Source organism: Pseudoflavonifractor sp. AF19-9AC (genome assembly GCF_003478995.1).
Classification (GTDB): Bacteria; Bacillota; Clostridia; order Oscillospirales; family Oscillospiraceae; genus Lawsonibacter.
On the sequence record NZ_QUGI01000004.1, the window covers coordinates 280,038 to 332,292 of the forward strand.

The window sequence follows — 52,255 nt, forward strand, 5'->3', positions numbered from 1 at the left end:
ACTTCCCCGTCTTCCCCGATCAGTCCCTCCAGCTGCCGGAGCAGCTGATCTTCCAGCAAACTTTGAGCCGCCTGGAGATCAATGGAGATCGACTTTACTTCGTACTCCCGAAACATCTCCTGCCGCAAACTGATGGGGAGGGCTTCGCCGGTGGGCAGCCGCCCTTGGCGCACTGTGATTATTTTATCATAGAAGGGCCAGGAAATGCTACTGTTTCCGAAAATTTCAACTTGATTTCCCAGAAGGTTTACAGACCACACCGATTTTTCTTCCCCCGTGTAAGTCTTGACCTGGGCAGTGAGCGGAATGGCAGCGGTAAGGTTGCGCCAGGTCCGGGCCCAAACCCTGCCCCGGGCGTGAGTCTCATAGTAGCGGGTAGGAAGGTCACTGTACTGGGGAGGCTCCAAAGTGACCAAACCGGCAATGAGGGTTTCCCCTGCCGCCACGGTATCCCCTTCCTTGACCACCGCGTCCCCCTGCTCCGCTTCCACGTGGGTGACAATGCCATCTGCCTCTGCCACAATATCATAGTAGCCTGTCTCATCCACCCGCTCCGGCTCCGGCACCGCCTCCCGCACAAGGACCTCCAACCGGGTCCCATGGAGATTGATGCCCATCCAGGACAGGCCGTCCAACCCCAGCAGAGCCTCCTGGGCAATTTGCTGCCGGTCCAAAGCGGGACCGTACACCCCGGGGCGTACGCCCAGCTGCCGCAGTTGGCTGAGGATGACCGCCGTTGGCACCTGCTCATTTCCGGAGACCTCAATGACCAGGATGAACCGCGAGAAAAAGGCCACCGCACACAGAGTCAAAGCCAGTCCCACCAGAAAGGCGTACCGGGTGCGAAAGCGGGCCAGGAAATCGGGCAGGCCGTGGCTTTTCTCCACTTCCACGGTACAGCTCACCTTTTCCGCCAGCTCTTTCAGTTCCTTCAGCGCTCCCCGCCGGGTGGTCAGGCGGACGCTGTGCTCGTCCAGCCACTCCACCGCCCAGAAATCCAGCCGGTGCTGGGCGCACAGGTTAATGAGCCGCTCTGGAAAGGGCCCGGTCACCGTCAGGCACACCATTCCCAGGAGATAATTCATCAGCCGCTTCATGTTGCCCCTCCTATGTCAGCTGGATGTGCTCAATCTTTCCGGTAATTAACAGCTCCAGCCCCGTCATGGCCCGCAGTTCAAGCCCCTGGCCGCTGATTTTCACCAGAAAGGACCCGGCACTGATGTGGATTTCCTCCGAGCCGTAGGCCAGGATTCCTTTGTGGTTTTCCATGCGCAGCTCCCCGTCCCCCGTCAGCTCCAGGCGGGGCACACCCGCCAGGGCATCGGCAGGCAGGTCAAACAGCTCCGCCGTCTTTTCCAGGAATCCGGCCCGGCGCGGCTTTTTGTCCATGAAAAATCACCTCTCCCTCATTTGTATGTAAGGAAGAGGTGAAACTTGAATGTTGTTTTATGGATTCTCATCCAGCCGGTGTTCCTGACTGCTGTAGAGAAGCTCAGCACCGCGAAAGACGGGTCCATGGTAGGTGTAATAGTCGTACATGGGATCCAGAAAGGAGTTGTCCACTTCCAGCAGAGTCTGGCCTTTGTAGGTGATCATACGCTCTTGGCCGGCATAGGTGAAGCAGGCTGCCCAAGGGGCGAGAACCAGAAAATAATAGAGGAATATCGCCGCTCCGGCCAGTACGGTGATTCGGACGGCAGCCCGGGCACCCAGAGAGCGCCTCTCCATGGGGCAGGTCACTACCCTCGCCGCTGCTCCAATCACCACGGCCACAAGGCATAGAATACCGGCGGCGGCCATCAGCCCGCCCGGCAGGTTGCGCCAGGCCAGGTCAAAGGGCTTCAGCAGCAAATTTCCTCCTGCCAGCAGTCCAACGGGCACAGCCGACACCAGTCCCAAGCAAAGCAATCGTTTGTCCCGGGGCGCAATGAGGGCTGCATCCATCCAGGCCAGCAGAATCACGCTACCAGCCGCACAGAGGGCGCATGTGACATCGACGCTCACGTGTTCTCCTCCGACACAGTTACCGTTCCGTCCTCCCACAAGGTAAGGTACAGCCGCGTTCCATCAAAATGGATCCGGGCCTGTCCCAGCTCCTGCTCATCCAGGTCCAGAAGGACTATGGTACAGTCCTCCTCCCCCTCGTCCAGCTTCAGGCCGTAGCTCTCTCCCCGCTCCAGCAGGGCCAAACCTCCGGCATCTGCCACCACCCGGCTGGCATTTTCCTCCTCCAGCGCGATAGAGGCAATGGGCGTTGGATTTTGGCTGACCACTACCAGATCCGCATCTCCATTCCAATCTCTGATCACCAGATAACGCACCACCGCACAGCCCGACAAGCATACCGCTATGCAGGACACTGTGAACAGCAGACACAGCGCTCTTCCCCAGCTTTTCACTTCAGCCTTCATCTCAGTTTTCCTCCGTCAGCCTTGGTTTCTCGCCCTTTCCCAAGGTCATCGCCAGCACCATCAGGTTGAGCAGTACCGTGGACAAGAGCAGAAACCCGGATACCTTGGACACCGCTCCGGCAGTGTCCATCAAAGCCGACCAGTCCTCAATATCCACCAGATGCTGCTGATACCTCAGCTGCATCCAAAGTGCCAAACCACAGAGACTGAGACTAATCACAGCGGTCATTCCCTGTTTTCCCCGGTTTGGAACCCGACTCTTCCGCAGGCCCAGACAGGGTACAATCCACCCCGCCAGGCCGCACACCAGACTACCCAGATTCAGCCATCCGTATCCCATCGCTCAGTCCTCCCATTCGTAGATTTTTTCACCCTTTATCAGGAAATTTACATATCGATAGCCTGTCTCGCGAAAGATTCCCGTAACCTCCACCACGGCTTTCTGGTCTGTCCACTCGTTTCCCTCCACCACACGGTCCGACCATGTGCCAAAAAACACACTGGCTCCCACCGTGAGAACCGTTGCCAGCACGACACATAAGGAGCAGGCTGAAACGGCACCTCTCATCCAGGGGACAGCATCCTGCCGCGACTCCACCTCCCTGTTGACCCAATAAACCATCATCAGGAAGGTAGCTCCAACTGCCAACAACAAAACTCCCTGTACCCAGCGCCGCCAGCTCAGTCCCAGCTGTGTCAGGACCAGTCCCCCGCCAAAGCTCACCGCCAGCAAGAATGCCAGCAAGAGTAAGGAAATCATCAGCTTCCCTCTTCCCCGCCCCGGTCTCATCACCAGAAATACGCTTAACATGATGAGGGCTATGCCGGACGCACTCCCCAGCAGAATGATGCCGATCAAAACGAGAACAACCGGCACAGAAACCACCTCCTTTAGTCCGCAATCAGCTTTGCTTCGGTCACATATCCATCCTCCAAATAGACAAACGGATATTCGGGGAACATGGCCCATGGACGCCCACCGGCCTGGTAGACCAGCAGAGGCCGGACAGTACTCCCCTCTGTCGTCAGCCGCTCCTCCATCTGCTCCCCATCAGTGTCGCTGCCCAGAAGGGCTTCCACCTCCGCCCGGGACATACCCACCAAGCCGTTATACTGCTCCAGCAGGCTGTTCACCAGCTTGCCCCTCTGGTCTCCGTCCGTCTTTGCCCAGCGCTCTGGGGTAAAATGCCCGTCCCAGGTTTTCCAGAGAAAGAACCCCAGAACCAGGGCCAGAACCACAACTATCTTTTTATGTCGTTTGAGAACAGACATGGTTGCTCCTCCATCAGCAGTCATTTTCCAGCACATAGAGCCGTCCCGAGTCTCGGTCCAGCAGGGCAAAGGTACAGTTTTGCAGCACGGAGTTAAACTCGCACTTCTCTCCGTACTGCTCCTCATAGCGGTCCCGGTAAAACCATCGGCCGTTCTCCGTATCCGGCAGAAGCGGAAGTACTCCGCATCGTTCCTCCCAGAGCTGACGGATGGGCTCCATGATAGTCTCATCCACCGGGAGAGCATTCCAGTTATCCTTCACCTGGTCCCACAGGGCATCCTGCCCCGCCTTGTCTGGAACCGTCACCACGGCAAGCAGCGTTCCATCCCCATGAAAGCCGCCGTGACTGTCCAGACTGGCAATCTCCACCCCGTCGGGGAGAGAAATTCTCAGTTCTTTCTCCAGATATCGTTCCATATCGTTCCCGGCAGTAAAGTACCAGGCGGCCAGACATAAGGCTCCCGCCGCCAGGATCAACGCGCCCCATAGGCATATCTTTTTCATGACTCCTCCTCGTCCGGCACAAACTCCAAAATGTCTCCGGGCTGGCAATCCAGCGCCGCGCAGATGGCCTCCAGAGTGGAGAAGCGGATGGCCCTGGCCTTGTTGTTCTTCAAAATGGACAGATTTGCCATGGTGATATCCACCTTCTGCGCCAGCTCGCTGAGGGACATTTTCCGCTTGGCCATCATCACATCCAGGTTTACCACAATCTTCATATCCGCGCCCCCTTAAATGGTCAGGTCCTGGTCCTCCTGCAGCTCCGCCGCCTGGCGGAACAGGGCGGACATGACCAGAAACAGCAGGCCTGCCATAAAGAAGCCCGGGACAAAGAGCGCGGTGTAGGTAAACAGCGGGGCTAACGTTCCATCATGCCAGAACCACCACAGAAGCCGCACCAGCGCCGCGCCGGAAATGATCCAGCAGCAGATGGCCGCCCGCTTCAGCGCCCGGGCGTTGGCCATTTGGAAGGGGCTGCCCTGGAGAATCGTGTCCAGCACCTTTTTGGCCTGCCACAGGATGAGCGCGCTGCAAGTGCCGCACAGCCAGTAGGCCAGTGTCACCACGCACACCAGACTATCCCGCCAGAAGCACGTCAGGACCTCGAGCAGATAGGCCCAGATGCTCTTCTGCACCCACAATCCCTCCAGACCTGCCATGGAACGAACAGCAGCCAACAGCCGCTCCGAGCCTCCAATCACCAGTTGAGTAACCAGTCCGGGCACCAGAGGCATCACCAACAGATTGCATACGAACGTGATAATCACCAGCCAACGTAAGATGCGGGCCAGATGCTGAACAGCAGTTTTTTCCATGGAAGGTTCCCCCTTTCTGTGGCGCCATTCTAGCATCGCTATTTTTGTTTGTCAATATATTTTTATCGTTTTTCGATAAACTTAAGAATTGAGAAAACCGCCCGGATTTCCAGGCGGCTGTCAAGTGATTTCCCTGTTCGTTTCAGGAATCAGAGCGGCTCCATACCGGCGCAAAGCCTTCCGCCGCTCCCTCCAATCGGGCATGAGGGCGTCCATGCTGGCATAGAAGCCGGGACCGTGGTCGTGGTGGAGGAAGTGGACCAGCTCATGGAGGGCCACATAGTCCCGCAGTTCCTCTGGGCACCGGGCCAGAGCGGTGTTCAGGGTAACATATCCCTGCCTCCAATGGCAGTTGCCCCACTGGCTGCGCATGGCCCGCAGCTTCAGTTCCGGCATAGCCACCCCCAGTCCCTCCACCAGAGGATAGACCCGTTCCAGGGCCTGCTGAAGCAGCATCCGGCAGGTTCCCCGGTCGGGCAGAGGCGGCAGAGGAACTGCTTGGTCCCGCATGCGGGCCTGTCCTTCCAGAATCCAAGCACTTTTCTCCTGCACCAGGCGATCGGCCTCGGCCAAAGGGCAGCGCATGGGGATGGACAGCACCACTGTGCCGTCCCGACGGATACGGAGGTTTAAGTTTTTTACCCGCTTGCGCTCCAGCACATAGGAGACAGGCCCATGTGAAGTGTTGACCAGGCGCAGCTGCTCCATGTACGCTCCTCCTTATCCTCGCTTTAACGTGACTGCCACGACCTCTGGGCGGTTCCAAACCCGCTGGGGAAACAGGCTGCCCCCGATGCCCCGGCTGACCACCATTTGGGTCTCCCCCAGTTGATAAATGCCCGCTGTGTACTTGGGCAGAAAGCCCTGTCCCGGGGCAAACAGCCCACCCACCAGAGGCAGGCGAATCTGTCCCCCGTGGGCATGGCCGCAGAAGGCCAGATCCACACCGGACGCGGCATAGTTCTCAATATATTGGGGCTCATGGGCCAGCAGGACGGTAACGGCGTCCTCCGGCCAGGAGGCGCTCAGCCGTTCCAAGGTGCCGTCCCCCAAATTGTCGTCGCACAGGCCGGTCAGTACCATGGTGCCGCCGCCGGGCAAGGACAGCTCCTCCGTGCGGTTATCCAGCAGGACAACTCCCGCCGCCTCCAGCCCATTTTCGATCTGTTCACGGGTCTCCCAGGGCAGAGATGTCTCATGGTTTCCCGTCACATAATAGGTGGGCGCCAGAGCGGCCGCTCCCCGGGCCAGCTCCAGGGCGGGCACCAGCTCCGGGCGTCTCCCATCCACCAGGTCCCCGGTCAGGAGAATCACATATGGCTTTGCCTGGGAAATGGTGTTCAGCAGGAGCTCCTGCCCCTCCCCCATGGGCTTGCTGTGCAGGTCGGACACCTGCACCAGGGTCATCCCATCCAGCTCCTCCGGCAGCCCGGACAGCTCTACGGTATAGCGGGTGAGCATCAGCCCGTCATTCTGCCAACGGCAGACGGGGACAGCCAGCAGGCACAACGCGGCCGCCCCGCCCAAAAGATATTTGCTTCTCCGTCTCATAGGCCGTCCTCCGGATTCGTTTTGTTCCCCCGCATTGTACCAAAGTCCCGAAAAAAAGGCAAGGCGCGGTTCCCCGCGCCCTGCCCTCCGTGCTATCGAAAGTTCTCCCGATGTTGCCATTCCTCAACGATCCTGCCAGATCTCGGTGCGCCAGAGCTCCTCCACCTGCTCCTTGCCCGTCCGGTACCACTCCGGCTCTTCCAGCTTTTCTGCCTGAGTAAGGTCGGTCCGACTGTGCGGGACGCCGCCCCCGCCGCCGGAGCCGTCAGGCAGCGTCACCCCCTCAAACCAGCCGTAGTCCTCTGGGGTTCCGCCCACAATCCAGTAGTGTAGGTTGCCCTCTTCGTCCAGGGCAGTGTGGACATAGGGAGTCTCGTCATCCACCCGGTCGGTTACGTCCAGGCGCTGTCCATCGGCCACAAACCAAAGCCGCCCCTCCTCCAGAGCAATCACAGTGGGGTTTCCCTCCTCGTCATAGCCGTCCGACATAGTGACTGTACCGTATCCCCCTCCCACGCCCGTCTGTCCGATGATCACCTGCCCGCCGGACATAAGCTGGATAATCTGCTCTCCCCAGGTAAAACCCACCAGTGCCAGGCACGCGGCCAGGGCCGCGGCCAGCACAATCACTTTTCTTGCTGTATGGCGTTTCTTCTTTACAGTCCCTAAGACTGTTTTTTTTATTTCGTCCCGGTTCACAAATGCTTCCTCCTTCGGTGCAAACATTTCGTCCTGATAGGCGTCCATGAGCCTGGAAATCTCAAGCTTCTTCAAACTCATATCCAACCTCCTGCAAAAACTCCTTCAGCCGCTCCCGCCCCCGGCGAAGCCGGGTCTTAGCGGTGGACAGGTTCAGTCCCATCTCCTCCGCCGCCCGGGCCACGGTCTGTCCATAGTAGTAGTGGCGCACAAACAGTTCCTGGTCGCTCTCCTCCAGACTGTCCAGCGCCTTGCGGAGCACCTGCTCCAGTTCCCGCTGCTCCAAAGTAATCTGGGGGCTGTCCGGAGACAGGAGCAGGACGTCCTCCTCCAATGGGAGGGTCTCCCGCCTGGCCCGCAGGCGATTAAAGGCCCGGTTTCGGACCACCGCCCCCAGCCAGCCCTTCAGGTTGCCAGGCTGGAGCGTCTTGCGGCGGTTCCATGCCTCCAGGAAGGTCTCCGTCACCAGCTCCTCCCACTCCTCCGGGCACCCCGGCAGAACGCGGGCCGCCACGGCGCAGACGTAGGAGGTGTACTGATCCATCAGTTCCTCCAGCCCTGCCGGGTCACCCCGGCGCAGACGTTTTAACAGTTCTTCCTCCCGGATGGGAATCCCCTCCTCTCTCAAAGCGCGCTTCACCCATCTTAACACGCAAACGCCCCATTTGGTTTCACATCTCCGGAATTTTTTGCGGACAGGCAAATTTTCATTTTTAGGCTCATAAGGTTCCTTACGGAGGTGAGGACATTGAGCCGGTTATTGAGCAGACAGCAGTATCGGGACCTTTTGTTGGGTCTGGGCCTGCTGCTGGCCGCCGGAGCCCTGGTACTGTGGCCTAGCGAGGCCATGGAGGCCGCCCGGACCGGCCTTGCCCTGTGCGGAAATGTAATCATTCCCTCCCTGTTTCCCTTTTTTGTCCTCTCCACCCTGGTGGTGGAACTGGGCATGTCCCGGTACCTGGGGCGGCTCCTCCAGCCGGTGATGGCTCCCCTGTTCCGGGTGAACGGCGCCTGTGCCACCGCCCTGGCCCTTGGGGTGGTGGGGGGCTATCCTGTGGGAGCCCGCACCGCCATCAGTCTCTATCAAAGCGGCCAGTGCTCCAAAACAGAGGCGGAGCGGCTGCTGGCCTTCTGCAACAACTGCGGCCCCGCCTTCATTCTGGGGGTTGTGGGAACGGGAATCTTCGGCAGCGGCCAGGCGGGACTGCTCCTCTATCTGGGACACATTGCCGCCTCGCTGCTGGTGGGTCTGCTGTTCCGGTTCTACAAGCCCAGTCAAAGGCCGGGACGGGGCCGGGAAGCATCCGTTCAATTCCAGACCGCCCGCTTTCCCGTAGCTTTTACCCGTGCAGTCACCGGAGCCCTTCAATCCACTCTGAATATCTGCGCCTTTATCCTGCTTTTCACGGTGGTTATCCGTATTTTGACGGTGTCCGGCTGGCTGACCGGGGCGGCCGCCTGCCTTTCCACTTTGTTTCACCCGCTGGGCCTGTCCCAAACGTGGGCCGAGCACCTGCTGGCCGGTTTTCTGGAGATGTCCACCGGGGTGTCCACCCTCACCAGCGGTGCCCTCACCGGACGCATCTCCATGGCCGCCTTTATGCTGGGCTGGGCAGGCATCTCGGTCCATTGCCAGGTGCTGGCCTTTCTGGGAGACAGCGGTCTGTCCCTGCGCACTTATCTGGTGGGCAAGGCTCTCCATGGTGGGTTGTCCGCCGTCCTCATCTCTCTGCTGCTGCGCCTGTTCCCCATGGACTGCCCCGCCTCCGTCTATCTGGCTCAGCAGACCGAGGCCATCGCCCACCTGGATTTTCACACCGCCCTCACCATCTCCGCCGTAGCCGCCTGGGCCGTTTGGCTGGCCTTCCTTGCTCTGGCCGTTTACGTGGTGAAAAAAAGCAGTGGAAAAAAAAGCAGCCATCCGGTATAATAGGTTTACTATGCAAGGATGGGAGTGCCCGCTTATGAATCTGTTCCAGAAAAAAATTGATCCCCGCTGCGCCTACTGTGCCAGGGGCCACCACCTCAGCGAGGAGCAGATCCTCTGTCCCAAAAAGGGCGTGATGGAAGCGGGCTCTCACTGCCGCGCTTTCAAGTATGATCCCCTCAAGCGGGTCCCTCCCCGCCCCGCAGCTCTGGCTGGCAGCAACCTGAAGGACGAGGATTTTCAGCTGTAACTATATCTACATAAAAAACAGAGGCCAATGGCCTCCGTTTTTTAATCGTCAAATTCCTTCCAATGGGTCTGAAACAGGCGGTAGTAGGCCTGTACGTGCTCCAACTCGGTCCAGGGACACACCGCCACCGGCCTGGCATCCAGATCATAGATCTGCGCTCCCTTCAGGGACAACAGGAAGGGCGAATGGGTGGAGATGACAAACTGGCAGCCATAGAAGCGGACGGAATCCTCCAGGAACCCCATCAGATCCTCCTGGAGCTTGGGCGACAGGCTGTTCTCCGGCTCATCCAGCAGGTAGAGCCCGCCCTCTTTGATTTCCCGGGTAAAGTACAAAAAGGCGCTCTCTCCGTTGGATTGGCTTGGAATATCTTTCATTAGCTGCCTGTTTACATACCGGGAACCCGTTCCCCGCTTGGCCTCCACCACCTGCCGCAGCCGGTCCACGTCCTCCAGGGAATGGAGCTGAAAGTCGGCGTATCGGGCGTCCGTGTATTCCTTCAGCAGTTCCCGCCGCCTGGTGTCAATGCCCTCGTTCATGCACCGCAGGTCCAGCAGGTAGTCAAATACGTCGTCGCTGGTGATGACCCGGCTCCGGGCGCGCACCTGGGCCGTCATGGAAGGCAGCACCTCCGCCCTGCAAAGCTCCACATAGTCAGAAAAGAAGGAGCTGCGGTTAAAGACCGCCCCCCGCTGCAGCTCCAGCTTCTCCCCCAGCAGGTTCAGCAGGGTAGTCTTGCCGCTGCCGTTTCCTCCGCACAGGATGGTGATGGGTTCCAGTTCCAGCTCCAACCTCGGTTTCTTTCCCCGCCCTAGGAAAAGCCCAAAGGGATAGCGGCTTGCGTAGCAGGTGCGCTTTGTCTCCCCGTTATTCGCCAGAAAGCTCAATTCCTGCCCCTCGCTGGGCAACGAGAAGCTGTGGACGTAAACCATAAGCCCGCCTCCTTTGGGCTCAGTATAGCATAGTCTCAGCCCAAAAAACAGGACTATTGTGCCCATAGCAACGAAAACAGCGGCCTCGGGAGTTCCCGAAGCCGCCGTTTTTTGTTTCACAAAAGCGTCTTAGCCCTTGCTCTTGATGTACTCGTCAATGGACTTGGCCGCGTGCTTACCGGCGCCCATGGCCAGAATGACCGTAGCAGCTCCGGTAGCGGCGTCGCCGCCGGCAAAGATGGCCGGGCAGGAGGTGCAGCCCTTCTCGTCGGCCGCTACGCAGCCCTTCCGGTTCTTCTCCAGACCGGGAGTGCCCTCGTAGCTCATGGGATTGGGCTGGGTGCCCAGAGCCATGATCACCGCATCCACATCCATCTTGAACTCGCTGCCCTGGATGACCACAGGACGGCGGCGGCCGGAGGCATCCGGCTCACCCAGTTCCATCTTCACGCAGGTGATGGACTGAACGTGGTTGGTCTCATCTCCCTCGATGGAGACGGGGTTGGTCAGAAGGTCAAAGATAATGCCCTCTTCCTTGGCGTGGTGGACCTCCTCCGCACGGGCGGGGAGCTCCGCCTCGGAACGGCGGTAGACAATGTGGACCTCAGCACCCAGGCGCTTGGCGCAGCGGGCCGCATCCATGGCCACGTTGCCGCCGCCCACCACGGCCACCTTCTTGTTGTGGAGGATGGGGGTCGCGGCGTCCTCCTTGTAGGCCTTCATAAGGTTAATGCGGGTGAGGTACTCGTTGGCGGAGTAGACACCCACCAGAGACTCGCCGGGAATCTTCATAAACATGGGCAGGCCGGCACCGGAACCAATGAATACAGCCTCATAGCCCATGTCGAAGAGCTCCGTGATGGTAAGAACCTTACCGATGACCATGTTCAGCTCGATGTCCACGCCCATCTTCTCCAGATTGGCCACTTCACGCTTCACAATGGCCTTGGGCAGACGGAACTCGGGAATGCCGTAGCTCAGCACGCCGCCGGGGGTGTGAAAGGCCTCAAAGACGGAGACAGAATAACCCATGCGGGCCAGCTCACCGGCGCAGGTCAGACCGGCAGGGCCGGAACCGATCACTGCCACCTTGTGGCCGTTCTTGGGAGCGGTGGCCACATTGGCCACACCGCGCTCAGCGGCCCAGTCGGCCACGAAGCGCTCAATGCGGCCGATGGACACGGGCTCACCCTTGATGCCGCGGACACACTTGCCCTCGCACTGGGTCTCCTGGGGACAGACACGGCCGGAAATGGCAGGCAGAGCGTTGGCATTGGACAGCAGCTCATAGGCAGCGGCGATATCGCCCTCGGCCACCTTACCCACAAAGTCAGGGATGGGGATACCCACGGGGCAGCCGCTGACACAGGGCTTGTTCTTGCAGCCCAGGCAGCGCTTGGCCTCGTTCATGGCCTCCTCCAGAGTGTAGCCCAGGGCCACCTCCTTGAAGTTGGTGCTGCGGACCTGAGGATCCTGCTCCGCCATGGGAGTCTTGTTCATCTGCATGTTAGCCATTCATGGCACCTCCTCCCAGGCGGCAGAGATGCTTCTCCTTCGCCTTTGCTTCAAAGTCCTTATAAGTGGCGTTACGGGCAATCACTTCGTCAAAGTCCACCTTGTGGCCGTCAAAGTCAGGGCCATCCACGCAGGCGAACTTTACCTCGCCGTCCACAGTCAGGCGGCAGCAGCCGCACATACCGGTACCGTCGATCATAATGGGGTTCATGCTGACGGTGGTGGGGATGTTGTACTTCTCCGTCAGCTTGCAGGCAAACTTCATCATCAGCAGAGGGCCGATGGCGAAGACATGGTCAAACTTCACACCGCTGTTAATGAGCTCCTCCAGCTTACCGGTGACAAAGCCATGATAGCCGTAGGTGCCGTCATCGGTGCAGATGTGCAAATCGGTACAGGCGTGGGACATTTCCTCCTCCAGGATCACGATGTCCTTGGTCTTAAAGCCGCCGATGAGGTCTACCTGGTTGCCAGCCTCATGCAGGGCACGGGCCACCGGCAGCGCGATGGCACAGCCCAGGCCGCCGCCCAGAACGGCTACCCGGCCATAGCCCTCCACCTCTGTGGGAACGCCCAGGGGGCCCACAAAGTCATGGAGACAATCGCCCTCTCCCAGCTGGTCCAGAGCCAGCGTGGTGCCGCCAATCTTCTGATAAATCACGGTAACCAGCCCGTTGTCCGCGCTGGAAATGGTCAGAGGAATCCGCTCTCCCTCTTCGTCCACACGCAGAATGATGAACTGTCCCGCCTTGGCCTTGGCAGCCACCAGCGGCGCATACACCGAGATCTGCCCAATCTCAGGCGTCAGCGTCTTTTTCTTCGCGATTTCATACTTCTTCACGAAATGCTCCTCCTCACGAATTGTTCTGCCGGATTGCTCCGGCTGCCCTTCCCAATCCATTCCAAAAAACACGGCAAGCCGCGTTGATCACAACATAAACATTTTTCTTACCGGCCAAACCAGTGCCGACGGCCGTAACCACCATAGCGCCGATTTTTGCGCCATCGGATCACAGTGCGCACCAGCAGCACCACACCGGCAATCACCAGTGCCAGCACCAGCCAGGCCACCAGGGAAATCCAGTTGGGATGCTTCACCAGCTCTATGGGATTCCAGCTGTGGCTGACCTCCTTGCGCCCATCGGGGAAGGCATACTGCTGGGGAATTCCCTCTTCTCCAAAAGACTTCAAATAGGCCGCCAGAGCGTACCACCCTTTGATTTCTCCACCGGAAGCGTTCCGTAGGATTCGCTGGCTGAAATCGGTGATTTCCTGCCCATTTTCGTCCTTGGGGACGATGGACAAAAGTCCGAAAGACTGCTCCTTCACCGTGGAAAGCATCTGGGCACAGTACATGCCGGAGACAACACGGTAAAGCTTGTCGTTCTCCAGCTGAGCCAGCCCCTGAACACCAAATTCATTGGCAAAGAGCGGTTCCTGCAGCTCTGCCTCGGTCACCCGGTTAAACAGCATCCGGTGGGTATTGAAGGAATACTTCGCCCCAGACAGATACAGCTGGGCCTCCGGCATAAGAGGTGTTACAGAGGCATCCACCTCCATAACCGCCCGCAGTTCCTTGCCGGTAAGATAGCAGGACACCAGAGGGTACCCGGAGGTACCGGTCTCTCCCTCGCCCATGGATAGCACGTCAAAGGCCTGGGAGACGGTGATGTCACCGGCGTAGAGGGGGGCGCGCAGAATCCCCGATGCGGTCACTGCCACGGTCTCCACATTCGGGCTGTCCGCCTCCAGATTCTCCACCGCCCAGAGATAGGCATCTGCCACCAGATTACCCAGATTGTTTTCCGCCTGGGTTCCCTGCTCCGGCTGTTTCAAATCAAAGCTGCTGGTCGTCAGCACCTGATCATAGGTCAGGCTGTAAGCGGACAGGTAGGATCCGCTGACAAGGCTTTTCCACTCCTCCGTCAGCGCGGCAATCGCCGGATCCTCCGGAATGCTCTCATCAATGGGAGTCAGGTGGTAATCCACCAAGGTCTTCTCCCCTGTCTCGTCCCAAGAGAGGGTAATGGAACCCAGATTCTCACAGTAGGGACCTGCAGAGACAATATAGGTATCGCCCACTACAATGGGCTCCTCCAACGTTGTATGGGTATGGCCGGAGACAATCAGGTCAATTCCCTCCACCGCCTCGGCCAACTGTTCATCCTCAGAAGCCTTCTTCTTTTCATCGGTTCCGCTGTGGGAAAGGCAGATAATAAACTCCGCCCCCTGCTCCCGCAGAGCATCCACACACCGCTGAGCCGCCGTCTGCGGATCCTCCAGCGTAAACCCGGAGGTTGGGGCCATGGAGTCTGACTCCTCCCCCATCAGTCCGAAAATGCCAAAGGTAATGCCGCCCCGTTCCAGCAGCAGGTATTCCTGCACTCCATAGGCAGCCATGGACCGCTGGATATCCAACTGATCGGGATTTGCCCCGGAAGGTCTGAAATTAGCCATAAGAAGCGCCGGAACCGGATCCCCGCTTGTGGACGCGGCGCTGAGCATTTTTGCAAACCCCACGCCCGTCTGATCAAACTCATGGTTTCCGGCTGTGGTGGCGTCATAGCCCATGGCACCCATGGTCCGCAATTCAGCCGCCTGAGTGGTATATAACGTCTGCACCAGGGAGCCCACGGAGAAATCCCCGCCGTCCACTGTTACAGCATTCGGATACGCCTGACGCTCCTGCTCCAGTACGGTCATCAGACGGGCATAGCCACCGGATTCTCCTCCGTCCTCAGTCTTCTGAGGAAAAAAATGGGAGTGAAGATCATGCGTAAACAAAACAGTCGCCTGTTTTCCGGTCCCCTCTGCTGCCACAGTCAGACTAAATACCAGCAAAAGCACCAGAATCAGCGACAAGGTAATTCCAGTGAAGCGGCGCAGATACTTCAACGAGATACCTCCCTAAATTTCTGTGTCCTATTCTGCCATAAATGGTCCAAATATGAATACTCATATCTTAACCTGTTTTTGGCGTATCTTTGCATTTTTATGTTTTCGCCTGTTTTTTCTTTCGTTTCGCATCTTATTTGATATATTTTTAACAATTCTTTAGGCGTGAATTCCATTTTCGCAGGCAAAAGGGGGCTGTCTTACAGCCCCCTTCGCCTGAATCAGTACACTGTTACAGGCACTGCAGATATTTTCCATAGAGCGTCATGCCCAACTCCGTTCCAATGGCATGCACCTGATCATCGGAGATCCATCCCTCATACAGCCCCAGTTCCTCCAGGCAGCCTACGTAGCGGCCTGTGGTATCCTGAATGTGCTTGATGGTCTGCCCGGCCTCCAAAAGACTGTCAGCCGTTCCGGCATCCAGCCAGGTGAAATTCTTCTCCAGAGGAATGACCCGAAGCTCACCCCGGCGAAGATATTCCAGATTCACATCGGTAATCTCCAGCTCACCGCGAGCCGAGGGCTTCAAATTCCGGGCAATCTCCATCACCTGATGGTCGTAAAAATAGAGGCCGGGAATAATATAATTGGACTTGGGATAGCGGGGCTTCTCCTCAATGGAGATGGCCCGGCCCGCCTTGTCAAATTCCACGACACCGAAGGGTCGGGGATCCTCCACCCAATAGCCGAACACGGTGGCACCCCACTCGTTGGCAGCAGCCCGCTTCAGGGTCGCGCCCAAAGTGGGCGCATAGAAAATGTTGTCGCCCAGCACCAGACACACCCGGTCATTGCCCACAAACTCCTGTCCAATGAGCAGAGCGTCCGCAATGCCCCGGGCAACGGGCTGTTCGGCGTAATCAATACGCACTCCGTACTGGCTGCCATCTCCCAGCAGAGAACGGAATGTCTCTGTCTCCTTTGGGGGAACAATGACCAGAATCTCGGAAATACCGGCCTGCATCAAAATGGCAATAGGATAATAAATGAGCGGCTTGTCATACACCGGGAGCAGAGGCTTGCACACCGGCTTCGTCATGGGGTACAGGCGGGGTCCCTTACCCGCCGCTAGAACGATACCCTTCATGTTTTCCTCCTGTAAAGTCAATGGGCCTGTTAGGAGCGGCGTGTCGTCTGGCTGACCCGTCGTGGGATACGTTCCATACGAGACGCAGTTGGAATGGTTCCAACGCCCCCTATTGTACCATGACCCCAGGCAGTTTACAAGCCTTTCCCTCCGGTTTTAAGGGAACTTTAAAACCCCCGGCGGATCACAATCGTCATCCGCCGGGGGCTTTTTCTGTTAAAAACTAGGTTTTTCTCAGCCCAGAACCACCAGCAGATCGTCGGTGTTCACCGTGCTGCCGACCACAGCAGAGATGGACTTGACGGTGCCGTCCACAGGGGCGGAAACCTCAATTTCCATCTTCATGGCCTCCAGAACCACCAGCACATCGCCGGCCTTCACGCTCTGGCCCACCTGGCACTCCACCTTAAAGATGTTGCCGGGCATGGGGCTCTTCACTGCAGTCTCGCCAGCGGCGGGTGCAGCAGCAGGAGCAGGAGCGGGGGCAGCGGCCGGTGCCGCAGCAGGGGCGGGTGCGGGGGCAGCAGCCACAGGAGCGGCAGCGGGCGCGGGAGCAGCCACAGGAGCGGCTGCCACGGGGGCAGCGGCCACAGGAGCAGCAGGACCGTCAGCCCGCTCCACGGAAACCTGGAAGGGCTTGCCGTCAATGGTAACGGTAAACACGCCGGAGCAGTCCTCGCGATTTCCCATCACCAGGTGAGGCGGCTGATAGGAAGCGGCGAAGGGCTCGATGGGACGGGCGGTATAGCCATTGGACATGGGGGCAGGCACGCGGGCGTAGTACACGTGACCCTGCCAGGCGGGCAGAGGCGCGGTCTCAGCCTTGGCAGGAGCGGGAGCAGGAGCAGCAGCCTTCTTGGGCTCCTCCTTCTTGGGGAAGCCGGCCTCGCGGTCCTTGAAGAACGCCATAGCAACCTGGGGGAAAGCGATGTAGCTCAGGACATCCTCATCGCTCTTGGCGGTGGCGCCCAGCTCCTTCTTGGTCTTCTCAAACTCGGGCTCCAGAGAGTCGGCAAAGCGGCCCTCCACCAGAGGGGTATCGCCCAGGATCTTCTTCTGGATGGCGGGATCGATGGGGGCGGGGGTACGGCCGTACTCGCCGCGGCAATAAGCCTTGATCTCCTTGCCTACCACCTTGTAGCGCTCGCCGGCCAGAACGTTCTGCACGGCCTGGGAGCCCACCATCTGGCTGGTGGGGGTGACCAGAGGAGGATAACCCAGATCCTTGCGGACCTTGGGGGTCTCGGCCAGAGCCTCGTCCAGCTTATCCATGGCGTTCATCATCTTCAGCTGAGAGATCAGATTGGAGAGCATGCCGCCGGGAATCTGGTAGTTGAGGCACTGAGTATCCGTGGCCATGGAGATGGGATCCAGAGTACCGCTCTTGAGGAAGTCAGCCCGGACCCCCTTGAAGAAGTCGGCCATCTCGATGAGGGCCTTGTCGTTCAGGTCCACCTGATAGCCCAGCTGACGCAGCGCATAGGCCAGGGTCTCGGTGGCAGGCTGGGAGGTACCGCCGGAGAAGGGAGAGATGGCGGTATCGATGACGTCGGCACCGGCCTCCACCGCCTTCAGGTCGGTCATGAAGGCCAGACCGGTGGTGCAGTGGGTGTGGACCACCAGGGGCAGCTCAGGCACGGCGTCCTTGATGGCGGCACACAGATCATAGGACTCCTTGGGGCCCATGATGCCGGCCATATCCTTAATGCAGATGGAGGAAACGCCCATGCTCTTCAGGTCCTTGACCATCTTCACATAATTCTCCAGCGTGTGGACGGGGCTGGTGGTGTAGGAGATGGTACCGGAGGCGTGAGCTCCCTGCTTGACGGTCTCGTCAATGGCGACCTCCAGATTACGCACATCGTTGAGGGCGTCAAAAATACGGATGATGTCAATGCCGTTTTTCACGGAGTACTCCACGAATTTACGCACCACATCATCGGGATAGTGCTTGTAGCCCAGAATGTTCTGGCCGCGCAGCAGCATCTGCAGCTTGGTGTTGGGCATCTTGGCGCGGATCTTCCGCAGCCGCTCCCAGGGATCCTCCTGGAGGTAGCGCAGACACACGTCGAAGGTGGCGCCGCCCCAAACCTCAGCGGAATAGAAGCCGGCCTTGTCCATGGTCTCCAGAATGGGCTCAAACTTGCTGTACGGCAGCCGGGTAGCAATGAGCGACTGGTTTGCGTCGCGCAGCACCGTCTCCGTGAAGTTCACTTTTCTCATGGTAATCAACCTCCGTAGCGCTCAATGGAGCAATTTTTATCAAAAACAAACTGCATTCCCTTTCAGAATGCGCTGGCGGCAACAGAATATTTGCCTACCGCCCCAAAGTCACTTATGGATATTTTAGTATATCTTTTCCTCCAGTGCAAGCCCTTTCTCTAAAATCCACTTGCTTTTTCCATCTCCGCCCAGATATAAGAAAAGCGCCGCGGCAGAACCTTTCTTCCTGCCGCGGCGCTTAATTCTCTTCGTCCTTTTTCAACGTACTAATCCCTTCCCCATTATCTCTGGCTGCAAGTCTCGTCCTCGCGAGCCTTGGTCTCTTCGTAGTTGAAAATCAGATCATCAATATCCACATCCGCGCGGACACGGGCCCAGATATTGTTGACTTCCTTCTTCAGCATCGTCATAGCAAAACGCTCCTTTCAAATTCAAAATTGGGTATAAAAATACCATCGTTCGACCTGCAAACGATGGAGGAAATGATTGTGTTCAGAATCCGCGGTTCTTATGCAAAAGCCACTCGTTCACGCACAGTCTGCTCCATTCGCCTGCAGCCCATCCAGCCGCCCTGAGTAACATAACGTTTCATCAACATCCTGTGCCACCTCTTTCCTCTCGTGCAGTCTGCAAAGGATCTTAGCGACCCGTTTGCTTTGTTTATTGTAAACCAGAACGTGTGTTTTGTCAAGCATTATTTTAAAAATTTGCAGGACGCTCTTCTTTCACATGCAGATTTACAGCCTCCCAGCTTTTTGATCCGCACCGTCCGAGCCATCACTTACCTCCGGCTGTCCATCGCGGTGAAAGGACCACACCAGATATGGTTTCCCCTCCACCCTGCACACCCGGGCCAGGCAAAAAAGCGCGTTTAACTCCACCGGCCGATTTTGAGCAAAGGGAGCTGCCAACTGAAACCCCTCCCCTGTTTTCCGGCACAACATGGGATGTCGCAGCAGCTGCCGCAGCAGGGTATCTTTCACCATCTGCCCGGGCTTGGCCTCACAGTACCACGCCCCACGCTTCGGAAAGGAGAAGGTCAGCACCGCCTCCGCCCCCTCCACCGGCCAGCATCCCTCCCGCTCCAACTGCCCTATGGACAGCCTCCGCCGGAGACGCAGTTCTCCATTCTCAGGGGCCAGGGTGCCCGCCAGCATTCGCTGGCCCTGTTTTCCAAACAGCCAGACCTTGTAAAGGCCCTGTCCGTCCTCCGCCCTGCGGGCCTCCAGGCGGACATAACTCCCCTCCCGCTCCAGGCGCAATGTGCCGCCCCCTGTCATTGCCAGCCTGCGTTCCATACGTTCCCCCACCTCCCACTGTCTTAATCTATGCGTCGGCCCGGAAATTTCACACTTGACAAATGTAACGAGTTTCGCTACAATCAATTCAATTAAACGCAATGAAGGGAATAAAGACAGTGATTGCCCCCTCAGAGAGCCGGTGGTTGGTGCGAACCGGTGTGCGGCGCCGCTGTGTATGACTGGTCCCCGAGCGGTCCTTCCGAAGCTGGATCAGTAGGATGGAACGACTGGCCCCGTTACCGGCCGCGGCCTTGTTGGAGGCTTAGAGGGCCGTTCGGGCGACCGGCGGCTGAACCAGGGTGGTACCGCGTGAATGGTTTTTATCACGCCCCTGACTTTAAAAAAGTCAGGGGCGTTTTCTTATCCCCTGGCGGAAAAACGCCCCGCGCCAACCCAGCGGGAGCCCCATTTTCAGGAGGACATGTTTATGAAGCCCGGATTTGAAAAGTACATTCCCTTCCAGCCCCAGCCCATCGAAAACCGCACCTGGCCCGACAAGGTGATCACCAAGGCCCCTGTCTGGTGCTCTGTGGATCTTCGGGACGGCAATCAGGCCCTGGTGGACCCCATGAACCTCCAGGAAAAGCTGGAGTACTTCCATACCCTCATCGACATCGGCGTAAAGGAAATTGAGATCGGTTTCCCCTCCGCCAGCGAAACGGAGTATGAGATCTGCCGCGAGCTCATTGAGGGCGGCCACATTCCTGACGACGTGACCATCCAGGTGCTGGTCCAGGCCCGGGAGCACCTCATCAAAAAGACTTTCGAGGCCATTCAGGGCGCCAAGAACGTCATTCTCCACTTCTATAACTCCACCTCCACCCTCCAGCGCAAGGTGGTCTTCCACATGGATATGGACGGCATCACCAAAATTGCCACCGACGCCGCCGACCTCATTTACGAGATGAGCCAGCCCATGATCCAGCAGGGCATGAACCTGCGTTTTGAGTACTCCCCCGAGTCCTTCATGGGCACCGAGATGGATTACGCCGTGGATATCTGCCAGGCGGTGCTGGAGCACCTCCACGCCACTCCGGAGAATAAGGTCATCCTTAATCTGCCCACCACCGTGGAGAACTGCATGCCCAACCAGTTTGCCGACATGCTGGAGTACTTCATCCGCAAGCTGCCCTCCCGGGACAGCGCCATCATCTCCCTCCACCCCCACAACGACCGCGGCTGCGGCGTAGCTACCGCCGAGATGGGCCTGCTGGCGGGTGCTGAGCGCGTGGAGGCCACCCTCTTCGGCAACGGTGAGCGCACCGGCAACGTGGATATCGTCACGCTGGCCATGAATATGTGGACCCAGGGCGTGGACCCGGAGCTGGACTTCTCCAACATCAATAAAATCAAGGAGATGTACGAGCGGTGCACCAAGATGCCTGTGGGGGACCGGCAGCCCTACGTGGGCAAGCTGGTCTTCACCGCCTTCTCCGGCAGCCACCAGGACGCCATCAACAAGGGTTCTCAGTACATGAAGGAATCCCAGTCCCAGTACTGGGAGATTCCCTACCTGCCCATCGACCCCGCCGACGTGGGCCGGGAGTACGAGCCCATCATCCGCATCAACTCCCAGTCGGGCAAGGGCGGCGCCGCCTACATTATGGAGCACAACTTCGGCTTCGACCTGCCCAAGGCCATGCACCCCGAGTTCGGCCACATCGTTCAGGTGGAGACCGACCGGGTGGGCAAGGAGGTCTCCCCCGAGCGCATCAACGAGCTGTTCCATCAGGAGTATATCGAGGCCAAGGAGCCTTACAAGCTGCTTAAACACGCCTTCCAGGAGACCATCGACGCCGAGGGTCACTCCCATGTGGCCTTCCAGGGCACCATTCAGCACACCGACACCATTTTCGATGTCGCCGGTGAGGGCAACGGCCCCATCGACGCCTTCTTCAACGCCATCAAGGGCGAAAAGATGGCCCGCTTCTCCTTCCTGGACTACGCCTCCCACGCCATCACCGATGGCTCCGACTCCCAGGGCGTGGCCTACATTCTGCTGCAGGATCAGCGGGACGGCAAGAAGTACTGGGGCGTGGGCCTGTCCCACAACATCAACCTGGCTCCTCTCCGCGCTATCCTCTCCGCCATCAACCGTGCCAAGCGGCCCCACTGAGTTTTTCCTATTTCCCGTCGGATCTGCGCCCGCCTTTCCTTTGAGAATGGCGGGCGCATTTTTCTTCTCTTCGGATTGTTTTTTATAAATTGTGGCTAGTTTCCCGTTGCCTTATATATTTTATCGATTATTCTTTCTTTAATCTTTCCGCGTTCCCTTTTATATTCCTTTTATCTTTTCAGAATTGACTTTTCCCCGCTTTAGATTATACTTACATATATATTGTTTTATTTTCCACTTCCACGAAGGAGGTTATTTTATGTCAAAAGCCGCCAACGGTACATCCAAGGCCGCTGTAAAGGCCCCGGCTCGCATGTCCAAAAAGGACCCTTTGACCCGGGAGCAGCTCAATGACATCGACGCCTGGTGGCGCGCGGCCAATTACCTGTCCGCCTGCCAGCTTTATTTGCTGGATAATCCACTGCTTCGGGAGCCTCTGCGCCCCGAACATCTGAAACAGAATATTGTGGGTCACTGGGGCACCTGTCCCGGCCAGAACTTCATTTACACCCATCTAAACCGGGCCATTATCAAATATGACCTGGACATGATCTACATCTGCGGTCCCGGCCACGGAGGAAACGCCGTGGTGGCCCATACTTATTTGGAGGGCTCTTACAGCGAGATTTACCCCAACATCAGCCAGGATGCTGAGGGAATGAAAAAGCTCTTCCGTCAGTACTCCTTCCCCGGCGGCATCCCCTGCCACACCGCCCCTCAGACCCCCGGCTCCATCAATGAGGGTGGTGAGCTGGGCTACTCCCTGGCCCACGCCTTCGGCGCGGTCATGGACAACCCCGGCCTGATCGCCGCCTGTGTCGTGGGCGACGGCGAGGCGGAAACCGGTCCCTCCGCTGCGGCCTGGCACTCCAACAAGTTCTTAAACCCCATTACGGACGGCGCAGTGCTTCCTATTCTCCATCTCAATGGCTTTAAGGTGTCCAATCCCACCATCTTCTCCCGCATCAGCCACGAGGAACTGGAGATGTTCTTTAAGGGCTGCGGCTGGGAGCCCCGCTTCGTGGAGGGCGAGGTACCCAAGGTCATGCACCAGAAAATGGCTGCCGCTCTGGATTGGGCGGTACGGGAAATTCAGCGTGTTCAGGAGTACGCCCGCACCAGCGGCGACGCTGCGCGGCCCCGCTGGCCCATGATCATCCTCCGCTCCCCCAAGGGCTGGACCGGCCCCAAAGAAGTAGACGGCAAGCAGGTGGAGGGCAGCTGGCGCTCCCACACCGCCCCCATCCCCGTCCACGACGGCAAGCCGGGCCGGATTCAGGAACTGGAGGCCTGGCTGCGCAGCTATAAGCCCGAGGAACTTTTTGACGAAAACGGTACGCTGATCCCCCGTCTGCACGATTTGGCTCCGGTGGGCGAGCGGCGCATGGGAGCCAACCCCCACGCCAATGGCGGCTTGCTGCTGCGGGATCTGCGCGTCCCTGATTTTCGCAACTATATGCTGGACGTTCCCCAGCCCGGTGCCGTGGAGGCGGCAGACATGGAGGTGCTGGGCGGCTATGTACGGGACCTGATGAAGCGGAATCTGGACGCCCGGAACTTCCGCATCTTCGGCCCGGATGAGACAGCCTCCAATCGCCTCTCTCCGGTATTTGAGGCCACCGGCCGGCGCTGGACCGATCCCATTGACCCCGACTCTGACGAGGCTCTGTCCGCCGACGGCCGGGTGATGGACGCCGCCCTCTCCGAGCACCTGTGTCAAGGCTGGCTGGAGGGCTATCTGCTCACGGGACGCCACGGCTTCTTCAACAGCTATGAGGCCTTCATCCGCATTGTGGACTCCATGGTGGCCCAGCACGCCAAGTGGCTGAAGGTATGCGGGCAGCTCCCCTGGCGGCAGTCCATCGCTTCCCTCAACTATGTCCTGGCCTCCAACGTGTGGCAGCAGGACCACAACGGCTTCACCCACCAGGACCCAGGCTTTTTGGACCACGTGGCCAACAAGAAGGCGGACGTAGTGCGTCTCTACCTCCCCCCCGATGCCAACTGCCTGCTGTGCTGCTTCGACCACTGCATCCAGAGCCGGGACCAGATCAACGTCATGATCGCCTCCAAACTTCCCCGCCCCCAGTGGCTCAGCATGGATGAGGCCATCAAGCACTGCACCCACGGCATCGGCATCTGGCAGTGGGCCTCCAACGATCAGGGCTATGAGCCGGACGCGGTGCTGGCCTGCTGCGGTGACACCCCCACTCTGGAGACCCTGGCCGCCGTCACCATTCTGCGCCACTACCTGCCCGACCTGAAAATCCGGGTAGTCAACGTGGTGGACCTGATGAAGCTGCAGCCTCACACCGAGCATCCCCACGGCCTTACCGATGAGGACTACGACGCGATCTTCACCACCGACGCCCCCATCATCTTTGCCTTCCACGGCTATCCCACCCTGGTTCACGAGCTTACCTACCGCCGGCACAACAAGAAGCTCCACGTCCGGGGCTACAAGGAGGAGGGCACCATCACCACCCCCTTCGACATGCGGGTACGCAACGACATCGACCGCTTCCACCTGGTGATGGACACGGTCAAGCGCCTGCCCCAGCTGGGCAACAGCGCCGCCTACCTCATTCAGGAGATGAAGGACAAGCTGGTGGAACACCGTCAGTACATCAACACCTACGGTCAGGACATGCCCGAGGTGCGCCAGTGGCAGTGGAACGGCGGAAAAGGCAATTATTGAGGTCACCCTTGACCCGGGAATGCATCCCATGGTATAATCTGGTCAATCGTCCGGCATGAAGCCGGCACCCTGACTCCAGCGCCCGTTCCCTTTTGGAACCTATATTTTGTAACGGTCATACCGCGCAGGTATGCTCTGCCCAGAAGGGCGGAACAGCCTGCGCGGTATTTTTCCGTCCAAGGAGAGATGCTTTCCATGCGCAATCAAAATCAGTCCATCCGGAACATGGTCCTGGCCGCTCTGATGCTGGCCCTGGCTTACATCCTGCCCAATTTCACCGGCAACATCCCTCAGATTGGAGCTATGCTGCTGCCCATGCACCTGCCCACCATTCTGTGCGGCTTTTTGTGCGGCGGGCCCTGGGGTGCCGCAGTGGGCTTCATTGCCCCGCTCATGCGCTCCCTCATTCTCACCAAGCCTTCTCTGTTCCCCACGGCCATCGCCATGGCTTTTGAGCTGGCCACCTATGGTCTGGTCTCCGGCGTGCTCTACCGCCGCCTGCCCAAGTCTCTGGTTGGCATCTACACCGCCCTCATCGGCGCCATGCTGTGCGGCCGGGTGGTTTGGGGCATTGTGACCGCCCTTCTGCTGATGGGTGGGGAGGGCTTCACCTTTGCCGCCTTCATCGCCGGCGCTTTCACCAACGCCATTCCCGGTATCATCCTCCAGCTGGCGGCCATCCCCGTGGTGGTCCTGGCCCTGCAGAAGGCCAAGCTGATCGCCCAGCTCGCCTGAGTCATGGAGGATATGGTGAAGCTCCTGAAGGAGCACTTTGACAACCACCCGGATATGGAAATCCGGGACGCCGTAAAATTCCTGTACCAGAGCCACATGGGGGTGGGCCACCTCATCAGCGATGAGGCCACCGCCCTCACCCGCCTGGAAACGGAGTGGGCCCAGGTGAAGGCGGATTCCTCCGCCTCTCTGACCGAGTCTCTGGGCGGCGGGATGTGCCGTCTCCAGCTCAGCGCCTGTAAAGGAAAAGGACTAGCCATCCACACCGTCTTTTGTTTGTTCCTTCTCACCGCACAGCAGGCCGCTCCGGACCGTTCAGGCCTTGAGCGCGACCTGGAGTTGGTGTATGATCTTCCCTTTCCCAGGGCCGCCGTGGACGCAGAGCTGGCACAATTCAAAGCGCAGGGCTGCCCCGCTGTGAGCCACAGTGCCCGATACTGGGCCGCCTATGCCCCGGCCTACCGGGTGATCTCCCAGAAGCTGGCGTGCCTCCTCCAGCTGCTGTGTGCCATTGACCAGGAAATGTCCTGTAATCCATTTGTCCGCGTGGCCATCGACGGTCCCTGCGCCTCGGGCAAATCCACCCTTGGAGAGGAACTGTCCCAAATCTATTCCTGTCCCCTCATTCACATGGATGACTTCTTCCTCCGTCCGGAGCAGCGGACAGAGGAGCGTCTAGCTCAGCCCGGGGGCAACGTGGACTATGAGCGCTTCCTTCAGGAGGTCCTCCTCCCCCTCACCCGGCAGGAGACGGCCTGCTACCGCCCCTGGCGCTGCCGCATGGGGGGCTTTGATGCTCCTGTCACTGTTCCCCCCTGCCCTCTAGTGGTGGTGGAGGGAAGCTATTCCCTCCGTCCCGATCTTCGGGACCACTACCAGCTTCGGGTGTGGGTAGAGGCGCCCTTGGAAGTACGATTGGAGCGGCTGGCCCAGCGGGGCGGGTCTGGCTGCCTGGAGCGGTTCCGCTCCATGTGGATTCCCCTGGAAAATCGGTATTTCGATGCCTGTCGGGTGAAGGAGTGCTGTCAGCTGTTCATTTCCGGCTCCAAATCACAGTAAAAAATCCCGTTGGGACAAATGTCCCAACGGGATTTTTCTTAGTTTTGTTCCAGGAAGTGCTCCACCTGGCGGGTGATCTGAGCCAGGTGCTCCCGGATGGGGATTTGCTGGGGACACAGCGTCTCGCAGCGTCCGCAGCCCACACAGCGGTCCGGCCGCTCCTCCGGGTCCAGGTTCTTCCAGGCCCGTTTGGTCAGCCGCTGATTCTGATAGACCGCCATGTTGTTCCACACCTGGAAACTCCCGGGAATGTCCACACCCGAGGGGCAGGGCAGGCAGTAGCGGCAGCCGGTGCAGCCGTTGTTCAGCCGGGCCCGCAGCCGCCGGGCGGTCTCCTCCACCAGCTTCTCCTCTTCCCCGCTCAGCGGATGCACAGGCGAAAAGGTATCCAGATTGTCCTCCAGCTGCTCCATGGTGGTCATGCCGCTTAGGATGACCGCCACACCAGGCTGGCTGGCCACCCAGCGCATGGCCCAGCGAGAGGGCGTAGCCTCGGGATCGGCCTCCTGCAGAGGCTTGGCCACCTCCTCAGGCAGCTGGGCCAGGGAACCACCCTTCACCGGCTCCATCACCACCACAGGGATGGACAGGCTCCGGGCCAGCTCCAGGCCCCGCAGGCCCGCTTGGTGCTCTGTATCCATATAGTTGAGCTGAATCTGGCAGAAGTCCCAGGATCGGTAACGGAGGATCTCCTCAAACACCGGATAACTGTCATGAAAGGAAAATCCCAGCCGGTGCAGCTTCCCCGCCGCCTGATATTCCTCCAGCAGGGAGAGGATGTCCAGTTTCACCATCTTCTCCCACATGTTCCGGTTCAGGTTGTGGAGCAGGTAAAAGTCCACATAGGGGGTCTGGAGCCGCTCCAGCTGCTGGTCCAGAATTTCTCGGGCCTGTTCCCGGCTTTCCACCAACCAACAGGGCAGTTTGGTAGCCAGGAAGTAGCTTCCCCGGGGATAGGCGGACAGAGCCCGCCCTAAAAAGAGCTCACTTTGTCCCTCATGGTAGGGCCATGCGGTGTCAAAATAGGTGATTCCGCCCCGAATTGCCCGATCAATCAGGCACTTGGCCTTCTCCTCGTCAATATTGCCCGTCCCCGGAACGACCGGAAACCGCATCCCTCCATAGCCCAGCCGGGAGGGCGAAGCCCCCTGAAACACCGAACAGCAATCCACCTTTTACACCTCCCCCAGTTCCTGCATCATCTGCTCCACCGCCTGCGCCACATAATTAGGCAAAGGCTGTTCCTTTACGCCGCTTACCACCACGCCGCAGCTGTTCATGGGGATCAAAAATTTCCGTGCCCGGCAGCCGCCCACCGCCTCTGCCATGGCTGGGGTCACCTCTCCCAGGATGGAGTGGGCCACCACAATGCCCACCGGGCCCAGCACCGCGTCCGCGTCCATAACACCCCGGACCACCGGGTTTTCCCCTGTGGCACCGAAGTCCGCCCCAGCCTTGAGCATGGTCGCGGTGGCGATGCTGTTGGTACCCAGCGCATAAATCTGTGCCTGAGGCAGACGGCGCTTGACCTCCTCCACCAGCAGCTTTCCAAGACGGCCTCCCTGGCCGTCCACAATGACGATTTTCATGGTTCTCTCCCTTTCCTAACCTATATCCGCAGGCACTCAGTTTACCACAATTTCATCCAGTCTGGAAGAAAAGTCCCATACAGGGCCAGAGAAGAAAACCACCCTACGGACCCCTGCATAGAATGGCCCGGGGGTGGTTTTATGTCCTTTTGTAAAAAATCCGGCGCAGACAGCTATCAGCTGCTCATGCTGGCAGTGGCCACAGCGATTTGGATTGCTCAGGACACGGACAGCGACACACTGAGTCAACTAGCCGCATTCTTTACGGTTTTGGGGGATATTCTGGCTCTCTTCGCCCTCCAGCCGGAACTGGCGGAGCGTGCCGTCGATCTGCTGGAAACGCCCCCGTCAGGCGGAGCCTCGGTCAGCCGTTGAAATAATCCCGAATCTCCTCCATACGGTCCACCGCTTCCTGATAGCCCTCCGCCCACAGAAGGCGCAGCTTTTCTGTGTTCCGCTCCGTTCGGGCCACGCCCAGGGTGGATTTTGGGGCGATCACAAGGAGCTTCCCCTGCTTTTCCAGCTCAAACAGCTGCCGGCGGTTCTCATTATAGCGCTCTGCCCGGCTCTCCATGGCCCGCACAAATTCCGGATACTCCTTGTACCGGCGGCGAACCAGAGCCATCACCTTGTCCGGCTTGCGCACATAGTCCCGGGGTCTGGTCAATACCACCAGCACCCGATCGCACCCCTGATCCAGGGCGTGCTGCCAGGGAATGGAGTCAGCTACGCCGCCGTCCAGACAGGGCTTTCCATCAATTTCATAGATGGGGAACATCAGAGGCATGGCGCAGGAGGCCTGCAGGATCAGGGATTCCTTGTCCCGCCGGGGCACCTCCACATACTCCGCGCCGCCGGTATTCAGGTTGGTCAGCACCGCCTCCACCTGACCCGGGTAGGCTTCAAAGGTATCATAATCAAAGGGAACCAGCTCATTGGGAATGGTATCGTAGGCAAATTTCAGGCCAAAATAGCTCTGGTTCTCCTTATCCGCCAGATTGTTCATGCCCATGTACCGGCGGTCATTGGCAAAGCGGGTCACTACCTCCAGATTTCGCCTGGGTTGACGGGAAACATAGCTGACGCCGTAGGCAATGCCCGCCGACACGCCCACCACATAGTCGGCCATTACATTCCCCTCCAGCAGGCCGTCACACACACCGCTGGAAAAAATTGCGCGGAGAGCTCCACCCTCCAATACAAGTCCTGTTTTCATGGCAAATCCTCGTATTTCAAAAATGGGTTTATGAAATTATTATATCCTTCTTTTCCTCTCTTTGCAAATAAATTGACATCCCGCCCGGTTCAGGCTATGATAAACCTATCCTTTTGATAGGAGTGATTTTATATTATGTCGACCATTTTTTCCAGTGTGGAGCAGCTGATCGGCAACACGCCGCTCTTCCAGGTTGAAACCAATTCCGCAACTGGAGCCCGTCTGCTGGCCAAATTGGAATACCTCAATCCCGCCGGCAGCACCAAGGACCGGGCCGCACTCTCCATGATTCTGGATGCGGAGGAACAGGGGCTGATCAAGCCTGGGGCCACTCTCATTGAACCCACCTCGGGCAATACCGGAATTGGACTGGCCTGTGTAGCCGCCGCCCGTGGCTACCAGGTGATTCTCACCATGCCCGACACCATGAGCGCCGAGCGCCGGGCCATGCTGGCCGCCTACGGAGCCAAGCTGGTACTGACCCCGGGCGCTCTGGGCATGCAGGGCGCGGTGGACAAGGCGGAGGAGCTCCATGCCTCCATCCCCGGCAGTCTCATCCCCGGTCAATTTGTCAATCCTGCTAACCCCAAGGCCCACTACCGCACCACCGGCCCCGAGATCTGGCGGGACACCGACGGAAAGGTGGACATCCTTGTCGCCGGTGTAGGTACCGGCGGCACCATCACCGGCACCGGTCGGTATCTGAAGGAGCAGAACCCTCAGCTTCAGGTCATCGCCGTAGAGCCTGCCTCTTCCCCTCTGCTCTCCGCCGGAAAGGCGGGCCCTCACCAGATTCAGGGCATTGGGGCCAACTTTGTGCCGGAGGCTCTGGACCGCTCGGTACTGGACGAGGTTCTGCCCGTCCGTGACCAGGACGCCTTTGATGCCGGCCGGGAGATGGCCCGCTCCTTCGGTCTGCTGGTGGGCATCTCCTCCGGCGCCGCCCTGTACGCCGCCCGCCAGGTGGCGGCCCGGCCGGAAAACACCGGAAAGACCGTGGTGGCCATCCTGCCCGACTCCGGAGACCGGTACCTGTCCTCCCCCATGTTTCAGGAGCCCTGAACCTTCCATTTTTTAGCGCCGCATATTTTCCCTGACCAGGCCGCACACTAGGAATACACTGACCAACCAAGGAGGTATTCCCATGAAACGACCTGTCATACGCCGTGGGGCGCTGGCATCCCTGCTGGTGCTCAGTCTGGCTTTCTCCCTCACCGTCCCCGCCTCCGCCTTTTTCTGGAACCGGAAGGATGAGAATCCCTCCGTGGCCGACTTTTCCAAGAATGGGCTGGTAGGCACCGTCATCTCCTTTACTCAGGAGGACTTTGTGCTGAAAAACGGGGACGGCGCGGGCATCAGCGCCATCTCCATCGACACCTTGCCGGATCCAGGGGCCGGTACCTTACTGATGGGCGGCCAGCCCATTGAGGCCGGTTCCCTGGTGGAACAGAGTGCTCTGGGTGGACTGCGCTTTCAGTGCTCCCCCAATCCCTCGCTGACCACCGCTACCTTTACCTTTACTCCTATTCTCTCCTCCTCCGCCACCTGTGAGGCTGCCACAGTCACCCTCTATCTGCTCACCGAGGAGAACCAGGCCCCCATTGCCCGGAACATGGACCTGTCCACCTACAAAAACGTGGCCATCACCGGGTACTTTGACGCCTTGGATTCCGAGGGCGACCTGCTCACCTTCCAGCTCACCTCCACCCCTGCCCGGGGCGCGGTGACCCTGGCAGAGGACGGCTCCAGCCGCTTTGTCTACACCCCCTATGAGAACAAAACGGGCAGCGACTCCTTCACCTATGTGGCCATTGACCCCGCCGGTAATACCTCTCCAGAGGCCAAGGTATCCGTGCGCATTGAAAAGCCTTCCACCTCTGTGACCTACTCCGACCTGGAGGGTAACAGCGCCCACAAGGCGGCCATCCGCCTGGCGGAAGAGGGCGTGTGTGTGGGTGAATATGTCAACGGTCAATATTTCTTCCATCCCGACCAGCCGGTAAGCCGGGCTCAGTTCCTATCTATGGCCATGGCGGTGTCCGGTCTGGAGCCTTTGGAGGACGTGACTCTCACCGGCTTCTCTGACGACGAGGCCATTCCCACCTGGGCCAAGGGCTCCGTCTCCGCTGCACTGAAGGCAGGCGTCATTCAGGGCAGCCGGAATGAGGAGGGCGCGCCGGTATTTGGCGCCGACAGCCTCATCACCCTGGGTGAAGCCACGGTGATGCTCAATAACCTTCTGGGTGTAAGCGACGTCCCCGTGGAGGTTTTCTCCCCTGAAGGCTCGGACCACTGGGCCTCCCAGGCGGCCGCCAACCTGGCCGCCTCCGGCATTATCCGAGTGGAGGACTCCGGTGCCGCTACCCTGTCCGCCCAGATGACCCGTGCGGAGGCAGCAGAGCTGCTGGATGGTGCGCTGGAGATGCTGGATGCCCGGGAGGACGGCAGCTGGCTTCCCTGGTAATGAGGAACAAAGGCAAAAAATTCCCCGAAACGCTGTTGCGTTTCGGGGAATGATCTTTTTTGTAGAACTGCGGCTCAGTCCTCGTCCGCCGCGGCGTCGTACATGGGGCGGGAGCCAGTCCCGGCAGAGGGCGCGGCAGACACACCGGCCGCGGCACGGAACCGTGCCCGGGACTTTTTGATCTCGTCATAGGCCTCGGCCACAGCCTCCTCGGTGCGGCGCAGGGCGTCCTCACAATACTCGTTGGCGGAACGCTTCAAATCGCGGCTGCGCTCTTCCGCCTGCTGCATCATCTCGTTGGCGCGCTGACGGGCCTGGAGGGTAATGGTATCCTCCGCCACCAGCTGGCGTGCCCGGTCCTCCGCGGCCTTGCGGATGGCATCCGCTTCCCGCTTGGCGGAGGCTACCAGCTCCGCCCGGTTGGCCATCATCTTTCTGGCCTCAGACAGCTCAATGGGGAACTGGCTGCGCACATCGTCAATGAGATCCAGCGCCCGGTCCCGCTCAATCACACATTTATCGCTGGACAGAGGGGCGTTCTTCGCCTCGTCAATCATTTCAAAAAGCATGTCCAGTAACTCTTCCACACCGCTTGCCATGCGTTATCCTTCCTTTCCCTGCATTTCCCCCATGCGCCGGTTGACATCGTCCACGATCTCCCGGGGAACAAATTCCGCCAGGTCGGCCCCGTACCGGGCCATCTCCTTGACAATGGTGGAGCTGAGGTAGGTATATTTCTCGCTGGAGGCCAGGAACATCGTCTCCAGCTTGGGGTTCAGCTTCTTATTGATGACTGCCATCTGAACTTCCTGTTCAAAATCGGACACAGCACGCAGTCCCTTGACCACCACGTGGGCCCGACGCTCCTTGGCGTAGTCTGCCAGCAGCTCGTTGGAGTAGTCCACCTCCACATTGGGGAACCGTTCCGTGGACCGCCGCAGCAGTTCCACCCGTTCCTCTGGGGTGAACATTCCCTGCTTTTTGGAGTTTATCATGACGCAGACAATCAATTTGTCAAAACAGGCCGCCGCCCGTTTGATAATATTCAGGTGGCCAAGGGTCACCGGATCAAAACTGCCCGGATAGATGGCAGTACTCATTCTCGCTCACTCCCCGCCCGGTGGAATACCGTCAGCTTGATCTTTCCGTACCGGTACTCCCGTCCCTGCACATAGGGAGCCGCCAGAGTAGGCAAAACCTTCTCGACGGCACTTTCGCATACCATTATACCATGTTCCGACAGAATGTCAAACTTGGCAATGGCCTCCATACTATCTTCCAAAAGTTGGGTTTGGTAGGGAGGATCCAGGAAAATCAGGTCAAATTTCTCCCGGCAGGAGGAGAGGAACGACAGCGCGTCCCCCTGCACCACCCGGGCGTGCTCATTGAGCCCGCACAGGCGCAGATTGTCCCGGATGACCGCCGCCGCGTCCCGCCGGGCATCCACAAAGGTACAGTGGACCGCGCCCCGGGACAGGGCCTCAATACCCAGCTGGCCGGTTCCTCCGAAGAGGTCCAGGGCCCGCCGGCCCTCAATTTCAAACTGAATGATATTGAACAGAGACTCCTTCACCTTGTCCGTGGTGGGACGGGTGTCCATGCCCGGCAGCTCCTTGAGCTTTCTGCCCCGGGAGGATCCTGAAATAACGCGCATATCCTTCGTTCCTTTCTTCCCGGGGCCGGATTATTCCCGCTCCGGAGTCTGGTGAAAATACTGAAATACTGCCTGGGCGGTGTTTCGTGGAACTGCCTTCTCCAGTTCCTCCAGAGAGGCCTCCTTCACCGCTTTCACGCTCTTGAAGTATTTGAGCAGCTGCTGCCGCCGCTTCTCCCCCACCCCGGGGATCTTGTCCAGCACGGAGCCCTTCACATGCCCCGCCTGGAGCTGGCGGTGATACTCAATGGCAAAGCGGTGGGTCTCCTCCTGAATCTGTCCGATGAGGGAAAAGACTGCCGGCACCGCCTGAATGCCGATCTCCCGGCCGTCAGGATGGACCAGTGCCCGAGTGCGGTGGCGGTCGTCCTTCACCATGCCGAAGGCGGGGATGTCCAGATTCAGGGTCTCCAGCACCCGTTGGGCCACCCGCACGTGCTCCAGTCCGCCGTCAATGAGCAGGAGATCGGGCTTATCGACAAATTTCTCGTCCCCGTCCAGGTAGCGGCGGAAGCGCCGGGTGAGCACCTGCTCCATGGAGGCGTAGTCGTCGGGTCCGTTCATGTCCCTGAGCTTGAAGCGGCGGTAGTCCCGCTTCAGGGGCCGTCCGTTTTCATAGACCACCATGGAGGCCACAATGTCGCTGGCCCCGGTGTTGGAGATGTCGTAGGACTCCATCCGTTTGGGCGGTCCCTCCAGGGCCAACATCCGGCCCAGCAGCTCCAGCAGCTTGTTCTGCCGCTCCTCCCGGGTGGTGGCCCGTTCCACCTCTTCCCTGGCATTCTGGTTGGCCAGGCGGATGAGGTCCATCTTGGCCCCCCGTTGAGGCGTGACCAGTTCCACCCGACGGCCCACCTGCTCGGACAGCATCCGGGTCAGGGGCACCTGGTCGGGCAGCTCACAGGGCAGCAAAATCTGCTTGGGCAGCCGGGCCCGACCCACATAGTATTCCCGCACCAGGGAGGAAAGGACGGTTCCCTCCTCCTCTTCCATGGGGGTCTCAATGAGATCAAAGTCCTTGGCCGCCAGGTCGCCTTCCACATAGTGGAGGACCACAAAGCAGCTCTTGGCCGTGCCCCGGAAAAATCCGGTGACGTCCGTGTCCGCCAAAGAGCCCGCCACCACCTTCTGCCGGGCTCCTAACAGCTCAATGGCCCGCAGCCGGTCCCGCAGCTCCGCTGCCCGCTCAAAGCGCAGCTCCTCCGCCGCCTGCTCCATCTCCGCCGTCAGGTCGGCCTTGACCTCCTGAAAGCGCCCTTCCAGCAGAGAGAGGGCCTGGGCAATGGCCTGGTCGTGGCGCTCTTTTAAATCGTAGCTGCGGCAATAGCCGTCGCATTTTCCCATATGGAAGTTGAGACAGGGGCGCTCCTTACCGACGTCCCGGGGGAACTTCCGGTTGCAGGAGGGCAGGCGCAGGGCCGAGCGCAGGGCATCGATGATGCCCTGGGTGCTGTGGCGGCTGGCATAGGGCCCGAAGTACCGGGCTCCGTCCTCTGCCGGCCGGGTCGCCAGGGAGAATTTGGGATAGGGATCCCGCACCGTCACCCGCACATAGGGGTACCCCTTGTCATCCTTGAGCAGGATGTTGTAGTGGGGCTGGTGACGCTTAATGAGGGAGCACTCCAGCACCAGGGCCTCAAATTCGCTGTCAGCAATGATGACGTCAAAGTGGTCAATCTGGCTGACCATAGCCCTGGTCTTCTCCGTGTGAGCCGCGGAGTCCTGGAAGTACTGACTCACCCGGTTTTTCAGGGCCTTGGCCTTTCCCACGTAGATCACCGTGTTCTTGGCGTCCTGCATGATATAGACTCCCGGCTTCAGCGGCAGGGAATGTGCTTTTTCCTTCAGCTCCTCAAAGGTCATGTCCGCCTCCCTGTCCGGAATCATCCGGACATATCAAAAAAGGCACCGCTGAGCGGTGCCTTTTCGCTGCGTGCAGGTTTACTCGGAAAAATCAGAGGAAATCATCTTATACAATGCCTCGACCGCTTCCTTCTCATCCGGGCCATCCGCGATCAGCTTGATCGGAGTGCCCTTCACGATACCCAGGGACAGTACTCCAAGCAGGCTCTTGGCATTCACCTTACGCTCCTCCTTCTCAACCCAGATGGAGCTCTTGAACTCGTTGGCCTTCTGGATAAAGAACGTAGCGGGTCTTGCATGCAGACCAACCTGATTATTCACGACTGCTTCCTGACTATACATAAATTGTACCTCCGCCTCGTCGTATTGTGTGACATTAGCATAACAGATTTATCCCGTTCACGTCAATGACATTTTTCACAAATATTACAGCGTATCTAAACAAAAATAAAAGGCATTTTTCCTGCTTTTATTGCGTTTTACACAAAAAAGTAAAGTTTTTTCCCTGGTTCATAGGAAAAAGCCCCCATATTTATACCAGGAAAAGGAAAGCAGCCATCAAAAAAGCCGCTTCCCAAGGAAAAAATCCCCACTTTTCCTGTATCATTTGTTACATATTTTCCGGTCCTGACACCTAAGGATTCCCTTCACTTCAGCTCCGCCACGGTCACGCCGTCCTCACCTTCGCCGTAGCGGCCAGGCCGGAAAGACTTGATATAGCGGCTGCGCTTCAGGTAGGTACGCACGGCGCTGCGCACCGCGCCGGTCCCCTTTCCGTGAATGATGGTCACCGTCTCCAGTTTCCCCATCATGGCAGTGTCCAGGAAACGCTCCAGCACAGCAATGGCCTCGTCGGTCATCATGCCCCGGAGGTCGATCTGAGAAGGCACCGCCGCTGTCCGCAGGGTGTGCTCCGCCCGGGTAACAATGCGCCGGGCCTCCTTCTGGGCCTGGGTCTCCCCCTCCACCACGCGAACCTCCTCCTGCTTGGCGGAGATCTTCAGAATGCCGGCCTGGAGCTGGAGAGAACCATCCTTGTTCACCGACAGCACCGTGGCTCTGGTTCCCATTTTCACCAGCTCCACCGTATCTCCGGCCACGGCGGGACGGGTGGGCGGCGGAGCCTCGGGCTCCGGGGCGGGGCCGCCGATATTCCGCTCCGCCTCGTTGAGCAGGCGGCGGGCCTCCGCCCGACCGTCGTTCACCTGCTGCCAATCCAGCTTATCCTGCTGCTTTTTCAGCTCCTTCAGCTCCGAGAGGGCCAGATCGCTGGCCGCCCGGGCCTCGTCGATGATCGCCCGGGCCTCCGCCTGGGCTTTTTCCACCACCTTGGCCCGTTCCTCCTCCAGCTTTGCCCGATACTCCCGAACCTTGGAGGCCGACTGCTCCATCTCCAGCTTCAGCCGCTTGGCCTCAGCCCGCTCTTTCTCCATCTCCTGGCGCTGCTGATCCAGGCGGGTAAGCACATCCTCAAAGCGGACGTTTTCCGCATCCAGACGCTCCGCCGCCTTATCAATAATATATTCCGACAGCCCCAGCCGGCGTGATATGGCAAAGGCATTGGACTTGCCCGGAATGCCCAGAATCAGCCGGTAGGTGGGGGCCAGAGTATCCACATTGAACTCACAGGAGGCATTTTCCACCCCCGGCGTGGTCATGGCATACACCTTCAGTTCGGCATAGTGGGTGGTGGCCGCCACGGCGGAACCCATGCTCCGGGCATACTCGATGATGGCGGCGGCCAGCGCGGCGCCCTCCACTGGGTCGGTGCCTGCCCCCAGCTCATCAAAGAGGATAAGGGAATCGCCGTCCGCCTCGTCCAGGATGCCCACGATGTTGGTCATGTGGGAGGAGAAGGTGGAGAGGGACTGGGCGATAGACTGCTCGTCGCCGATGTCGGCCAGCACCCGGTGAAAGACCCGGACCGTGGAGTCATCCTTGGCCGGGATATGGAGACCACACTGGGCCATGAGGGTAATGAGGCCGATGGTTTTCAGCGTCACCGTCTTACCGCCGGTGTTGGGGCCGGTGATGACCAGGGTATCAAAGCGCTCTCCCAGCTCCAGATCGTTGGCCACTGCCTTCTTCCGGTCCAGCAGCGGGTGGCGAGCCCCCCGCAGGTGCAAATACTTGTCAGACAGAGCAGGTTCTGAACAGTCCAGCTTCGCCGACAGCTGAGCCCGGGCAAAGATGGTATCCAGCCAGATGAGCAGCTGGTAGTCCTCCAGAATGTCCTCCTTGCGGGCGGCACACTCGGCAGACAGCTGGGCCAGGATGCGTTCAATCTCTTTCTTCTCCTTGGCGGCCAGCTCCCGCAGCTCGTTGTTGGCCTTCACTACCCCCATGGGCTCGATGAAGAAGGTAGAACCCGAGGAGGACACGTCGTGGACCAGACCGGGAATGGCATTTTTGTGCTCCGATTTTACCGGCACCACGTACCGGTCCGAGCGGATGGTGATGATGGCCTCCTGCAGGTACTTGGCCTGATTGGAGGAGATCAGCTTCTGAAGGATGTCCCGCACCTTGGCCTCAGAGGCGCGCATGTGCCGCCGGATGGAGGCCAGCTCCGGGCTGGCGGAGTCGGCAATCTCATCCTCCCCCAAAATGGAGTTGGAGATGGAATCCTCCAGGAAACGGTTGGGCGTGAGTGCCCGGAACAGGTGGGAGATGGGGGTTTTCTCCTCTCCCCCGCCGTACTCTCCCACGCTGCGGGTGCAGCGCAGCACCGCCGCAATGTCCAGCAGCTCACGGGTGCTGAGACTGCCCCCCATGTCCGCCCGCTGGAGGGAGGCCGCCACCGGCTTCACTCCGGAAAAGCCCGGCGTACCCCGCAAAACCAGCATTTTCACCGCGGCGCTGGTCTCCTGCTGAGCCCGCTCCACGTCGTCCCGGTCCGTCATGGGCCGAAGGGAGCGGCACTTCTCCTTCCCCTCTTCGGTCGCTGCGCAGTCGGCCAGAAGCTCCAGCACCCGGGGCAGTTCCAGGGTCTGGATGGATTTTTCAAACAGCTCACTCATAATACAATTACTCCTGCATTGGATTGTGTCCAAATCGCTTTTTCCTATTCTCTCATAAAGCCGCTCTCTGCGCAAGAGTGGAAAAGGCGGCCCCTCACGGACCGCCTTCTCATGGGCTCTTACAAATGCTGAGGCAGTGGCTCGTCGTCCGCTACCTTGCCCAGAGGCCGATAGACCGTAACATACATGGTCACAAAACAGGCCAGGCCGCCCACCAGCTGAGACACCGCCTCCGCTACAAACACGCCAGTGGTCCCCATCCAGATGGGCAGGATCACAGTCAGCGGCGCGTTAATGATGGCCTTGCGCAGCAGAGAGAAGAACACTGCCTGTTTGGAGCGGCCCAGGCTTACAAACACACCCTGGCCCGCCATCTGCAGAGACATGAAGACAAACAGGCCAAAGTAAATCCGCAGAGCAGGAATGCCCTTTTCTATGACCTCAGCCTCATTGTTGAACACCTGGATCAGCAGCCCGGGCACCAGCATGGCCAGCGCCCAGAACACAGTGGCGTAGACCACCGTTACACCCACACTGAAGCGGATGGACTCCCGCACCCGGCTGTACTTGCCCGCGCCGTAGTTAAAACCAGCCACGGGCTGGGAGCCGTTGGTCAGTCCCTGAACAGGCATGCTGAACACCTCACGAAGGGAGTTAATGATGGTCATGATGCCCACATACAAATCGCCGCCGTAGCTCTGGAGGGTGGCGTTGCACACCACCTGCACCAGACTGTTGGTCATGTTCATGAAGAAGCCGGACAGGCCCAGGCTGATAATCCGCAGGACCCGGCGCCGCTGAAGACGAAGACAGCTCCGCCGCAGCCGCAGAATGGCCCGGCGGCTGGTGAGAAACTGCAGCACCCATACTGCCGACACCCCCTGTGCGATCACCGTGGCCAGTGCCGCCCCCCGGACGCCCATGCCCAGAAGGAAAATAAAGATTGGGTCCAGCACGATATTCAGCACTGCCCCGATGACCACCGTCAGCATCCCCATTCGTCCAAAGCCCTGGGAGTTGATAAACGGATTCATTCCCAGGCTGATCATGACAAAGAGGGTACCGCATAAGTAAATGGTCATATATTGGTCGGCATAGATAAAGGTATCCGGACTGGCGCCAAAGAGATACAGAATTGGCTCCTGCAGCAGCATGAAAAAGGCAGTGGCAAGCACGCCCAGCAGGACCAATAACGTGAAGGAATTTCCCATTACACGTTCTGCTTCTTCATTGTCCCCGTGCCCTCGGCAGATGGAGCACAGAGGTGCACCGCCGGTGCCGCAGAGATTGGCCAGCCCCATGATGATGGACACGATGGGAATGGTGATGCCGATGCCCGTCAGCGCCAGGTGGCCTGTGCCGGGCAATCGGCCCAAATAGATGCGATCCACCACGCTGTACAGCACGTTCACTAGCTGTGCGGCTGTCATGGGGATCGCAAGTGTCATAATGTTTTTGGAAATGCTTCCTTTGGAAAAATCATTTTTGACCCCGGGCACGTCCCTTACGCCTTCCTTCGTCTTTCCCCCGCTGTCGGCACCTCCGTAAACCAGGTAACCGCCAGGTATCAGAATATCGCTTTCTTTTTTAGTTTAACACACTCTTTACAAAAGGGAAAGGCCTCTTTTGGGGGGCAATCTTTCAGGAAAAGGCATCCTTCCAATGGAAAATCTGAGGCGGGCAGTCCATCCGCCCCTCCGGAGCATAGATCTCAATCACATCAAAGCGCATGGGACAGTCCTGGGGATTCTGGGCAAGGTAGGCCAGGGCCGACTGTTTCAGCTTCTGCTGCTTCCGTCCGTCCACCTGCTCCGCTGCCCGGCCATAGCGCTCACTGCGGCGCAGCTTGACCTCCACAAAGCACAGCGTTTTTCCATCCCGTGCCACCAGATCAAGCTCTCCATAGCGGCAGCGCCAGTTGCAGGCCAGAATGCGGTACCTCTGTTTGCGCAGGTACTCCGCCGCCTGCTCCTCTCCCCACCGGCCCAGCAGCCGGCTCTGCTCCCCGCTCATAGGTTTTTCAAAAAGGTCCGGCGGTGGATGGGGCTGGGACCGTAGGTACGAAGCCGCTCATAGTGCAGCTTGGTGCCATAGCCCTTATGCTGCTCGAAGGCATATTCAGGGTATTGTCGGGCCATTTCCAGCATGTAGTGGTCCCGGCTCACCTTGGCCAGGATGGAAGCTGCGGCGATAGAGGCCGACAAGCTGTCTCCCTTTACAATGCATACATGGTCTGTGGTGATGGCCCCCTGCTTCCCGTGGTCCCGGTTCCCGTCGATGAGGGCAAAGGCCGGGGACTGGGCCAGGCCATCAATGGCCAGCTGCATGGCCTTCATCCGGGCGCTGAGAATGTCGGTGCGGTCAATCTCCTCCGCCGACACGCTGGCCACCGACCAGCACACCGCCCGCTGCTGAATGATGGGAAACAGGGCCTCCCGCTTCTTCTCCGTCAGCTTCTTGGAGTCGTTGAGGCCAGGGATGTCCTCTTCCAGAGGAAGAATCACCGCGGCCGCATACACCGGGCCGGCCAGTGGACCGGCCCCTGCCTCGTCACAGCCGCATACCGGCAGACAGCCTCGGGCAGCGGCCTCCCGCTCATAGGTCCAGAGATCCATCCCGTTCCCTCCTCTCAAGCTTCCTCAGGAATTTCCAGGGTAAACCGGCCCAGCTTGCTTCCGCGGTACTCATCCAGCAGAGTACGGGCCATGCGCTCGGTGTCAAACTCACCGCCGGAAATGCGCATTCCCCGCTTCTGGGCGCAGGCCTCCAAAAGCCGGTAGCCGTAAGCCACGTCGTTCTCTTCCTCCTGCCGCTGGGGCAGCTGGGTAAGCTTATATCCATCCAGCAGCGCCTGGGGATAGCGCTGGGCCAGCAGCGCCATCAGGTGGCAGCCTAGAGTCTCCACATCCATGATGTCATCCTTTACCGCGCCGGTAAAGGCCAGGTGCATGCCTATCTGCTCGTCCTCAAACTTGGGCCACAGGATCCCCGGCGTGTCCAACAGATCCAGGGTGTTATCCACATTGACCCACTGTTTGCCCCGGGTGACGCCGGGACGGTCCCCCGCCTTGGCAGACTTCTTCCGGGCCACCTTGTTGATAAAGGTGGATTTGCCCACGTTGGGCACGCCCACTACCATGGCTCGCACAGGGCGGCCCACCTGGCCCTTCTCCCGCCAGCGGGCAATCTGCTCCTTCAGGGACTGCTGAATGAGGGCGGAGAACTGGTTGACCCCCCGCCCGGTTTTGGCGTCGGTCTCCAGCACCGAGTGGCCCTGGGCGCGGAACCGCTCTGCCCACTTTCGGTTCAGCTCCGGGTCCGCCTGGTCCGCCCGGTTGAGCACAATGAGCCGGGGCTTCCCGGCACAGATGGAGTCAATGTCCGGGTTCCGGCTGGAGACGGGGATGCGGGCGTCCATGATCTCCACCACAATGTCTACATTTTTTAAATCGGCCTCAATCTGCCGCCGGGTCTTGGTCATATGACCCGGATACCACTGAATGTTCATACTGCGGCCTCCTTTTTTGTGCCTACGAAAAAAGGAGCGGCAAACACCGCTCCTTTTTCTCCGGATTACAGGGCCTCTTTGACCTTGGCCGCCTTACCCACGCGGTTGCGCAGATAATACAGCTTGGCGCGGCGGACCTTACCGTGACGCACGACCTCGATCTTCTCGATGGAGGGAGCGTGAACGGGGAACACCTTCTCCACGCCGATGCCGTAGGAGATACGGCGGACGGTGAAGGTCTCCTCGATGCCGCCGTGCTTCTTGGCAATGACGGTGCCCTCGAAGACCTGGATACGCTCGCGGTTACCTTCCTTTACCTTCAGGTGAACACGGATGGTGTCGCCCACCTCAACAACGGGGGGCTCAGCCTTCTTGTACTTCTCGGTAAAAGCCTGCATTAAATCCATTTTGTTTTCCTCCTGTTATATAGGCGTTCATGCCGGCTTGTCTGTTTTCTCCTATGGAAAACACCGCAGAGGACCGCCCGTTTTCAGACTAAGGAATTATATCACACTTCCTCTTCCATTGCAAGAGATTTCTACCTTTTTTACCCACCATTTTCCGCTGAAAGCTGCTCCGGGGTGCGGAAATAGCCCACCTGGTCCTCCTCCCAGATCCGGCCCATCCACTGGCCGTCCATGGTATAGACCTCATAGGACATCGCTCCGGTCTCCTCCAGGTAAATCGGCTCCAGACTCTCTCCATCGTAGTAATAGAGGGCATCGAAACCATCCACCCGGTTGCTCTCCCGGTTCCAGGCTTTATAGATGGGGTCAGTGGGCAGCGGCGTGATGGCTGGCAGCGGGATCTCCTGCTCCCGACTGGTCAAAAGCCCGGCCAGGGCCCAGTTGCTCTCCGTACAGCCCTGGACATGTTCATGCCACTTGAAATTCACATTCTCCAGCCGGGAGGGCTCCATACCCAAAAGGCCCACCGACACCCCCTGGACACTGGCCTCAGTGGGGTAGTCCTGCGGCAGCCGTTCCAAAATGGCATCCGCCGCCTTCTGGTCGTTGAGGCAGGTCTGCCGGTAATCTCCAATCTCCGAAGCACCGGCCACACACAGCACCAGGGCAGCTGCTCCCACACAGACGGCGCCCACGGTCCTGCCCCTGGGTACCCGCTGGCGCAGCAGCAAAAACACCGTGTCGCACACCAGGGCAATGCCCAGGAAGGAGGTCACCGCTCCCCGGAAGGAGAACCAGGGGTTGGCCAGAATAAGGAAGGGCGTCAGGGGCGCAATGGCCAGCAGCACGCCGGTCAGCAGGGCGAGGGGGACATTCCGCACCGCTTCCTCTCCATCTCCCCTCTCCGCTCTGGACAGCCAGCCGAACAAAACACACACAGCCGCCGTCACCAGACACCAGAGCAGAAGCTCCCCAGAGAACACCAGCCGAATTCCCCGCACAAAGCCCTTCACAAGGGTGTAGAAAAATCCACCGGTAAACACAGTCTGAATCTGCCCTAGAATGTCCGGCAGGAAGGTGTCCCAATAGTAGTCCGAGTTGGGCAGCACCAGCTCGGTCCGGCTGCCATACAGCCCGCCCACCGCCAAAAGCGTGGTGAGCTTCAGATAGAGCCCGGCCGCCGGCAGGCTCCACAGGGCCAGCAGAGCCCGGCCCCTGCGCTTTTTCAGCTCTAAAAGCCCCATCCCCAGCACCAGCGTCATGGCCAGCACCGCGGACTGCTCATAAAACCCAAAGGGGAGAAACATAGCTGCCAGAAACAGCAGCGCCCGGTACCATCCGCCCTTGTCCAGCCACCAGGCAAAGCTCCAACCGGCCAGGCAGGCAAAGAACAGGCCCACCACAATCCGGGTGGAGGCGGACATCCAGTAGGTTCCCTCCACCCCTAAGGGCAGCAGGGTCATCACCAGCAGGAACAGGGGGCTGACGGCAAAATACCGGGCAATGAGCCGCTTCATCAGCACTGCCGTCACCGCGTATATCGCCGAAACCAGGGCCACGCCCACAATCATGTAGTCAAAGAGGGGCGACCACACAAAGTAATCCGCAATGCCAGCCAGCGGCCGGGAGGCCAACAGCCCCACCAGCTTCACCAGGGCCAGGAAATCATGCTCCATGGCGTAGTTGTGGTACTGAATGTAGTCATCCAGCTGGTACCAGTACTCCACGCCGAAGGAACAGGCCCGCAGCACCAGCAGCAGGAACAGCACGCCACCCAGGGCCCAGTCCAGCCGCAGTCCCTTTTTTCCCTCAGACACCCTCATACACCTCGCCATGGACGGCGGATACGGACACTTCCAGCTCCGGGAAGGCCTGGGCCAGGAATTGCGCCAGAGGCGGCACCACCACCTGCTCCGTGGGGAAATGTCCGGCATCCATCAGGGTCAGCCTCAGGGCCCGGGCCTCCAGATACTGGTCGTACTTCACGTCGGCGGTGATAAAGGTGTCACATCCCTTCTCCAGGGCATCCAAAAGCATAGAACCGCAGGAGCCGCCCCCCACCGCCACCTTGTGTACCGGCTTTCCGCCGTCGGCAAAGCGCACCGAGGCAGCCCCCAGCCGCTCCTTCACATAGGCGGCATACTCCTTGGCGGTCAGACCGCTCTCATGGGCCAGACCCACCCGGCCGATGCCGTAGGGCCGTCCCTGGCTGTCCACGCCGTCCTGATGGAGCTGCTCCACAGCGCTCAGCCCCAGCGTCCGGGCCAGGCACTCATTCACGCCCCCCTGGGCCGCGTCCAGATTGGTGTGGGCACAGATGGCTCCAATCCGGTGCTCTGCCAGCAGCAGCAGCTTCTCCCCCACCGGGTCTCCGTCCGTCATGGATTTCACCGGGTGGAAGATCACCGGATGGTGGGACACAATGAGCTGGCAGCCCCGTCCGGCAGCCTCCAGAATCACCTCTTTTGTGATGTCCAGGGCGGTCAGAATCCGGCTGACCGGCTGATTTTGCCGTCCCACCAGCAGTCCGGCGTTGTCAAAGTCCATCTGAGTCTCAAAGGGCGCCCACGCATTCAGACGCTCGTAGACCTGCTGTATGGTCACTGCCATTGTTCCCACTCCTTTTTCATGCTCACAAGCTCCTCATAGAGCTCCTTCAGTTCCTGCTTCCGCCCCGCGGCAGCCTCCCGGCTGGAGCGCTCCAGGCCCTCCCGCGCCCGCTGCACCTTTCCCATCCAAAGGTCCAGCCATGCGCCCCGCAGCGGATGGGGCGTATTCATCCCCGCCACAATTTGGCCCGGAGTAAGCGGGGACATCTCTCCTGCCCGGACACTCCAGGCGGTGTAAAGGGTTTCCCCCTCGCGGGCTAAATCCTCCCGCTCAATGGCGTATCCATTTGCGGCCAGCCACCGGCGCAGGTCATCCATGGAGGACATGGGCTGAAGAATCAGCCGTGTGTTCTGCTCCCGGGTCCAGGGGGCTGCCTCTAGGATGGCGGCAATGGTCTCGCCGCCCATGCCCGCAATGACCACGGTATCCACCTCCTGGGGACCAATGCCGCTCAGGCCATCGCAGAGCCGGAGTTCAATTTCTCCCTCCAGCCCCTGCTCCAGCACCGTCTGTCTGGCCCGGTCCAGAGGACCGCTCCGCAGGTCCGCCGCAATGGCGTCTGAAATCCGTCCCGCCTCCACCAGCGCTGCGGGCAGATAGGCGTGGTCGGTTCCAATATCCGCCAATTTTGCCTCCTCGGGAACCATGGCAGCCACCATGGCCAATCTTGGGGTCAGATGAATTCTTGGGCACATAGCTCCTCCGTTTTCACCGCAAGGCAGATGGCCTGGGCAAAATCCCGGGCCGCCTGCTCTTTTTCCTCGTCCAGAAAGGGGACCTTCCGACCCAAATCCCGGCGGCACAGCATCCCCATGTACTCCATTTTTCCGTGGGTGCACCAGCGCTTGAGCCCCTGCTCCCACAGGTCTGCTCCCTCCTGGGGGCGATAGCCGCAGGTGACCACCGTGGCCACCCGTCTGCCCTCCAGCAGAGAGGCTCCCTTTTCCCGTCCATAATACTTGTTCCCGGCGTAAATCGCCCGGTCCATCAGTGCTTTCATGGCGGGCGTGCAGTACCAGGAATAGATAGGGGTGGCCAGAACCATCACGTCACAGTCCTTCATGGCCTCAAACACCTTGGAAAGATCGTCCTCCTGCACGCACCCCAGCCGGTCCGGCACCTCCTGACAGGCCATACAGCCCCGGCAGGGTGAAAGGCTCAGCTCATTCAGGCGGAAACAATGGGTCTCGACTCCCATCCGGGTACACTCCTCCAAAAAGGGCCTCAGCAGCGCGGCGGTGTTGCCCTCCGGCCGGGGACTGCCCATCAAAACAGTAAATTTCACCGGGCTCAGCCTCCTTTTCACAAAAAAACAGGGGGCGGAATCTTCCGCCCCCGTGTCTTTTTTACTCTCCAGCGGCGATCATGGCGTTGACCTTCGCCAGCAGGTCCTCAACCTCCACGCCGTGGACCATGCAGGCCTCCTCCACGGTCTCACCCCGGGAAGCGGGGCAGCCCAGGCAGTGCATGCCGATCCCCATGAACAGGGGGGCGGTCTGAGGGGCAATGGTCAGAATATCACCGATGATGGTGTCTTTGGTAATGGTCATAGCAGGATTCCTCCATTTTCTTCGGATAGGGATAGTATATCCGATTCAACGCGCTTTTTCAATGGCAAAAGCCAAAAAATCCTCTGATTTCCCTATGACTCAAGGCGAGGACTTGCTCTCTTCGCCCAGGGCCAATCGAGCAAGTCCCTCTACCGCCCCACTCATCTGCTTGGAGGCGGGGCCTACCAACAGGGCTGCGGCCACGGTACCCTCCCGTACCCCCTCCAGATGCCCCAAAAAGCCCAGGGACAGCAAGCAGGACACCACCACCAGCGTCACATCAAAGCCCACCTTTGTATTGGCAAACCGGGTGGAGAAGGCTTTGCACACCGCCAGCACCATGCCTTCGCCGGCCAGAGTAACCACATTGGCAGTCACCTCAAACCTCACTCCGATGCCCACCAGGAGAATACCCACAATACAAAGGGCCCAACTCATGGGATAGTTGGACACGGACACCCCCTGCAGCACCCACAGCGCTCCGTCTGTGAGCACACCGAACACCAGGGCCACCGGCAGCTGCATGAGCTGAATGAGATCGTACTGGCGGCGCAAAAGCAGGATTTGCAGGACAATGAGGACACAGTGGAGTGCGATGGTGGCCGTCCCCACTGTAAGAGGAGTAATCCGGCTCAGGGCATAGGGGACGCTGGAGATGGGCGAGGTGCCAAGCCCTGCCTTGATGGAACAGCCCACCCCGAAAGCCATAATGGTCAGGCCCACAAACAAAAATACATACCGCTTCAAAAGTGCGGCTCCTTTTGGTGTTATCATGGCTTCTCCTCCAACTTCTCCCCCTTCTCCCCAGAGACCGAGCAGTACACCTTTTCCAGCAGGACGGGGAGCAGCGTCCGCTCCTCTTCCGACAGTCCAGCGGCCGCCAGAGCATCCGCCCGGCGGGACACTTCCGCCATCCGCTCCCCCATTTTCCTGCCCTTGGGCGTCAGAGACACGTAGAGGGAGCGTCGGTTGCCCTCCCGCTGCGTCCGGGCGATCAGTCCGTCCCGTTCCATGCGGGTGAGAATGCTGCCCACTGTGGCCTGTTCAATTTCACAGTAATCCGCAATGGTCTTCTGATTGCTCTCTCCCCACTCCATGAGATATTCCAGTACCTTGGGCTGTCCGGGTGACAGCCCAAGCTCCGCCGCCTCGTTGAGGATCCAGCGGTTTAAATTGACATGGGCTTTCATAAGCAGATAGTGCAGTGTCTCCATGGCTATTCCTTTCTATGCTAAGCATACTTATTATATCCTTTCTTATTATAGTCTGAGGCACCGGATTGTCAAGGTCTCTCCCCCAGCGTTCGGATGACCAGCATAAAAAAACACCTTTGCTTTCGCAAAGGTGTTTTTTACCATATCAAACGTTACTCGTCACGTACGCCGGATCCGGAACACAGGAACGATGGTGAAGCTTAGTAAAGCTTCGCGCCGGCAGGAATCCGATCGTCCAGCATCAGCAGATTAAGTCCCTCACGGCCGTCGTTCTCGTAGACGGCGGAGATCAGCATGCCGCAGGAGTCAATGCCCATCATTTTCCGGGGAGGCAGATTGGTGATGGCCACGGCGGTCTTTCCAACCAGCTCCTCAGGCTCATAGTACTCATGGATGCCGCTCAGGATGACACGGTCCTCACCGCTGCCGTCGTCCAGAACAAACTTCAAAAGCTTCTTGCTCTTGGGCACGGCCTGGCATTCCTTGATCTTCACCACGCGGAAATCCGACTTGCTGAAGGTCTCAAAGTCCACCATGTCCGCAAACAGGGTCTCGATCTTCACCTTGGAGAGGTCGATCTTCTCCACAGGAGCCTGGACGGAAGCAGGAGCAGCCTTCTCCTCTTTCTTCACGCCCTCAGGCTTCATGGTGGGGAACACCCCGCCGGTCTCTTCATCCGGTTTCATCACGGCCTGACGTGTTGAAAACACACCATTTTTACGAGGTTTTGCTAACTTTTTGGGTTCCATAGGATGTCCTCCTGTGCCGTCTGGTTCGGGGCAAAAGTTGTAAAAAAATTGTAGAAAGTTGTATTGGCACAAAATCGGCTCAATATCGACTTCAAATTGGCACAGCGAATGGTTGCATTGTTTGAAAAGAGGCCATTGTAAAATTGCCCCATTTGCAGGAAAGCCTGTATGAGTCCTGCACAAGATTGCCTTGCAGATTCATACAGAAACAAGTATAGCATAAGCCTCAAAGATGTTCAAGTCAACGATTTTTTCGTTGGCGAACTCAATTTCATACCTTATATATAAAAAGGAGAAAGCCATGCCAACCTATCAATTACAAATTAAACAGATTGTGGACTACCCACGCTGCCGGATCTACCGGCAGTTCGTCCGCTTTCCGATGGAGGGCCGGATCATTCGCGTAAGTGGAGGCTTCGGCCTTTTTTGCGGCACTTTTGATTGTTACGCATTACAAGTTAGATCCCTTTTCGGGCTGCTGCCGGGAAGGTTTACTACACCGCGCGCATGAACAGTACTTGCTGCGCTTTGGGCTTGCTCTTCTGTACGGAAACTAGCAGGTCGCCACTTTTGAACCTACACTCCCTCCCTTGATGGTGAATTGAACAAGGAGGTCTTACCATGAAAAAATTTGTTGAAAAAGATGTCACAGAGAATCCTCTGTACCATGATACCTGGAAACTGCTGAAAAAATACCGCGATGTGGTTTGGAGCTTGGAGATTTCCGTCCAGCATGTGCGGGCCAAGTTCGAGATTGAATACGGCACCTCCATCGAAGAATTTCTGGATTCCGTTTATCTTGCCGGCGCTGACCTGAACGGGAGCAACATTGAGCACCATGCCAAGTGCATTGAGCGCAGCCACAAGATGCTAAAGCTCGTGGATTCAGCAGTCGAATTGCTCCGTACCCGGCACAAGAACGGCGAGGCATATTACTGGCTGCTGTACTACTCCTTCCTCTCCCCTCAGCAGCTGAAGAATGTGGAGGAAATCATCGAAAACCTGCGTCCGCACATCCGGGACATCTCCTTCCGCACCTACTACCGCAAGCGGCGGGAGGCCATTGACGCCCTTAGTTCAGTGCTGTGGGGCTACACCTCTAAGGACAGTCTGGATGTGCTGGAACACTTCTTCCCGGGCACAAAGCCTGCCGGGAATCGCGCAGACAACCGCTAACTTAGAGCTAATTTGATTCGCGTCCCCAAAATATATTTAGCAGCGCCTGTGGAGTGACAATTCGCTGCTCCACAGGCTTGTTTTTTCTCATTGACCTTTTGGGGTTATACATTATATATTTTTCCATAACAAGTTGTTTTTTAGTTCTCCCGTCTAAGATTTTATCTTTTGTTTGCGTTGTTTTTTCACAAAAAGCGGATTATAATAGATAAAACCTTGGTATTGGGATGTTGCTTATGCTGATTCAATTTAGTGTAGAGAATTTTCTATCTATCAAAGAAAAAGTTGTACTATCCCTGCTGGCCAGCAAGGATAATGCGCATCCAAATCATCTTATCGCGGATGAAACCAAACGCTATTTGAAGTCTGCTGTCATTTATGGGGCCAATGCTTCAGGGAAGTCCAATGTTCTGAACGCATTCTGCTTTATGGCAAACTATGTACTGACTTCACATAACCAGCAGATCCATAAGGCCATTGATCGTTCACCCTTCAAGTTTGATCAGGAAACACCCACGCGCCCCAGCAGCTTTGAGGTCATCTTTACTACCAAAGGCATTCGATATGCGTATGGCTTTTCTGTAACAGATAGGGCTGTTACAGAAGAATACCTATATTACTATCCGAACGGCATAAAGGCGCTTATTTTTGAGCGAAAAAACACCAAAGATTTTCGTTTTACGGTGGATATAGATGAGCAAAACACGCTCAAGGAGCGCACCTCTGCGAACAAGCTCTACCTGTCGGTTGCATCAAACTGGAGTTATACCAAAGTGATCCCGGTTTTGGAGTGGGTTGCTTCCTGCCAAATCATCACGAAGAATTCCGTGGCGGATGCTTACAGGCTTGAGGCAGAACAGCTGAAAGATGCTGATTACCGACGTGCGATCGCCTCTATGCTGCGTGCTGCAGGTTTTGGGATACAGGCTCTGCAAATGCGCGATTCAGGTCCTGCTCTCTCTCAACACAGTGACATCTTTACAAATATCGAGGCCATTCACACGGTACGAGACACTAACGGGAATACATTTGCCTACGCGTTAAATATGGCAGAGGAATCCGACGGCACCAACAGTTATTTCAAACTGATCGGCGTTGTGAAAAAGACTTTAGACCATGGAACGCTTCTTGTGGCTGATGAGATGGACGCACACCTGCATCCTCTTTTGGCTAGGCATCTGGTTTCCCTATTTGACAGCACAGAATTTAATCCCAAAGGTGCTCAGTTGATTTTCACATCTCACTGCATCAATCTTCTTGATCTGGATTTGTTGAGAAAAGATCAAATTTGGTTCACTGAAAAAGATGAACGGACGGTTGCCACCGATTTGTTCTCCCTTTACGATTTTTCCGTTCGCAAAGATACGAAAGTAGAGAAGGGATATTTAATCGGTCGTTTTGGTGCGATTCCCTTTATCAAGGGAGGGCTATAAAATAGCACGCGGACAGCAACGCAAAAATCGAAAACCTGCGATACAGAGGCCCCATGAGATCAGAAAATCTCATGGGGCCTTTTCAGCTGGCTTCAAGATTTCCACCTAAATCCATGCCATGGATGAGTATTCTCAGCCATGGTCGCTGTACTCTCTTCTCCATCTGTGATATGTTTGACTTGTTAGAGAATGAACTTTTTATTCAATCAGATTTTTCTTTCCTTGCTGCAGAATTTTCAGAAGTTTTTCCTATTTACTGGTTGAAGTAATCATTCCAGTCTTACTACAATCAGGAGGTACTTTATGGCAAAAGTCAGAAAAGATAAACGTGGACGCAACCTTCACAAAGGAGAATACCAGCGCCCGGACGGGCGCTATGCCTACGCGTACAGATACAATGGAAAACGGGTGTTTATCTATGATACGGATCTCGCCAGCCTAAGGAAGAAAGAACAGCAGATCCAGGCTGATTTGATAGACGGAATCCGGACATATGAGAGTTCCCGGCTCACATTAAACGATCTCTTCCAGGTATATATGGAAACAAAGACCAATTTGAAAGAATCTACGGAATCCAACTACCGCTATCTCTGGGAGCACTATATTCAACACGAACCTATAACAGAAAAAGCGCTCTCCAAAATCCATAAAAGCGATGTCAAATTGCTGTACGCTAAATTGCTGCAGGAGGGGTTTGCTTCCAATTCCTTGGAAAGCATCAACAATCTGATCCATCCGGTTTTAGAGCTTGCTGTGGATGACGATTTGATCCGCAAAAATCCAAGCAACGGTGTCTACCGCGAGATGAAAACAAACGCTCCTGTGCAGCGTATCGTTCTCACTTCGGAACAGGCAAAGCACTTTCTCCAATACATAGAATCCTCGCCACAGTACTGCAGCTGGTTACCGCTTTTTGTAACCCTGTTAGGCACCGGGATGCGGGCATCCGAATGTACCGGTCTGGTGTGGGATAATATCGATTTTGAAAATAACTGTATCCATGTGGATCATGCCCTGATCTACCGCTCCATTCACGGGAATGCGAAGTGGTATATATCCACGCTTAAAACCAGAAACTCGGTACGTACGATTCCTATGATTTTCGCTGTTGCCCAGCAACTGCCCCTTCTTTATGAGAAGCATATCGGCAAGCATGCAAAGCCGGGCCCCACATTGGATGGATACCATGACTTCGTGTTTCTCAATCGGTTTGGTCAGTTGATTAATGCTCACGGGATCGACCGCGCTATTGAGCGCATTCGCACAAGTTATAATGACGTGGAATCCACGCGGGCAAAAGAATGCAACCGCAAACCAGATCTGCTTCCGCATTCTACCGCCCACTGCTTACGCCATACTTTTTGCACAAGGCTATGTGAGTGCGAAAAGGACCTTGCTGTAATCCAGCATTTGATGGGACATTCTGATATTGAGACAACATTGACCGTCTATGACCATGTTTCTCCGAACCGGTTAAGAAAAGCAATAAATTCGTTAGATCAGGCACAGAAACTTGGCCTCCTATAACGTGTGTTTACAGGTGCTGGAACAAAATGAACTCCTTAATATAAAGGGCCTCCAGAAAGCACTTCAAAATCGCATTAGCAAAGGGAGACAGTTTTATGAGCACCAACGAAAAAGGGATGCCCCAAAGCAGAACGTACACTGTGAATGACATCGCAGTCATTCTCAGTATCGGCCGCGGCTCGGCCTATAAACTCGCCAATTTCGGATTGTTGAAGCCGATCCGTATCGGCAACATGATAAGGTAGAATAAGTTTCGCAAATTGAAAAGTGGATAAAAAGAGACATGG

At 58.0% G+C, this 52,255-nt stretch carries 57 protein-coding genes, 2 pseudogenes and 1 other annotated feature (1 of these 60 running past the window's edge); of the genes and pseudogenes, 15 read left to right on the forward strand and 44 right to left on the reverse strand.

Annotated features, from left to right (window positions below):
* The 14 genes from DWX58_RS09065 to DWX58_RS09130 all read right to left on the reverse strand — a co-directional run.
* On the reverse strand, positions 1–1,097 hold the 5' portion of the coding sequence (locus DWX58_RS09065) for a sporulation protein YqfD (RefSeq protein WP_118643082.1). Its footprint begins 136 nt before the window's first position; the window shows 1,097 of its 1,233 coding nt (coding positions 1–1,097); the start codon lies at positions 1,095–1,097; its stop codon lies beyond the left edge, outside the window.
* 10 nt (positions 1,098–1,107) lie between these two features.
* Entirely contained in the window at positions 1,108–1,389 is a 282-nt protein-coding gene (locus tag DWX58_RS09070) for a YabP/YqfC family sporulation protein (protein WP_118643084.1), read from the reverse strand.
* A 57-nt stretch (positions 1,390–1,446) separates the two neighbouring features.
* Positions 1,447–2,004, reverse strand: coding sequence for a hypothetical protein (locus tag DWX58_RS09075; protein WP_118643086.1), 558 nt, complete (start codon positions 2,002–2,004; stop codon positions 1,447–1,449).
* A complete protein-coding gene (locus DWX58_RS09080; protein WP_118643088.1) occupies positions 2,001–2,411 on the reverse strand; it encodes a hypothetical protein in 411 nt (136 codons plus the stop codon). The genes DWX58_RS09075 and DWX58_RS09080 overlap by 4 nt, the downstream gene beginning before the upstream one ends.
* A gap of 1 nt (position 2,412) precedes the next feature.
* The gene (locus DWX58_RS09085; protein WP_118643090.1) at positions 2,413–2,751 is read right to left on the reverse strand and encodes a hypothetical protein; all 339 of its coding nucleotides are present in this window, start codon (positions 2,749–2,751) and stop codon (positions 2,413–2,415) included.
* Between the two features lie 3 nt (positions 2,752–2,754).
* Positions 2,755–3,288 (reverse strand): hypothetical protein, encoded by a 534-nt coding sequence (locus tag DWX58_RS09090; protein WP_118643092.1) that lies wholly within the window; start codon positions 3,286–3,288, stop codon positions 2,755–2,757.
* A 14-nt stretch (positions 3,289–3,302) separates the two neighbouring features.
* Positions 3,303–3,683 carry a hypothetical protein gene (locus DWX58_RS09095; protein WP_118643094.1) on the reverse strand — a complete coding sequence of 127 codons (381 nt, stop codon included), beginning with the start codon at positions 3,681–3,683 and terminating at the stop codon, positions 3,303–3,305.
* 13 nt (positions 3,684–3,696) lie between these two features.
* Complete coding sequence (locus DWX58_RS09100; RefSeq protein ID WP_147382254.1) at positions 3,697–4,188, reverse strand: hypothetical protein; 492 nt, start codon at positions 4,186–4,188, stop codon at positions 3,697–3,699.
* Positions 4,185–4,403 carry a helix-turn-helix transcriptional regulator gene (locus DWX58_RS09105; RefSeq protein ID WP_118643098.1) on the reverse strand — a complete coding sequence of 73 codons (219 nt, stop codon included), beginning with the start codon at positions 4,401–4,403 and terminating at the stop codon, positions 4,185–4,187. The genes DWX58_RS09100 and DWX58_RS09105 overlap by 4 nt, the downstream gene beginning before the upstream one ends.
* A gap of 12 nt (positions 4,404–4,415) precedes the next feature.
* Positions 4,416–5,000: a DUF2975 domain-containing protein gene (locus DWX58_RS09110; RefSeq protein WP_118643100.1), complete on the reverse strand. Its 585-nt coding sequence runs from the start codon at positions 4,998–5,000 to the stop codon at positions 4,416–4,418.
* A gap of 120 nt (positions 5,001–5,120) precedes the next feature.
* Positions 5,121–5,708 carry a YgjP-like metallopeptidase domain-containing protein gene (locus DWX58_RS09115; protein ID WP_118643102.1) on the reverse strand — a complete coding sequence of 196 codons (588 nt, stop codon included), beginning with the start codon at positions 5,706–5,708 and terminating at the stop codon, positions 5,121–5,123.
* A gap of 12 nt (positions 5,709–5,720) precedes the next feature.
* Positions 5,721–6,551: a metallophosphoesterase gene (locus DWX58_RS09120; protein WP_158579239.1), complete on the reverse strand. Its 831-nt coding sequence runs from the start codon at positions 6,549–6,551 to the stop codon at positions 5,721–5,723.
* A 123-nt stretch (positions 6,552–6,674) separates the two neighbouring features.
* Positions 6,675–7,331 (reverse strand): hypothetical protein, encoded by a 657-nt coding sequence (locus DWX58_RS09125; RefSeq protein ID WP_118643106.1) that lies wholly within the window; start codon positions 7,329–7,331, stop codon positions 6,675–6,677.
* A complete protein-coding gene (locus DWX58_RS09130; RefSeq protein WP_243093380.1) occupies positions 7,312–7,902 on the reverse strand; it encodes a sigma-70 family RNA polymerase sigma factor in 591 nt (196 codons plus the stop codon). Before DWX58_RS09130 ends, DWX58_RS09125 begins: the two co-directional genes overlap by 20 nt.
* Positions 7,903–7,998: 96 nt before the next feature.
* Between DWX58_RS09130 and DWX58_RS09135 the strand changes: the two genes are divergently transcribed.
* Together DWX58_RS09135 and DWX58_RS09140 are read left to right on the forward strand one after the other, a co-directional pair.
* A complete protein-coding gene (locus DWX58_RS09135) occupies positions 7,999–9,180 on the forward strand; it encodes a nucleoside recognition domain-containing protein (RefSeq protein WP_118643108.1) in 1,182 nt (393 codons plus the stop codon).
* A gap of 34 nt (positions 9,181–9,214) precedes the next feature.
* Positions 9,215–9,427 (forward strand): hypothetical protein, encoded by a 213-nt coding sequence (locus DWX58_RS09140; protein ID WP_118643110.1) that lies wholly within the window; start codon positions 9,215–9,217, stop codon positions 9,425–9,427.
* Positions 9,428–9,468: 41 nt separating this feature from the next.
* Here DWX58_RS09140 and DWX58_RS09145 read toward each other — a convergent pair whose 3' ends face one another.
* The 8 genes from DWX58_RS09145 to DWX58_RS09175 all read right to left on the reverse strand — a co-directional run bounded on the left by DWX58_RS09145 (position 9,469) and on the right by DWX58_RS09175 (position 19,380).
* Positions 9,469–10,359 (reverse strand): AAA family ATPase, encoded by an 891-nt coding sequence (locus tag DWX58_RS09145; protein ID WP_118643112.1) that lies wholly within the window; start codon positions 10,357–10,359, stop codon positions 9,469–9,471.
* Positions 10,360–10,488: 129 nt separating this feature from the next.
* Positions 10,489–11,874 (reverse strand): NADPH-dependent glutamate synthase, encoded by a 1,386-nt coding sequence (gene gltA, locus DWX58_RS09150; RefSeq protein WP_118643114.1) that lies wholly within the window; start codon positions 11,872–11,874, stop codon positions 10,489–10,491.
* Positions 11,867–12,715 carry a sulfide/dihydroorotate dehydrogenase-like FAD/NAD-binding protein gene (locus tag DWX58_RS09155; RefSeq protein WP_243093381.1) on the reverse strand — a complete coding sequence of 283 codons (849 nt, stop codon included), beginning with the start codon at positions 12,713–12,715 and terminating at the stop codon, positions 11,867–11,869. The genes gltA and DWX58_RS09155 overlap by 8 nt, the downstream gene beginning before the upstream one ends.
* Before the next feature lie 107 nt (positions 12,716–12,822).
* The gene (locus tag DWX58_RS09160; RefSeq protein WP_243093382.1) at positions 12,823–14,769 is read right to left on the reverse strand and encodes a bifunctional UDP-sugar hydrolase/5'-nucleotidase; all 1,947 of its coding nucleotides are present in this window, start codon (positions 14,767–14,769) and stop codon (positions 12,823–12,825) included.
* Between the two features lie 232 nt (positions 14,770–15,001).
* Positions 15,002–15,859 carry a glucose-1-phosphate thymidylyltransferase RfbA gene (gene rfbA, locus DWX58_RS09165; RefSeq protein ID WP_118643116.1) on the reverse strand — a complete coding sequence of 286 codons (858 nt, stop codon included), beginning with the start codon at positions 15,857–15,859 and terminating at the stop codon, positions 15,002–15,004.
* Positions 15,860–16,093: 234 nt separating this feature from the next.
* Positions 16,094–18,082, reverse strand: coding sequence for a pyruvate carboxylase subunit B (locus DWX58_RS09170; RefSeq protein ID WP_118643118.1), 1,989 nt, complete (start codon positions 18,080–18,082; stop codon positions 16,094–16,096).
* Between the two features lie 281 nt (positions 18,083–18,363).
* A complete protein-coding gene (locus DWX58_RS15895) occupies positions 18,364–18,492 on the reverse strand; it encodes a hypothetical protein (protein WP_279229862.1) in 129 nt (42 codons plus the stop codon).
* 327 nt (positions 18,493–18,819) lie between these two features.
* Complete coding sequence (locus DWX58_RS09175) at positions 18,820–19,380, reverse strand: hypothetical protein (protein WP_118643120.1); 561 nt, start codon at positions 19,378–19,380, stop codon at positions 18,820–18,822.
* Positions 19,381–19,472: 92 nt separating this feature from the next.
* Positions 19,473–19,719, forward strand: a binding site (T-box leader).
* Between the two features lie 91 nt (positions 19,720–19,810).
* Between DWX58_RS09175 and leuA the strand changes: the two genes are divergently transcribed.
* From leuA to DWX58_RS09195, 4 genes are all read left to right on the forward strand, one after another.
* Positions 19,811–21,499: a 2-isopropylmalate synthase gene (gene leuA / locus DWX58_RS09180; protein WP_118643122.1), complete on the forward strand. Its 1,689-nt coding sequence runs from the start codon at positions 19,811–19,813 to the stop codon at positions 21,497–21,499.
* A gap of 313 nt (positions 21,500–21,812) precedes the next feature.
* Positions 21,813–24,197, forward strand: a complete 2,385-nt coding sequence (locus DWX58_RS09185) for a phosphoketolase family protein (RefSeq protein ID WP_243093395.1) — start codon at positions 21,813–21,815, stop codon at positions 24,195–24,197.
* 195 nt (positions 24,198–24,392) lie between these two features.
* A complete protein-coding gene (locus DWX58_RS09190) occupies positions 24,393–24,932 on the forward strand; it encodes an ECF transporter S component (RefSeq protein WP_118643126.1) in 540 nt (179 codons plus the stop codon).
* A gap of 12 nt (positions 24,933–24,944) precedes the next feature.
* A complete protein-coding gene (locus tag DWX58_RS09195) occupies positions 24,945–25,991 on the forward strand; it encodes a hypothetical protein (RefSeq protein ID WP_147382255.1) in 1,047 nt (348 codons plus the stop codon).
* 38 nt (positions 25,992–26,029) lie between these two features.
* On the opposite strand, the gene DWX58_RS09200 is transcribed toward DWX58_RS09195, so the two are convergent.
* Both DWX58_RS09200 and DWX58_RS09205 read right to left on the reverse strand, forming a co-directional pair.
* Entirely contained in the window at positions 26,030–27,163 is a 1,134-nt protein-coding gene (locus DWX58_RS09200; RefSeq protein WP_279229863.1) for an aldo/keto reductase, read from the reverse strand.
* Positions 27,164–27,166: 3 nt separating this feature from the next.
* A complete protein-coding gene (locus DWX58_RS09205) occupies positions 27,167–27,580 on the reverse strand; it encodes a DUF3842 family protein (RefSeq protein ID WP_118643130.1) in 414 nt (137 codons plus the stop codon).
* Positions 27,581–27,721: 141 nt separating this feature from the next.
* Here DWX58_RS09205 and DWX58_RS09210 point away from each other — a divergent pair, with 141 nt between their 5' ends.
* On the forward strand, positions 27,722–27,955 hold the full coding sequence (locus DWX58_RS09210) for a hypothetical protein (RefSeq protein ID WP_118643132.1): 234 nt from the start codon (positions 27,722–27,724) through the stop codon (positions 27,953–27,955).
* On the opposite strand, the gene DWX58_RS09215 is transcribed toward DWX58_RS09210, so the two are convergent.
* Positions 27,945–28,796 (reverse strand): patatin family protein, encoded by an 852-nt coding sequence (locus DWX58_RS09215; RefSeq protein ID WP_118643134.1) that lies wholly within the window; start codon positions 28,794–28,796, stop codon positions 27,945–27,947. The two genes, DWX58_RS09210 and DWX58_RS09215, sit on opposite strands and share 11 nt — an antisense overlap.
* Positions 28,797–28,931: 135 nt before the next feature.
* Between DWX58_RS09215 and cysK the strand changes: the two genes are divergently transcribed.
* Both cysK and DWX58_RS09225 read left to right on the forward strand, forming a co-directional pair.
* On the forward strand, positions 28,932–29,858 hold the full coding sequence (cysK, locus tag DWX58_RS09220; RefSeq protein ID WP_118643136.1) for a cysteine synthase A: 927 nt from the start codon (positions 28,932–28,934) through the stop codon (positions 29,856–29,858).
* 82 nt (positions 29,859–29,940) lie between these two features.
* Complete coding sequence (locus DWX58_RS09225) at positions 29,941–31,260, forward strand: Ig-like domain-containing protein (RefSeq protein WP_118643138.1); 1,320 nt, start codon at positions 29,941–29,943, stop codon at positions 31,258–31,260.
* Positions 31,261–31,334: 74 nt separating this feature from the next.
* Here DWX58_RS09225 and DWX58_RS09230 read toward each other — a convergent pair whose 3' ends face one another.
* The 19 genes and pseudogenes from DWX58_RS09230 to DWX58_RS09320 form a co-directional block, all read right to left on the reverse strand.
* The gene (locus DWX58_RS09230; protein ID WP_118643140.1) at positions 31,335–31,859 is read right to left on the reverse strand and encodes a hypothetical protein; all 525 of its coding nucleotides are present in this window, start codon (positions 31,857–31,859) and stop codon (positions 31,335–31,337) included.
* Positions 31,860–31,862: 3 nt separating this feature from the next.
* On the reverse strand, positions 31,863–32,360 hold the full coding sequence (coaD, locus tag DWX58_RS09235) for a pantetheine-phosphate adenylyltransferase (protein WP_118643142.1): 498 nt from the start codon (positions 32,358–32,360) through the stop codon (positions 31,863–31,865).
* Positions 32,357–32,920 (reverse strand): annotated as a pseudogene (rsmD, locus tag DWX58_RS09240) (16S rRNA (guanine(966)-N(2))-methyltransferase RsmD); the annotation flags it as partial. The pseudogene rsmD and the gene coaD, both read right to left, overlap by 4 nt.
* 24 nt (positions 32,921–32,944) lie before the next feature.
* The gene (gene uvrC / locus DWX58_RS09245; RefSeq protein ID WP_243093383.1) at positions 32,945–34,801 is read right to left on the reverse strand and encodes an excinuclease ABC subunit UvrC; all 1,857 of its coding nucleotides are present in this window, start codon (positions 34,799–34,801) and stop codon (positions 32,945–32,947) included.
* A gap of 54 nt (positions 34,802–34,855) precedes the next feature.
* Entirely contained in the window at positions 34,856–35,119 is a 264-nt protein-coding gene (locus DWX58_RS09250; protein ID WP_023347782.1) for an HPr family phosphocarrier protein, read from the reverse strand.
* A gap of 305 nt (positions 35,120–35,424) precedes the next feature.
* Positions 35,425–37,794: an endonuclease MutS2 gene (locus DWX58_RS09255; protein WP_118643148.1), complete on the reverse strand. Its 2,370-nt coding sequence runs from the start codon at positions 37,792–37,794 to the stop codon at positions 35,425–35,427.
* A 119-nt stretch (positions 37,795–37,913) separates the two neighbouring features.
* On the reverse strand, positions 37,914–39,242 hold the full coding sequence (locus DWX58_RS09260) for an MATE family efflux transporter (protein WP_199648745.1): 1,329 nt from the start codon (positions 39,240–39,242) through the stop codon (positions 37,914–37,916).
* Between the two features lie 193 nt (positions 39,243–39,435).
* The gene (locus tag DWX58_RS09265; RefSeq protein WP_118643152.1) at positions 39,436–39,807 is read right to left on the reverse strand and encodes a YraN family protein; all 372 of its coding nucleotides are present in this window, start codon (positions 39,805–39,807) and stop codon (positions 39,436–39,438) included.
* Positions 39,804–40,409, reverse strand: coding sequence for a ribonuclease HII (locus DWX58_RS09270; RefSeq protein WP_118643154.1), 606 nt, complete (start codon positions 40,407–40,409; stop codon positions 39,804–39,806). Before DWX58_RS09270 ends, DWX58_RS09265 begins: the two co-directional genes overlap by 4 nt.
* Positions 40,410–40,423: 14 nt before the next feature.
* Positions 40,424–41,302: a ribosome biogenesis GTPase YlqF gene (gene ylqF / locus DWX58_RS09275; protein ID WP_118643156.1), complete on the reverse strand. Its 879-nt coding sequence runs from the start codon at positions 41,300–41,302 to the stop codon at positions 40,424–40,426.
* 65 nt (positions 41,303–41,367) lie between these two features.
* On the reverse strand, positions 41,368–41,709 hold the full coding sequence (gene rplS, locus DWX58_RS09280) for a 50S ribosomal protein L19 (RefSeq protein ID WP_118643158.1): 342 nt from the start codon (positions 41,707–41,709) through the stop codon (positions 41,368–41,370).
* Between the two features lie 140 nt (positions 41,710–41,849).
* Positions 41,850–43,526, reverse strand: a complete 1,677-nt coding sequence (locus DWX58_RS09285) for a hypothetical protein (protein WP_147382256.1) — start codon at positions 43,524–43,526, stop codon at positions 41,850–41,852.
* Complete coding sequence (locus tag DWX58_RS09290) at positions 43,519–44,319, reverse strand: Nif3-like dinuclear metal center hexameric protein (protein WP_118643162.1); 801 nt, start codon at positions 44,317–44,319, stop codon at positions 43,519–43,521. The genes DWX58_RS09285 and DWX58_RS09290 overlap by 8 nt, the downstream gene beginning before the upstream one ends.
* Positions 44,310–45,014, reverse strand: a complete 705-nt coding sequence (locus DWX58_RS09295; protein WP_118643164.1) for a class I SAM-dependent methyltransferase — start codon at positions 45,012–45,014, stop codon at positions 44,310–44,312. Before DWX58_RS09295 ends, DWX58_RS09290 begins: the two co-directional genes overlap by 10 nt.
* A complete protein-coding gene (locus DWX58_RS09300; protein WP_118643166.1) occupies positions 44,993–45,604 on the reverse strand; it encodes a flavodoxin family protein in 612 nt (203 codons plus the stop codon). Before DWX58_RS09300 ends, DWX58_RS09295 begins: the two co-directional genes overlap by 22 nt.
* A gap of 61 nt (positions 45,605–45,665) precedes the next feature.
* Positions 45,666–45,869: a DUF1858 domain-containing protein gene (locus DWX58_RS09305; RefSeq protein ID WP_118643168.1), complete on the reverse strand. Its 204-nt coding sequence runs from the start codon at positions 45,867–45,869 to the stop codon at positions 45,666–45,668.
* A 99-nt stretch (positions 45,870–45,968) separates the two neighbouring features.
* The gene (locus DWX58_RS09310) at positions 45,969–46,643 is read right to left on the reverse strand and encodes a DUF6198 family protein (RefSeq protein WP_118643170.1); all 675 of its coding nucleotides are present in this window, start codon (positions 46,641–46,643) and stop codon (positions 45,969–45,971) included.
* Positions 46,640–47,083, reverse strand: coding sequence for a MarR family transcriptional regulator (locus tag DWX58_RS09315; RefSeq protein ID WP_118643172.1), 444 nt, complete (start codon positions 47,081–47,083; stop codon positions 46,640–46,642). Before DWX58_RS09315 ends, DWX58_RS09310 begins: the two co-directional genes overlap by 4 nt.
* A gap of 200 nt (positions 47,084–47,283) precedes the next feature.
* Positions 47,284–47,742, reverse strand: a pseudogene (locus DWX58_RS09320) (lysine--tRNA ligase); the annotation flags it as partial.
* A gap of 391 nt (positions 47,743–48,133) precedes the next feature.
* On the opposite strand from DWX58_RS09320, the gene DWX58_RS15980 reads away from it, so the two are divergent.
* The 6 genes from DWX58_RS15980 to DWX58_RS09345 all read left to right on the forward strand — a co-directional run bounded on the left by DWX58_RS15980 (position 48,134) and on the right by DWX58_RS09345 (position 52,213).
* A complete protein-coding gene (locus DWX58_RS15980; RefSeq protein WP_347559165.1) occupies positions 48,134–48,343 on the forward strand; it encodes a hypothetical protein in 210 nt (69 codons plus the stop codon).
* Positions 48,344–48,453: 110 nt separating this feature from the next.
* Positions 48,454–49,008 (forward strand): hypothetical protein, encoded by a 555-nt coding sequence (locus DWX58_RS09330; RefSeq protein WP_118643176.1) that lies wholly within the window; start codon positions 48,454–48,456, stop codon positions 49,006–49,008.
* Between the two features lie 236 nt (positions 49,009–49,244).
* On the forward strand, positions 49,245–50,441 hold the full coding sequence (locus DWX58_RS09335) for an ATP-binding protein (protein ID WP_118643178.1): 1,197 nt from the start codon (positions 49,245–49,247) through the stop codon (positions 50,439–50,441).
* Positions 50,442–50,494: 53 nt separating this feature from the next.
* Entirely contained in the window at positions 50,495–50,710 is a 216-nt protein-coding gene (locus tag DWX58_RS15390; RefSeq protein ID WP_147382257.1) for a hypothetical protein, read from the forward strand.
* 34 nt (positions 50,711–50,744) lie between these two features.
* Entirely contained in the window at positions 50,745–51,968 is a 1,224-nt protein-coding gene (locus DWX58_RS09340; protein WP_118643180.1) for a site-specific integrase, read from the forward strand.
* 95 nt (positions 51,969–52,063) lie between these two features.
* Positions 52,064–52,213, forward strand: coding sequence for a helix-turn-helix domain-containing protein (locus DWX58_RS09345; RefSeq protein ID WP_118643182.1), 150 nt, complete (start codon positions 52,064–52,066; stop codon positions 52,211–52,213).
* Positions 52,214–52,255 lie beyond the last annotated feature (42 nt).

Excerpts from the sequence above, each read along its gene's own strand:
- DWX58_RS09210 (WP_118643132.1), top strand. The coding sequence starts at position 27,722 with ATGTCCTTTTGTAAAAAATCCGGCGCAGACAGCTATCAGCTGCTCATG.
- DWX58_RS09340 (WP_118643180.1), top strand. The coding sequence starts at position 50,745 with ATGGCAAAAGTCAGAAAAGATAAACGTGGACGCAACCTTCACAAAGGA.
- uvrC (WP_243093383.1), bottom strand. The coding sequence starts at position 34,801 with ATGATTCCGGACAGGGAGGCGGACATGACCTTTGAGGAGCTGAAGGAA.
- DWX58_RS09215 (WP_118643134.1), bottom strand. The coding sequence starts at position 28,796 with ATGAAAACAGGACTTGTATTGGAGGGTGGAGCTCTCCGCGCAATTTTT.
- DWX58_RS09315 (WP_118643172.1), bottom strand. The coding sequence starts at position 47,083 with ATGGAGACACTGCACTATCTGCTTATGAAAGCCCATGTCAATTTAAAC.
- DWX58_RS09080 (WP_118643088.1), bottom strand. The coding sequence starts at position 2,411 with ATGAAGGCTGAAGTGAAAAGCTGGGGAAGAGCGCTGTGTCTGCTGTTC.
- DWX58_RS09120 (WP_158579239.1), bottom strand. The coding sequence starts at position 6,551 with ATGAGACGGAGAAGCAAATATCTTTTGGGCGGGGCGGCCGCGTTGTGC.
- DWX58_RS09125 (WP_118643106.1), bottom strand. The coding sequence starts at position 7,331 with ATGAGTTTGAAGAAGCTTGAGATTTCCAGGCTCATGGACGCCTATCAG.
- DWX58_RS09100 (WP_147382254.1), bottom strand. The coding sequence starts at position 4,188 with ATGAAAAAGATATGCCTATGGGGCGCGTTGATCCTGGCGGCGGGAGCC.
- leuA (WP_118643122.1), top strand. The coding sequence starts at position 19,811 with ATGAAGCCCGGATTTGAAAAGTACATTCCCTTCCAGCCCCAGCCCATC.
- DWX58_RS15390 (WP_147382257.1), top strand. The coding sequence starts at position 50,495 with ATGAGATCAGAAAATCTCATGGGGCCTTTTCAGCTGGCTTCAAGATTT.
- DWX58_RS09295 (WP_118643164.1), bottom strand. The coding sequence starts at position 45,014 with ATGTGCCCAAGAATTCATCTGACCCCAAGATTGGCCATGGTGGCTGCC.
- DWX58_RS09330 (WP_118643176.1), top strand. The coding sequence starts at position 48,454 with ATGAAAAAATTTGTTGAAAAAGATGTCACAGAGAATCCTCTGTACCAT.
- DWX58_RS09185 (WP_243093395.1), top strand. The coding sequence starts at position 21,813 with ATGTCCAAAAAGGACCCTTTGACCCGGGAGCAGCTCAATGACATCGAC.
- DWX58_RS09190 (WP_118643126.1), top strand. The coding sequence starts at position 24,393 with ATGCGCAATCAAAATCAGTCCATCCGGAACATGGTCCTGGCCGCTCTG.
- DWX58_RS09335 (WP_118643178.1), top strand. The coding sequence starts at position 49,245 with ATGCTGATTCAATTTAGTGTAGAGAATTTTCTATCTATCAAAGAAAAA.
- DWX58_RS09140 (WP_118643110.1), top strand. The coding sequence starts at position 9,215 with ATGAATCTGTTCCAGAAAAAAATTGATCCCCGCTGCGCCTACTGTGCC.
- DWX58_RS09085 (WP_118643090.1), bottom strand. The coding sequence starts at position 2,751 with ATGGGATACGGATGGCTGAATCTGGGTAGTCTGGTGTGCGGCCTGGCG.
- DWX58_RS09255 (WP_118643148.1), bottom strand. The coding sequence starts at position 37,794 with ATGAGTGAGCTGTTTGAAAAATCCATCCAGACCCTGGAACTGCCCCGG.
- rfbA (WP_118643116.1), bottom strand. The coding sequence starts at position 15,859 with ATGAAGGGTATCGTTCTAGCGGCGGGTAAGGGACCCCGCCTGTACCCC.
- ylqF (WP_118643156.1), bottom strand. The coding sequence starts at position 41,302 with ATGAACATTCAGTGGTATCCGGGTCATATGACCAAGACCCGGCGGCAG.
- coaD (WP_118643142.1), bottom strand. The coding sequence starts at position 32,360 with ATGAGTACTGCCATCTATCCGGGCAGTTTTGATCCGGTGACCCTTGGC.
- DWX58_RS09175 (WP_118643120.1), bottom strand. The coding sequence starts at position 19,380 with ATGGAACGCAGGCTGGCAATGACAGGGGGCGGCACATTGCGCCTGGAG.
- gltA (WP_118643114.1), bottom strand. The coding sequence starts at position 11,874 with ATGGCTAACATGCAGATGAACAAGACTCCCATGGCGGAGCAGGATCCT.
- rplS (WP_118643158.1), bottom strand. The coding sequence starts at position 41,709 with ATGGATTTAATGCAGGCTTTTACCGAGAAGTACAAGAAGGCTGAGCCC.
- DWX58_RS09105 (WP_118643098.1), bottom strand. The coding sequence starts at position 4,403 with ATGAAGATTGTGGTAAACCTGGATGTGATGATGGCCAAGCGGAAAATG.
- DWX58_RS09305 (WP_118643168.1), bottom strand. The coding sequence starts at position 45,869 with ATGACCATTACCAAAGACACCATCATCGGTGATATTCTGACCATTGCC.
- DWX58_RS15895 (WP_279229862.1), bottom strand. The coding sequence starts at position 18,492 with ATGACGATGCTGAAGAAGGAAGTCAACAATATCTGGGCCCGTGTCCGC.
- DWX58_RS09170 (WP_118643118.1), bottom strand. The coding sequence starts at position 18,082 with ATGAGAAAAGTGAACTTCACGGAGACGGTGCTGCGCGACGCAAACCAG.
- DWX58_RS09110 (WP_118643100.1), bottom strand. The coding sequence starts at position 5,000 with ATGGAAAAAACTGCTGTTCAGCATCTGGCCCGCATCTTACGTTGGCTG.
- DWX58_RS09070 (WP_118643084.1), bottom strand. The coding sequence starts at position 1,389 with ATGGACAAAAAGCCGCGCCGGGCCGGATTCCTGGAAAAGACGGCGGAG.
- DWX58_RS09115 (WP_118643102.1), bottom strand. The coding sequence starts at position 5,708 with ATGGAGCAGCTGCGCCTGGTCAACACTTCACATGGGCCTGTCTCCTAT.
- DWX58_RS09205 (WP_118643130.1), bottom strand. The coding sequence starts at position 27,580 with ATGAAAATCGTCATTGTGGACGGCCAGGGAGGCCGTCTTGGAAAGCTG.
- cysK (WP_118643136.1), top strand. The coding sequence starts at position 28,932 with ATGTCGACCATTTTTTCCAGTGTGGAGCAGCTGATCGGCAACACGCCG.
- DWX58_RS09260 (WP_199648745.1), bottom strand. The coding sequence starts at position 39,242 with ATGACACTTGCGATCCCCATGACAGCCGCACAGCTAGTGAACGTGCTG.
- DWX58_RS09290 (WP_118643162.1), bottom strand. The coding sequence starts at position 44,319 with ATGGCAGTGACCATACAGCAGGTCTACGAGCGTCTGAATGCGTGGGCG.
- DWX58_RS09270 (WP_118643154.1), bottom strand. The coding sequence starts at position 40,409 with ATGGATCTCTGGACCTATGAGCGGGAGGCCGCTGCCCGAGGCTGTCTG.
- DWX58_RS09250 (WP_023347782.1), bottom strand. The coding sequence starts at position 35,119 with ATGTATAGTCAGGAAGCAGTCGTGAATAATCAGGTTGGTCTGCATGCA.
- DWX58_RS15980 (WP_347559165.1), top strand. The coding sequence starts at position 48,134 with ATGCCAACCTATCAATTACAAATTAAACAGATTGTGGACTACCCACGC.
- DWX58_RS09145 (WP_118643112.1), bottom strand. The coding sequence starts at position 10,359 with ATGGTTTACGTCCACAGCTTCTCGTTGCCCAGCGAGGGGCAGGAATTG.
- DWX58_RS09095 (WP_118643094.1), bottom strand. The coding sequence starts at position 3,683 with ATGTCTGTTCTCAAACGACATAAAAAGATAGTTGTGGTTCTGGCCCTG.
- DWX58_RS09265 (WP_118643152.1), bottom strand. The coding sequence starts at position 39,807 with ATGAGCGGGGAGCAGAGCCGGCTGCTGGGCCGGTGGGGAGAGGAGCAG.
- DWX58_RS09230 (WP_118643140.1), bottom strand. The coding sequence starts at position 31,859 with ATGGCAAGCGGTGTGGAAGAGTTACTGGACATGCTTTTTGAAATGATT.
- DWX58_RS09345 (WP_118643182.1), top strand. The coding sequence starts at position 52,064 with ATGAGCACCAACGAAAAAGGGATGCCCCAAAGCAGAACGTACACTGTG.
- DWX58_RS09195 (WP_147382255.1), top strand. The coding sequence starts at position 24,945 with ATGGTGAAGCTCCTGAAGGAGCACTTTGACAACCACCCGGATATGGAA.
- DWX58_RS09225 (WP_118643138.1), top strand. The coding sequence starts at position 29,941 with ATGAAACGACCTGTCATACGCCGTGGGGCGCTGGCATCCCTGCTGGTG.
- DWX58_RS09310 (WP_118643170.1), bottom strand. The coding sequence starts at position 46,643 with ATGATAACACCAAAAGGAGCCGCACTTTTGAAGCGGTATGTATTTTTG.